Genomic DNA, 56132 nt, shown 5'->3' with positions numbered 1-56132 from the left:
CGTCGCCCCGCTCACCGGCGACTGGACCGGGGTCGGCCCCGCGGTCTACTCCGAGTCGTACGCCCACAAGGAAGCCCCGGCCATCGTGAAGGACAACGGGACCTACTACCTGTTCGCCTCCGGCATGGACTACTGGGACGCCACCGCCACGTCGTACCGCGCGAGCAGCACCCTCGGCGGCTGGGACAAGGCCGCGCCGTGGAGCACCGTCGCGACGCGGCCCTCCTCGGACAACTCCTTCGGCACGCAGTTCGAGCAGATCATCCCGGTGGTCGGCTCGAAGGGCACGTCCTACCTCTACAACGGCGACCGGTACTCGCAGTTCTACAAGCCGGGCGGCTCGCCCGCGCCCGGGGGCATAGGACGCAACGCCTGGTATCCGCTCACCTTCGAGGGCTCCGGCCCCGTCCTGCACGGCTACACCGACGTCGACGTCGACGCGGCGGCGGGCACGATCACGGGCAACCGGGTCGCCAACGGCCGGTTCGACCAGGACATCGCCGGCACCCGGGTCCCGCAGTGGAAGGTGACGGGCCCCGGGAAGGTGGAGGAGTCCACGCTCGGCGACGGCCGCCGGCAGCTCGCGGTGTGGGACGACGCGGCGTACACCTCCTGGATCAGCCAGGAGGTCGCCCTGCCCAACGGCTCCTACGAGCTGTCCTTCGACTACCGGTCCAGCGGCGGCCAGAAGAGCGCCTACGTCGAGGTGAAGGGACACGGCGGGTCGGCGGTGCCCGTGCACCTCACCGCCAAGCAGGACACCTGGGCGACGAAGAAGCTGACCTTCACCGTGTCGTCGGGCAAGGTGAACCTCGGCATCTGGTCGGACAGCCCGGCGGGCAAGTGGCTCAACATCGACAACGTGTCGATCTGGTCCGCCGGCTGATCACGTCCCTGACGTCGGCGACGTCCGGACCTCGGCCGCTGGCCACGACGGTGGCCGGCGGCCGAGGTCCGGCGGGGCTGAGGGCCGGGGGTCGAGGGCCGGGGATCAAGGGCCGGGCCCGCCCATTGCTCATGAGGTATGAGCGATGAGGCCGGCAGGAGGCCCGCGGCACTCGGCCGGTTCGGTGCAACCGTTCAGCGGCCATGAGTATTGCCCTCCGACGGCCTGCCGCTTTCACGCCCTCGGCAAGGCGTCCTTCCGCGCCCCCGGCTCTCGGCCGTACGCGTCCGGTCGGGCGACGGCCGGGCTCGGGCGAGGTACGGGACGGGCCGATCGCCGTCGGCCGTCGGACGTGCGGCGAGGTCGCCAGGACCCGTTCGGGCCGCACCGCGTCGCGGGGCTCGAAGACCGGGAGCGGCGCTCACCAGTGCGGACGCGGGTGGCTCGCAGGGTGCGGCGATCCGTGCGCCCGACCGGCGCGGACGGGTGCGCCGGTCGGGCGCGATGGCGGTCGGGCCCCGACGAGGGCCGGTCGGAGATGACCGGCGCGCGGTGTTCCGGCCACCGCGCCCCCGCCGGGTCACCGTCGTACGAGCCGCGGCCGTGCCCCGTACCCGGCTTCGGATGGATCTTGTCTCGGCAGTGCGGCCATGACAGCCTCGGCATCGCATGACCGCGCCCAGTGTCTCGGCGGACGTGGCCCGCAGTGACTTCCTCGGCCACCGCGCAGGCGGCTGTCGCGCTCCCCCACTTCCATGGAAGAGGACTCGTGTCAAAGTCGCTCGTCCCCCCTCCGGCAACCAGCCGCTCCCTCGACGCCTCCGCGCCCGCGACGCCGTTCATCGGCCGCCGCCTGTGGGACGACGAGTCCGACCCCGTCGACACGTACGCCCGGCTGTGCACGCGTACGTCCACCGCCGCCGAGGCGCTCGCCGCACGGGCAGGCGAACGGACGCGCGCCTCACGCCAGTTGGAGCCTTCCTGGGCGGAGGAACTGCCCACCGTCCCCGCCGCACTCAACACCGTGCTCATCGTGGCCATGGAGATGTCGTCCTCGCCCGAAGAGGCCCGGGTCCTCGCACCGGACCTGCTGAACCGGCTCACGGAACACGCGGCGGATCCCGGTGCCGAGCCATGGGATCCCTGGGCGTCGGCCGAGACGTCACTGGCACTGCGCGCCCTGTGCGCCATGGATCCGGACGACAGCGAACTGCTGTGGTGGAGCTGCGTCGAAGGGTTGCCGGACACGGTCGTCGCCGAGCGGCTGGACCGGCCGCGAGCCGAGACGGCGGCGGACCTGGTCCGTGTGACGGAGTCCTTCCGGGAACGGAGCTCGCTGATACACCGTGCGCAGGTGCAGGATCCCGTCTGCCGGTCGTATGCGAGCCTGTTGGACGCCGCCGCGCGCGGGAGCGCTCCCACGACACCGCCCGATCTTCTGGAGCACTTGAACGGATGCCTCGTCTGCGGCACGGCTTTCGAGTGCCTGAGCAGGGCGGACGACGTACTGCCCGGACTCGTCGCCGAGGCGACGCTCAAGTGGAGCGGCCCCGCCTACGTGGCCCGGCGCCGCCGGCAGTTGTCGCAACAGCCGAACGGCGCGGAGGTTCGCCCGTCGCGTTCGGTCCGGCCTGCGGGGCGGCGGGTGCTCCCCGGCGGGACCGAAGGCCGTACCACCGGCAGCAGCGCCGGCAGGAGCCGGCTGATGAAGGCGGCCGGGATCGGAACCGGGCTGGTGCTCCTGGGAGGCGGGATGCTCGTTCTGCACGATGCCTCCCAGCAGGACGCGCGACCTGCGTCGTCACTCCTTCGACCGGGCGTGCAACGCGAACTTCCCGGGAGCGGTGCGCCCGACGATGCCCCGGAGGTGTCCCGAAAGCCCGGCGGCCCCGACCGGTCGGCGACGGCCGACCCTTCGGCCTCCGCACCCGCCGAGGACCGCGAGACGGTCAGCCCCTCGCCCTCCGACCGGACTCCGGAAGAGGACGAGGACAAGCCGAGCCGGCCGCCGTCGCAGGCGTGTTCAGCGGACGTCCGGATCCGCAACCAGTGGAACGAGGGCATCGAGGCCGACCTGAACATCACGTCGGACACGGCCCTGGAGGCGGGCTGGAAACTGACGTTCCGCGTGCCGGACAAAGCGCGGGTCCAGGTCTGGAACGGCACGGCCACGACCACGGGCGACCTGGTCACCGTGACCGCGGCCGACTACAACCGAACGGTCCCTTCCCGGGGGACGCTCAGCGTCGGCGTGGTGGTGGACTTCGCGTACGACGACGCGTACGCGCCGGCCGCCTGGGTGTCGGACGCCCGCGTCGACGGCCGCACCTGCCCGCTGTGACACGGGGGCGTGGAGGTGTCTCCTCGCTCAGGACTCGGAGAAGCCCGGAACCGAGTCTCCGTTGAGAACCCACAGAGCCGCGGTGTACCAGAGAAGGGCCACTCCGAGCACGAGGAGCGAGCCCATCACCGGAAGCATCCAGCCGGGCAGGCGCCGGCTGCGCACGACGATCACCTTCGCCACGAACGCGCCGTAGAGGGCGCATCCGGCGAAGGAGTGGATCGCCGTTCGGGGGGACGTCGTCTCGATCCCGTAGGTCTCCAGGCAGTGGTACGCGATCGGCAGCGAGAAGAGGAAGGTGAGGAACCCCAGCACCCGGTGCCCCAACCGGACGGACCGGGGCGCGGAGCGGGCTCCGGGCACGCGTCCGTACATCCACAGTGCGAGAACCAGTTGGATGAGGGCCAGGCACAGGAGGGCGCTGCCCAGGCGCGCCTTGAGGTCGACCGCGGCGGCCCCGTGCTCCCCGTAGAGCCCGCTGTCGTAGTCCGGGGTGTGGTGGGTGCCGAAGAAGTAGATCCCCACGCCGACCGCGACGGGGAGCAGGACGCCGAGAAGGGCGAGCACGGCGCCCGTGGCACGGCCGCCGCCTCGGCGGTGCCGGCCGCGCCCCGTGACCGCGCCGCTCTCCCTGCTCAGCTTCCGACCTGCTTGCCCTTGGCGTTCAGGACGTACCACTCCGCGCCGAACTGGTCGAGGTCCTGGCCGTTGGTCTGGCCCGGCTTGGAGTCACCGACGTAGTAGTAGAGGGGATGGCCGTTGTAGGTGACCTGTGTGCCGCCGCCGGAGCGCTTGGTGGTGTCGAGGAGCTTCTTCTCGACGCCCTTTCCGGGCTTCGCGTCGCCCTTCGTGAGCAGCGGCGGCCAGGCTTTGGCACACGCGCCGGAACAGTTCGACTTGTTCTTCTTGTCGGCCAGGAAGAGGTAGAGGGTGCGGCCCTTGTCGTCGACGAGGATGGTGCCGAGTTTGCCGGCGGACTTCGTGTCGACGGTGGCCGGCTTCGAGGGCGAGGCACTGGAGGAGACGGGGCCGTGCCCCTCCCCCTCCCCGGAAGCGTCGCCGGAGCCGCTGGAGCACCCGGTCAGGGCGGTGGTGAACAGGAACGCGGCGACACAGGTGACGACCGTGGCAGTGCGCTTCATCGAGAACTCCGTGGGTGAGGACATGTGGTCCCCTACCTCTCCCCGCCCTCGCCCGTCCTCCCACGGCACTGCCGCCAAGACCACTCACCCGGCTCACGCGCAGAGACCTGGGCCGGAGGGCGGCGCGACCGCCGGCGGGTTCAATCCTCCTCGGTGAGCAGTGCCAGGCCGGCCGCCAGACTCACCGACCGAAGGTGCTTCGCCGTGGAGAGAAGGTTCATGCTCTGGGCCCAGCCGGACACCGACAGCGCCATGACGGGATTGCGGGCCTCGTCCAGTATGGGCAGCGCCAGACAAGCGACGCCGGGGATCAGTTCACCGAGGCTCGTCGACATGCCTTGCCGGCGAATCTCGGACAGCAGGACGCCGGTGCGATCGCCGGGAACGCCGGCGTGGGGCGGGGCGGTGGCGGACGTACCGGCGGCGTCGAGCAGCGCGCGGCCCAGTGCGGTGCTGTGCGCCGGCACCCGCTCGGGCAGCCGGACGGAGGATCGCTGCGTGCGGCTGCCGTGTACGCGCTCGATCAGGACGATGTCCGGCCCCTGGAGCACCGCCAGGTTGACGGTCTCGTGGGTGAGTTCGTACAGGTCCACCATGTGCGGCAGGAGTGTCGAGCGTAATCGGTCCACGGGCAGCCCGAGAGCCGCCGCGGCCAGGCCGGCCAGCGCCGGGCCCGGCCGGTAGGCGCCGTCCGTGCAGGTGACCATCCCGCGCCTGACGAGCAGTGACAGCAGCCTGTGCGTGGTGGACTTCGCCAGACCGCTGGCGGTGGCGAGGCCGGTGAGGGTGGGCGGTACTCCTGCGGCCGACAACGCGGTGAGGCTCTCCAGCAGCAGGAGGGCCTTCTCCGCGGCGCCGGGCGCCTGTTCCGCCGCTTGCCTCGGCCTCGCGTCGAGGGCATACGTCACGATGGTGCTCCTGTCGGACCGTGGGGGCTGGCAAGTGATTCTAAGGACGTGCGGCCGAGCGGCAGCCTGCCCGCTACGCCCATCGCACCTGCTCGCGGTGGCTGTCGTAGCGGTTGGTGACCCCGTACCAGTCGAAGTGCGCCACCATCCAGGTCTCCAGGCCCGCTATGTACCGGGCGAGCAGCGGATCCGCCGCGAGCCGCACCTCGGAGGCGAGCGCCATGAAGGCGCGGACCGCCTCGTCGTGTATCGCGGCGGCCCTCCGCAGCGCCTCCGCGTGGTCGCATCCGTACTGCTGGGCCAGCACCTGTGGCAGGCTGCGCGCCAGATCGTCCTCGTGCGTGAACTCCTTGCGGGAACCGAGTACGTCGTTGGCGTAGTCGATGACGTCCGCCGCGGCGGTGTTGAGGGCGCGGACCTCCGGGCCCGCCCACACCGCTCCGGGCAGTTCGAACCCACGAGCCACGTCCACGAGGGTGAACACGATGTGGCATATCCCCGTGTAGCGCCGCAGCTCCACGTACTCGTCGAACGTCGGCGTGTAAGCGCCGAGGCCGTATGTCACCTGGCACAGCGCCGACATGAAGTACTCCGTCATACTGCTGCGCACCCGCATCAACTGCTCGGGGCCGGCCCACGCGGCGAGCCGTAGGAAGAGGTCGCGCAAGCCGGCGCAGTACGGCTCGTCGGGCGCGGGAGCGGCGGCGGGGTCCTCCATCACGGCTCGCAGCCGCAGTACGAGACGGGCGGTGGGCACCCCCTGTTCGTCGGGGCGGGGGCAGTCGGCGTACCGGTCGTCGAAGGCCGTCAGCCAGGCGGTCAACTGCGCAGCGATGATGCTCGGTTCGAGCAGGCCGTCGGCGTGTGCGGCACCTGTCAGCCAGCCGATCCTGATACCGGAGAGCCGCTCCCGCTCCGCCGGTGTCCGAATGAGTTCGAAGCGCTCCATCCACGCCACGACCTCCCGCTCGACCGTGTCCGCATGGGGACGGGCGGCACGGGGGAACGGGCAGTACAGGTCGGGTACGAGCAGAGGTTCAGACATGGTGTGCGCTCCGGGAGGTGACGGTGCTGGGCGGGCAGAGTCTGCGGACCGAACCTGTGAGCGAAAAGCCGCTGTTCCACTGGGTGGAACGCCCTCTTGCCCCGCCCGTCGCCCGTATTCACACTGCGTGTTCCGCAGGAGCAACAGGCCCCCTGCGATGTGCCCCCTGGAGAGTCCCGCGCCATGCCCACCAGCGACGGATGCCCTGTCTTCCCGTCCCCTCAGGACCCCTCCGCCGACCACGACATCAGCGGAGCGGCGCTGTTGGGCGAGGGGCCTGTGGCCGCGGCGGTCATGGCCGACGGCGCCCCGATCCACCTCGCGCTCAGCCATGAGGCCGTCCGCCAGGTGCTGATCGACCCGCGCTTCAGCCGCGCCGAGGCATCCCGCCCGGGGGTGCCGTCCGTCGTCCCCTTCCACGCGCAGAACGGGCTGCTGCACGCCATGGACCCGCCGGAGCACACCGCCCTGCGGGCGCACATCGGCCGGGCCTTCACCGCGCGCACGGTCGAGCGTCTACGCCCCGAGATCGAGGCGCTCGTGGCGGAGATGCTCGACGCGATGGAGGCCGCCGGACCGCCCGCCGACGTGGTCGCCCATCTGACCGCGCCACTGCCCGTCAAGGTGCTCTGCCGGCTGCTCGGCGTCCCCTACGAGGACCACGACGCCTTTCGGGAGTGGATCGAAGCGATCCTGCCCGCCTCCGCGGGCTCCGCCGGAGAGGCGGCCACGGCGGCGGAGCAGCTCACCACGTACCTCCAAGAGCTGATCGGCGCGAAGCGGCGCGCCCCCGGCGACGACCTGATCAGCACGCTGCTGGCCCCTGGGCCGGACGGCCTCCCGCTGGACGACGCCACGGTGCTGGCGAACCTGATACCTGTGCTGGTGGCCGGACACGACACCACGCACAACCAGCTCTCCAATTCCCTGGTAGCGCTGTTCGCCCACCGCGAGCAGTGGGACCTCCTGGTGCGGAGCCCGGAACTGGTGCCGCGCGCCGTCGACGAACTCCTGCGCCACCAGCTCCTCAGCCGCGTCGGCATGTTGATGCGCGTCACCACGGCGGAGGTGGACCTGCTCGGGGTCACCCTGCCCCCGGGGACGGCGGTGAACGCCCTCAACTGCGTCGCCAACCGCGACCCGGCGGTCTTCTCCGAACCCGATCGCCTCGACATACGGCGTCCGGACGCCGGAAAGCACCTGGCGTTCGGCGCCGGGCCGCACTACTGCCCCGGCGGGCAGCTCGCCCGTCTGGAACTCTCCATCGCCCTGCTGGCACTGGTCCGGCGCTTCCCCGCGCTGCGGCCCGCCGTACCGGTGGAGGAGCTGGACTGGAAGGACGGCATCATGCGGGGCCCCTGGCAGCTGCCGGTCGCCTGGTGAGGGACGCCGGCGGAGAGCCCGTGAAGGAGCGAGCCGGTCACGGGCGTGCGGAGCACGCGGCGGACAGGCAGCGCCCGCCGGAGGTCTCGCACGGGTCCTGGGGCCATGCCGTGGTGATCGGCGCGGGCTTCACCGGGCTGCTCACCGCCCGGGTGCTCGCTGGACGTTTCGACCGCGTCACGGTGCTGGAGCGGGACGAACTCCCTTCCGGCCCCGCACATCGCAGCGGACTGCCCCAGGCGCGGCACCCGCACGGGCTGCTGGCACGCGGCGCCCTGATCGTGGAGGACCTCTTTCCCGGAGTCCGCGCGGAGCTGGCCGCTCAGGGGGCCCCGGTCTTCGACTTCGGGGCGGGCTTCGCCACCCGCCTGCCGTACGGCTGGGCTCCCCGGCGCTCGGTCGGCATCGAGGTGCAGTCCTTCGACCTGACCGACCTGGAGGCGGTGTTGCGGGCCAGGGTCCGTGCGCTGCCGGGCGTTCGGGTACGGGACGGATTCGTCGTGGAGGGGCTGCACCTCAGCGCGGACCGCCGCCGGACGGTCGGCGTCACGGGCCACCACCGGGCCGACCCCGGCCACAAGCCGGTACGGATCGAAGCGGACCTGGTCGTGGACGCGGCCGGCCGCAGGTCGCGGCTGCCCGGCTGGCTCGCCGCAGCCGGGCTGCCCGCCCCCCGGCGGTTGGAGGTGCCCTCCCCACTCGTCTACAGCTCGCGCATGTACGAGCTGACCGACGGCCAGGCCCCCGACTGGCTGGTGGCCTTCGAGATGACCCTGCCGCCCTCGGTGGACCGCGGCGGCGCGGCGATCACGGTGGACGGCACGCGGCGGCTGATCAGCCTCGTCGCCCCGGCGGAGGAGCTCCCGCCGCCGCGTGACGACGAGGCACTGCAACGGTTCGCCGCGACGCTGCGCAGCCCGCACTTCGCCGAGGTGATGGCACGGGGCCGCCCGGTCTCCCCGGTGTACCGCTGCGTGGTGGGCGGTAACCACTGGCTCCGTTACGACCGCCTCCGAGGGTGTCCGGACCGGCTGCTCGTGGTGGGCGACGCGTTCTGCGCCTTCAACCCCGTGTACGGGCAGGGGCTCACGGTGGCGGCGCTCCAGGCTCGGCTGCTGGCCCGCCTGCTGGCGACCGCGGACGGCCCGAGCGGGCTCGCACACCGCTTCCAGCGCCGTGCCGCCCGGATCGCGCTGGTGCCCTGGCTGACGGCCACGGCCGCCGACGGCGGCTGGTCCAGCGAGCCCACGGGCCGCCCGGCCCGGATGATACGGGGCTTCCTCGACGTGGTACTCAGGCGCCTGCCGGACGAGCCCGAGTTGTACGCGCGCTTCGCGCGGGTGCAGAACATGGTCGCCTCCCCCGCCGTCCTGCTGCGTCCGCTCCTGGCGCGTCCGGGCCGCCGTGGACGACGTGCGGCCCGCACGAGGCTGAGCGGCCCTTCTCGGGACAGGTGATCCCGGAACCGGACCCGCACCGCGGGGCGGGCCCGCCACGGCTGGACGTTCGTCGTGGACCAGCCGTGTTCTCACGTGCGCAGTTGTTGCCACCACCAGGCGATCGAGGGGCAGGGCAGGGGTTCCGTGCTGGGGTCGCCGGGATGGTCGGTGAGGGTCAGCGGGATGGGGGCGGGGTTCTCCGGTGGGAGCTGGGTGCGAGGGGCCACAACGGTGTAGCGGGCGGAGTGCGAGCCCCAGTCGAGGTTGGAGCGGATGGCGTACCCGAGGTCCGCGACGTAGGCCCTTCCCGGGGCGCTGAGCTTGGGGTGTTCCTGCTCGCGCAGGCGCAGGAACAGTGTCGTCAGGCGGTCCCGCAGGGCGACGGCCTGGTGGATGGCCTGCTCGGGCGGGCAGTCGTTCAGCCGGGCGAGCAGCATCACGATGTTGAGTTTCGTACCGTCGATGAGGCGTTCGCGGTTGTAGGAGAGCAGGTCGTTGTCGAGGGCCATCATCAGGAAGGACGACTCCTGAAGGGCGCGCATGGCGGGAGAGTGGAATTCGTCGCCGGGGATCTCCTCCCCGGTGGTGATCTCCGACCAGCACAGGCTGGCGGCGCCGCCCGCGTTCAGCATCCGCTGGTGCACGAACTCGTCCAGGCTGGAGAGGGCGGGGGCGGCCATCCCCCACAGGATGGCGTGGAACCACTTGCGGTGGGCGTCGACGAACCGGTGGAGCTGGGTCGGGGTGGCGACGGCCTGCACCGAGGTCATGAGTGACTGGAGCGCGGCGACCGGGCCGGTCTGATCCGCCGTCGGCTCGGTGGCCGGGGACTCCATGACGCGGAGCAGGTGGCTGGTGAGGCCGATCGCCGAGGCGAGCTTGTCGGGGGTGGTGGCGGTTTCCATGCGGACGTCGTCGACGTAGAAGATCCAGTGCAGCCATCGGGCGGTGAGCGCGACGCGGTCGGTGATGCCTTCGGGATAGATGCGGGCCATCGCCTCCGCGTAGTTCCGCGCGATGACCCAGGCCCGGTCGATATCGCTGGTGTGGAGGTGGTAGCGGTCGAGATAGATCCGGGAATCGCGGTTGATGCTGTCGAGCTCCGGGTGAACGGCCGCGCCGATGGGGCAGTACAGCGGCGGCACGTGGAGCAGTTGCGAGGTGGTCGTGTCCGGGATCTCGGGCATGGCGGGCTCCCTCGTGGTGTGGTGTTACTCGGGGTCGGGCCCCAGCAGTCCGTATGACTCCCCCGGTAGGGGGCGGCGGCGGTGTTACTCGGGACTGGCCGTCGGCCCGGCGCGGCGCGGTCGGCAGTTGCTCGGCCCGGTGCGACGGTCAGGTGGTACGGGGGTCCGCGAGGCAGGTCGGGGGCGAGGTCGCCGAGTGGGCTCGCGGGTTCACCCGAGCGGCTGGGCGGGGGGCTGAGCTGTCTCGTCCGGATGGCCCCTCCGTCAGGATGCGCGGGTGGCCGTGGAGGCGGCGAGGCGGCGCAGTGCTGTGGTGGCGTGGGTCCGCAGGGCGCTCCCGTCCAGGGCTCGTTCGGCTGCGTGGAACCGGTCGGTGATCATCTGTTCCACGGCGGCTGCCGCCCCCGTGGCGGTCAGTACCGCTCGCAGCACGTCCGCCGTCTCCTGGTCGAGGGAAGGGTCGCCCAGGAGACTGGTGAGGGTGCGGCGCTGCGCAGGGGTCGCCCGGTCGAGAGCGGTGGCGACCAGCACGGTGTGCTTGCCCTCGCGCAGGTCGTCCAGGGTCGACTTGCCGGTCCGGGCGGGGTCCCCGTAGACGCCGAGGAGATCGTCGCGCAGCTGGAACGCCTCACCGAGCGGGATCGCGTAGGCGGACAGGGACCGTAGTCGGGCGGGGTCCGCGCCGGCCGTGACCGCGCCCAGGCACAGAGGACGCTCGATGGTGTACTTGGCCGTCTTGTAGCGGATGATGCGCCACGCCGTGTCCGCTTCGGCCGTCGGATCTCCCGTCGCGGTCAGGTCCAGGTACTGGCCGATCAGGGTTTCGGTGCGCAGCGCGTTCAGCGGTCCCCATGTCCGTCGGAGCCGGGCGTCCTTGACGTGCAGGAGTTCGTAGGACCAGCCCAGGGCGAGGTCGCCCAGCAGGATCGCGGTGTTCACCCCCAGGGCGTCGGCGTCCGCGCGGTGGGCGTGGTGTGAGGCCAGGGCGCGGTGGGCGGTGGGGCGACCGCGACGGGTGTCGGACCTGTCCATGATGTCGTCGTGGATGAGGGCGAAGGCGTGGAACAGCTCCAGGGACGCGGCCATCCGCCATACCGCGGGCGGCGGTGGCTGGTCGGTGATCGCCGCCCAGCCGGTGAGGCACAGGAAGGGGCGGACGCGTTTGCCGCCGGCGGCGAGCATGGTGCGGAGCATTCCGGTGAACAGGGCGATCTCGGGGAGATCGGGGGCCGCTTGTTCCTGTTCGTCGAGGAAGGCGTACAGCACGGCGTCGACGGTCCTACGCATGTCGTCCGGGTCCAGCGGGGCGGCGGGGGACGCGGCGAGGGCGGTCACTGGGCGCCGCCCGGGGCGGAGGCCGTTTCGGTGACGTTGAGGGCTTCTTCGAGGAGTGCCTCGACGATCTGTGATTCCGGTACGGTTCTGACGACTCGGCCGCGGATGAAGATCTGGCCCTTGCCGTTGCCGCAGGAGACGCCGAGGTCGGCTTCGCGGGCCTCGCCGGGACCGTTGACGACGCAGCCCATGACGGCGACGCGCAGGGGGTGGGGGAAGCCTTCGAAGGCGGCCTGGACCTTGGCGGTGAGCCGGTAGACGTCGACCTGGGCCCGGCCGCAGGAGGGACAGGAGACGATTTCCAGCTGGCGGGGGCGCAGGCCGAGGGCCTGCAGGATCTGGATGCCGGCCTTGACCTCCTCGACGGGCGGCGCGGTCAGGGAGACGCGGATGGTGTCGCCGACTCCCTCGTTCAGGAGGATCGCGAAGGCGGTGGCGGACTTGATGGTGCCCTGCGGCGGCGGCCCGGCCTCCGTCACTCCCAGGTGGAGGGGGTAGTCGCACCGGGCCGCGAGGTGCCGGTAGGCGGCGATCGTCGTCAGGGGGTCGTGGTGTTTCACGCTGATCTTGAGGTCGGTGAAGCCGTGCTCCTCGAACAGCGCGCACTCCCACAGCGCCGACTCGGCAAGGGCCTGCGGGGTGGCCGCACCGTGCCTGTTCAGCACCCGTTCGTCGAGAGAGCCGGCATTGACGCCGATGCGGATCGGGATCCCCGCCGCCGTGGCCGCCTCGGCGATCTCGCGGACCTTGTCGTCGAACTTCCGGATGTTGCCGGGGTTCACGCGGACCGCCGCGCAGCCGGCGTCGATCGCCTGGAAGACGTACTTGGGCTGGAAGTGGATGTCGGCGATCACCGGGAGCTTCGACTTCGCGGCGATCCGGTGGAGGGCGTCGGCGTCGTCCTGGGAGGGCACGGCGACCCGGACGATGTCGCAGCCTGCGGCGGTGAGTCGGGCGATCTGCTGCAAGGTGGCGTCGACGTCGGCGGTGGGGGTGGTGGTCATGGACTGGACGGTGACCGGTGCGTCACCGCCGACGAGGACGTCGCCGACCCGCACCTGGCGGGTTCGGCGGCGGCGGGCCGGGGTGTGGGCGGGCGAGGGGACGGTGGGCTGGGGCAGGTCGACCGCGGTCATACCGCGCTCCCGTCGAAGAGGCAGTCGGGCAGGCTGGGTTTGCCGGCACGGGCGCGCAGGACCGTGGAGGCGATCTGCGAGGCGGACAGTCCGGCCCGGGCCAGGAGGGGCCGCGTTCGCCGTGCGGGACGAACGCCCTGGGCGGCGTGCGAATTCTCGATCCAGTCGTGCGCCGACTCCCCGCGACCGGGATAGCCGGACAGCCCGCCCTCCTGGCGCAGCCCGTCGGATCCGGCCCGGCGCCCGGTCAGCAGCTTGTGCACATACGTCTGGTGCCCGGTGTCGAAGAGCAGGACGTCGCCCTCCTCGACGTCGAAGACCCGGTGCAGAGCCATCGTGAGCTCCACCACGCCCAGATTCGGCCCCAGATGTCCCCCGGTCGCCGACACCTTTTCCACGAGGAAGGACCGGATCTCAGCCGCCGGCGCGGGCAGCAGGGCCGGCGGGAGAGAGCGAAGCGCGGCCGGACCGTCGATCGATTCCGGCATCGGCATGGCAGTGGAGGGAGGAGGGACGACAGCGGCCATACGGCACCAGCCTCACTTGCGGCACCGACCCCGCGACCAGCCGGACCAGCACCGGAGCATGCGTTGCATCCCTCCGCAGGATCGGGCAGCCCCACCCGCCGCGGGAAGAGAGCGCGAGACCGCACTTGACGCGAGCATGTGCCCGATGCCTACGCCCCGGGCGTGGGGACCCCGCCTCGCACGCCCGCCGCACAACGTCCGCCCGCGTACGAAGCTGGAGACGGGAGCGCGAGCGGCACCGCACAGAACCGGCCGCCGAAACGCGCTCCTCGTACACGCCCGGATCAGATCGCCGGCGGGCCCGGACCGGCCGGGGAAGGCGGCCGTCGCGAAGTTCGCGTGACGCGGGCCGCGAACACCCGGCCCCGCTGTCGCGGAGCCGCTGCTCACGTGACGCGGTTCATCGGTCGGGGCGCGGCTGGGCCTGAGGTCAGTCCGGGCGACAATCCCGGCTCAGCGCACCCTCCCCCGCGCCTTCAGCGGTACCGCAGGCAGCTCGGGGGCCGGGATCGAGGGGCCGTCGTAGCCCTTCACCTCACCGAAACGGGTGCCGTTCATCCAGTCGTGGCGGGCCTGCGCGACCTCCTCCTGGGACCGTCCGATCCAGTTCCAGAACATGACGATCTCCTCGGCGAACGGCTCGCCGCCCAGGAGCATCAGGCCCGCGTCGGAGGCGGCGCGCAGCGGCAGTTCGGTCCGGCCGCAGCCGAGGTAGAGCATCGAGCCGGGCAGCACCCGGACGCCGTCGACCTCCGCCTCTCCGGACATCGACAGCACCGCGTACTCGAAGTCCGGCTCCAGCGGCAGGCGGGCCTCCGCGCCCCGGGCGAGCGCCAGGTCGGCGCCGACGATCGGCGTGTAGGCGGTGCCGGGCGAGACAGCGCCGTCCAGCTCGCCGAGGATGACCGTGGCGCCGACTCCCGGCGCGGTCACCGTCGGAAGGTCCGCGTGGTGCTGGAAGTGCGGCTCGACGTTGCGGTGCTCGTCCGGGAGCGCCACCCAGAGCTGCGCGCCGTGCAGCAGGCGGGCATGGGGCTTCGGGCTCTCCTCCGAGTGGCTGATGGCGCGGCCCGAGGTCATGAGGCCCAGTTCACGGGGGCGTACCGTCTGCAAGCTGCCCAGGCTGTCGCGGTGCAGCACTTCCCCGTCATGGAGCCAGCTGACGGTCTGGAGGCCCATGTGCGGGTGCGGCGGAACCTGCATGCCGGGCTCGTCGGCGATGTCGTCCGGGCCGTAGTGGTCGACGAAGGCCCAGGCCCCGACCATGCGGCGGCCGAGGTTGGGCAGCAGCCGGCGCACCTCGGTGCCTTCGCCGAGCGGGACGTGGCGGGGGCTGAGAAGTTCACGGACGGGTTCGGCGACGACGAAGCCGCGCCCGCCGCAGACCGAGGGAGTGGCCTGGCGATCGAGATTGCTCATGGCGCTCAACCTATTCGGGTGCGGGCGTGGAACACCCCTGCGCCCACGCGAAAATTTTAGTGGAATGTTCAACGAGTATGCGGTGTTGTCAGGGCTGAACGTACGGCGGGGCGGGCCGGCAGCGGTCGGCACCACACGAAGGAGGACACGTGAACGACACCTACTACGAGTTCGGCACGGCGGCCGACCGGTGGGACCGGGCGCAGATGTTCTTCGAGGCCAAGGAGTACCTGACCGCCGCCCGCATCCTGGGCGGCCTGGTCGAGGAGGCTCCGGAGCAGGTCGCTCCGCGGCTGCTGCTGGCCCGCTCTTACTACCACTCGGCGCGGCTGGGCAGGGCCGAGGAGGAACTGCGGGCCGTCCTGGACATCGACCCGGTGGAGAGTTACGCCCGGCTCATGCTGGGCCGGACGCTGGAGCGCCAGGGACGCGGCGCGGAGGCGGCGTCCCACCTTCGGATCGCCGCCGCGCTCACGGGCGACTTCGGTTCCGGGGCGGACCGGCAGTGAGCGGAGTCGACGAGGCCGGCCGGGGCTGACACAGCCCCGGCGGCCGGATCTCCCGGTGCCGGGGCCGGGCTCGCGCCGTACGGGTGCCGGGCGGCCCGCCCGGCGTCAGGACCCGAGGCGCGCACCCCCGGGCACGCCGGAACCCGCCGGAGTCCCGGCGGGTTCCGCGTCGTGGACCGTGCTCCGTCAGCCCACCGTGCTCGCCGCGCGGGGCACGGCGGGGCCGTTCCCCGGAACCAGCAGCCGTTCGGTGAGGTAGCCGAAGACGAGGCCGAAGACGCTCCAGAGCGTCGTCTGCACCGCCAGGGTCGAGAGCCTGAACTCCCACAGCAGCGAGGCCGGGAAGTCCTTGCCGACCTCGTCGAACGAAGGCAGGAAGGCGTAGGCGAGGCCGACCGCCAGGACGAATCCGGCGGACGCGGCGATGGTGGCGTCCCAGTTGCCCAGCCGGGGCGCGAGCCGTTTGCCGATGATGACGGCCGCGACGCCCAGCAGCACGCTGAGAGCGACCATCAGGAAGAACAGGGCGGTGCGCTGCCCGATCGTGTCGGGGTTGCCGACGGCCGGAGGGTTCGCCGGGTACTTCAGGAACGGTACGACGTAGACCGTGAGCAGGGCCGCACCGGCGACCAGTGCGGCGGTGGCGCGCGGCCCGAAGGTCCCGAGGCGGCCGAGGGCGTAGCAGAAGACGAGAGCGGCGATGCCGCCCGCCGCGACGCCGAAGACCAGGACGCCGGTGGCCAGTCCGCCGGTCGCCTGCATGGTCCGGCTGACCAGTTCCTCACCGCCGCCGTGGTCGTGGCTGTTGGCCTCTTCGAGCGCGATGGCCGCGTCCACCTGGGCCTCGCCGAGGAAGTAGGCGACGACGAGCGCGAGGGCGCCCGCGATCAGGCCCGCCAGCATGCCGCGCACGAGCAGAGCTCTGACAGATATGGAGTTCACGAGACTTTCCCTTGTTTCCCTTGTGTGCCGGTGATTCCGGGGGCGGCTCAGTGGCAGGGGAAACCGAGCAGGTGTCGGCCGTCGTGGACCCATTCGTGCACGCCTTCGCCCGAGATGAGCGCGGTGGCGCCCTGCTCCGCGCCGACGAAGTACAGCAGGACCAGCATGAGGATGCCGAAGAAGACCGCCCAGGGGGCGATGGCCTTCGCCGAGATGGGAGTGAACGCGGGTGCTCCGGTTGTGGGAGCGGCAGACTGTGCCATGGCAGAACCTCCTGTGGGAACACGCGTCCCTGTCGTGGTGCCTCGGACGAAGGTGCCGGGTCTGACTTCCCGCACCGGGGGCGCGGGTACACAGTGGCGCGACCGTGCCGGATTCCCACCGGCTTCCGTCCCACCCTCGTCATGGTCGACGCGACCCTACCGCCTGGGCGAAGGTGCCGCCATGGTGCAATCTGCGGAGCCCCGGAGCTCGGATCGCCCTGGATACGGGGGCGTTGGGCCACGATCGGCGGCTTGAGGGCAGGAACATGACAGTACGGGTGATGTTGATCTCACCGGCCATGAACGCGGCGCTGCGCGAGGCCCGGTTCGACGGTGACGCGCCGCTGGACCGGTCCGGTGAGCGGCAGGCGCGGGCTGCGGCCGACGCCGTGCCGGTAGCCTCGCGCGCGCTGTGCGGCCCCTCCGAGCGGTGCCTCGGGACCGCGACCGCGCTCGGTCTTGCCGCCCGCCCCGAGCAGGCGCTCGCCGGCTGGAACCTGGGGCGCTGGAGCGGGCTGCGCCTGGACGCGGTGGGCGCGGCCGAGCCGGCGGGGGTGGCGGCCTGGCTCGGCGATCCCTCGGCCGCTCCGCACGGGGGCGAGACGCTGCGCGCTCTGGTGGAGCGGGTGGGCGGCTGGCTGGAGGCGTTGGACGGCGACCGGCCGGGCGGCGACGGCCGCCACCGGCCGAGCGGGGACGACGGGCCGGGCGCGGACGGCCCGTCGGGCGCGGCGAACGGGCCGCCGACGGCACGGGACAGGAGCGTGGTGGCCGTGGTGGAGCCCGCGATCGTGCGGTCCGCGGTCGTCCACGCTCTCCGGCTGCCGGTGGAGGTCTTCTGGCGGCTGGACGTCGGCCCGCTGGTGCTGACGGAACTGAGCGGACGGCGGGAGCGCTGGAACGTCCGGCTCGGCCGGCCCCTGACGGTCCCGCAGGACACCTGAGGCCGCCCGGCGACCGGGCCCGCGGCCACCTCAGACGCACTCCGTGTGCTCCGTGCGCTCCGTGCGCTCCGTGCTCCATGTGCTCCGGACGGACGGCGGTGTCCCCGCCGCCCGGTCACGGGAGCGCGGGACCGCCCGATCCGCGCCAGGAAGGCGTGACCAGTACGGCCGTGGCGACGATGCCCTCCTCGACCAGCCAGCGGCCCTCCAGGGTCGACGGCAGGGCCGGGTCGGTACGCAGGAGGCGGGCGGTGAAGGTGCCCTCGGAAGCGCCGGGTTCGGGCCGGTGGAAGGTGAGATCGGCCTCGTGGAAGTCGAGTTCGATCCGGGTCACCGGATACCAGGTCTTGAAGACGCTCTCCTTGGCGCTGAACAGCAACCGGTCCCCGTGGATGCCGTGCACCCCGTCCGGCTCCCACCCGGCGAGCCGTTCGCGTTCCGAGGGCAGCGTCACCAACTCGTGCACGCCGGAGGGCAGCGGAGCGTGCGGCTCCGCGTCGATGCCGAGCGAGAGCACGTCCGTTCCGTGTGCCAGCGCCGCCGCCCGGTATCCCTCGCAGTGCGTGAGGCTGCCGACGAACCCCTCGGGCCACAGCGGCATGCCGCGCGTCCCGTGGAGCACCGCGACCGGCTCCAGGCCGAGTCCGGCCATGGCGCGGCGGGCGCAGGCGCGTACGGTCGCGAAATCGTTGCGCCGCTTGGCCACGCTCCTGGCGATCAGTGCCTCCTCCTCCGGGAAGAGGGTGTGGTCCGGCACGCTCACGGCGCGGGTGGACGCGCAGGAGACGTACCCGGGCAGCAGCCGCTCGATCACGACGGACCTCCCTCGGCAAAGCGCTCGGCGGACGGTCCGCCGGCGGTGCGGCCCGGATCCTCGTCGTACGGGAGGATCTGGCGCAGCAGACCGCGCGGATGCCCGCGTTCGCGCCACTCCCTCGGGTAGCCGATGGAGACCTCCTCGAAGCGCACGCCGTCGTACCAGGTCGTACGGGGGATGTGCAGGTGCCCGTAGACGACCGCCGCGACGTTGAACCGGCGGTGCCAGTCGGCGGTCAGTTCGGTGCCGCACCACTGGGCGAACTCCGGGTACCACAGCACCGACGTGGGTTCGCGCACGAGCGGCCAGTGGCCGACGAGGACGAGCGGCAGGCCGGGGTCGTGCCCCGCGAGCCGGCGTTCGGTCTCCGCGACCCGGGCCCGGCACCAGTCGTCGCGTCCCGGGTAGGGGTCGGGGTGGAGGAGGTATTCGTCGTTGCAGACGATGCCCGTCCCGTGCGCGGCGGCGAGCGACTCCTCCTTCGTGTGCGTGCCGGGGGCGCGGAAGGTGTAGTCGTACAGGAGGAAGAGCGGCGCCACGGCCACCGGTCCGCCGGGCCCGGTCCACACCGGGAAGGGATCCTCGGGCGTCGTCACGCCGAGGTCCCGGCACAACTCGACGAGGTGGGCGTACCGTGCCTGGCCGCGCAGCCGGACCGGGTCCTTGTCCAGGGTCCACAGCTCGTGGTTGCCGGGCGTCCAGATGACGCGGGCGAAGCGTTCGGCGAGGAGGCCGAGCGCCCAGCGGATGTCGTCGGGGCGCTCCGCGACGTCGCCCGCGACGATGAGCCAGTCCTCGGCGGAGGTGGGCCGCAGCGACTCCACGAGGGGCCGGTTGTCGGTGACCGCGGCGTGCAGGTCGCTCACCGCCAGCAGACGGCCCCCGGCGCTCGGGGCGGAGCCGCCCGGTGGCGGAACGGCGGCGGAGGGGACGCCCGAGGGGGCGGGGTCGCTGGGAGCGGTCATGGGGGCGGATCCCGATCTGTCGGCGGCCGGAGGGCTCCGTCCGCCGCACGGTGCGGAGCCGTTGGAGGTAGCCTCTCACGCCGCTCCCGCGCTTCTCCCGGACTTCCCGAGGCTTCCTCCGGTCACCGCCCGGCGTCCGCCCGTTGTCAGCCCGCCGTCCGCCCGGCGTCAGTCGGTCGTCAGTCGGTCAGCGCGGGTCAGCGCCGGTCAGCGGTGATTCCGGCCGAGGGCCGGCCGGTGGGCGGCGGGACGGTCGGGTTCGCCGTCGCCGTGCCGAGGGGCACCGCGCTGCCCGGCGCGGTCCGCGCCGCGGGCGGAAACGCCGTCGGCCGGGAGGCCGTCCCCCGGGCCGCCGCGCCGCGCGGCGCGGCGGCGTACACCGGAACGCGCAGCAGGGCGGCGACGGCCGCGCCGCTGGCGAGCGGGACGGCGAGGAGGAAGGCCGGGTGCAGCGTCCCCGCGTACACCAGGGTCGCGGCCAGCACCGGCACGAGGGCCCACAGGACCATGACCACGGCCGCTCCGGGAACGGTGACGCGGAGCCGGCGCAGGCGGTGGGCGATGTGGTCGCCTCCGCCGCGCACCAGGGGGCGTCCGGCACGGCGGCGCGAGATCAGCACCAGGGCGCTGTCGGCGAGGGCCACCGTCGCCAGGAGGGGCAGCGCCGCCCACGCGGTGCGCCCCTGCGGAGCGTGGAACTGGATCAGCGCGCCGCAGGAGGCGAGCGCGAATCCGGTGAACAGCGCGCCCGTGGAGCCGAGATGGACGCGTGCGGGGTGCCAGGAGTGGAGCAGGAGGCCGACCGACCCGGCGGCCAGAGCCGCCGGGAACAGGCCGAGCACGAGCCGGCCGTCGACGGCGGCGCAGGTGAACAGCCCGCCGGCCGTGACGACGGCGACGGCGGGCAGAAGGCCGTCGGAGTTGTCCAGGAGGGCGAAGGCGTTGGTGACGAGGACGATCCAGAGAACGGCGGGCAGCGCCGCCGCCGGGGACAGTCCCGCGAGGTGGGCGACCAGGGTCGCGGCGGCTGCCTGGACGGTCAGGCGCAGGGCGAACGGGAGGGGTCGCAGATCGTGGACGAGTCCGAGAGCGGCGACGGTTCCGGCTCCGGCGAGCAGCGCGCCGACCGTGCCGGCGGAGCCGTCCGGGCCGAGTGCCCAGGCGGCGGCCACGACCGCGCCGGTGCCGAGGGCGAGGGCCGCGCCGCCCAGCTTTCTGAGCTTGCGGGCGCGCGGTCCGCGACCGGGCCCCTCGGGCGCCGGGCGGGAGCGGAGCACCGTTCGGTGGACGCCCTTGGCGAGTACGGCCGTGATGAACAGCGCGGCCACAGCGGAGGCGATGATCCCCAAAACGTTCACCTGCCCTGCCTTTCCTCAGTCGTGATCTGCGGCGCGGGACGCCGGGTGGCCGGTGGATACGGGGCCGTGCGGTGTCCCGGCGGGTGCGGTGTCCCGGTGACACGTGATGCCGCTCGGGTGGCGTTTCTCCCCAACCTACGGGTCAAATGCCTCATTCACCCCAAATAACACGAAAAGGGAAGCGTATTGTTTGGGCTTTCCTCCGCGAGCGGCCGGAAGAGGCCCGCGAACGACACGCGGGCGCCGCCCGTCTGCGGGCGCACGCCGGGCCGTTCACCGAGACGCCGACACGCGCGAGTGCGGCACCGGGTCGCCCGGTGCCGCACTCGATCCCCCACCGGCACTGCCGGTTGTCGCCGGGCCCGTTCAACGGGCCTGTGGTCGAGGGTGGTTGGTCGCGAAAGCGTGAGCGATCGCGTCAGGGAGGTTGATCGCGGAGGCTCCGCTCAGCCGATGTCCCTGCCGCGCAGGTCCTCCAGCGTCTCGCGCCGGACGAGCAGCCGTGCCGTGCCGTCGCGCACCGCGACAACGGGCGGCCGGCCCACCAGGTTGTATCCGGAAGCCATGGAGAGCTGGTACGCGCCCGCGACCGGTACGGCGAGGAGGTCGCCGGGGTGGATGTCGCCCGGCAGTTGCACATCGGCCGCCAGGATGTCGCCCGCCTCGCAGTGCCGGCCGACGACGGTGGCGGCGGCCGTGCCGGCCGACGAACGGCGCCCGACGAGGCGGGGCGCGTAGCGCACGCCGTACAGCGCGGGCCGGGGGTTGTCGCTCATCCCGCCGTCGACGGCGACGAACACCTTCTCGCCGGTGCGCTTCACCGCGAGCACGCGGTAGAGCGCCACGGCGGCCGGGCCGGCCACGGCCCGCCCGGGTTCGATGAGCAGACGCGGCACCGTCAGGTCCGCGGCGGCGCAGCTCTCGACGAGTTCGAGCCGCAGCCGGCGGGCCAGGGCGGTCGGGTCGAGGGCGCGTTCGCCGGGGCGGTAGGCGATGCCGTGCCCGCCTCCCATGTCCAGCTCCCGCAGGACGACTCCGTGCGTGTCGCGGATGCGGGCCATCAGCCCGACCATGCGGCGCAGCGCCGCCAGGTAGGGCTTGACCGTGGTGATCTGGGAGCCGATGTGGCAGTGCAGGCCGGTCAGTTCGAGCTGTGACTGCTCAAGGACGCGCGAGACGGCGTGCTGCGCGCTCCCGTCGGCGAGGGAGAGGCCGAACTTCTGGTCGTCCGTTCCGGTGCGGATCTTGTCGTGGCCGCCCGCGGAGACGCCGGGGACCACCCGCACCATGACTCTCTGCCGGCCTTCCGGCCCGACGGCCGCCGCGATCCGGGCGATCTCGGACGGACTGTCGATGACGATCCGCCCGACGCCGAGCCGCAGCGCCGACGCCATGTCACGGGGCGACTTGGCGTTCCCGTGCAGCACGATCCGGTCGGGCGGGAATCCCTCGGTCACGGCGAGTTCCAGCTCTCCGGCGGAGCAGACGTCCAGGCCCAGCCCCTCCTCGCGCAGCCAGCGCACCATCGCCCGGCAGAGGAACGCCTTCGCGGCGTACAGCACCTCGGCCTCCGGGAAGGCGTCCCGGTACGTACGGCAGCGACCCCGCACCTCCTGCTCGTCCAGGACGTAGACCGGCGTGTCGAACCGCTCGGCCACCTCCGCCAGCGACACCCCGCCGACCGCGAGGCCGCCGTGCGGGAGGCGGCCGGTCGACGCGGGCCACACGGAGAGGTCGTCCTCGGCCGACGGCACCCGGGGAGCCGTGGTGAGCGCGGTCATGACGCGATCTCCCGCCGGACGCCGCCGACCGGGGCGCCGGAGACCGGGGGCCTCGCGACCGGGGCTCCCGCGACCGGACGGCGCTCGGGGCGCGGGCGCGCCGACGGGGCGGCGGCGACGGCGGGAGCGCTGAGGGCCGGGTCGACGGTCAGGGCGTGCACGCCGAGCGGGCCGGTCATCGCGCGCAGGGCCGGCGCGGACAGCCGTACCCAGGGCTGTGCCTCGCCCAGCGTCGCGGCGAGTCGCCGCCTGGTCGTGAACCCGACCGCGGTGCGCAGGCCGAGAGGGCCGCGGAAGAGCCGCACGACGGTCTGGGGTCCGCCCGGCCGGGCCGGTACGAAGAGGGCTCCGGCCGGCACCCGTTCTTCGGGTTCGGGGTCGTCGTCGTAGGAGAACAGGCACATGGGAACCTCCCGGAGGAACCACGAGTGACGAGAGCGCCGGCCGCGGGGCGCGGTCGGCGTACGCCAACGACGCTAGAGGGCGCGCCGGCGCGCGGGACCGGGCCGTAACGGGTCCCTGACGGCCGCCGGGCGGGTCCTGACAGTTCGCTGACGCCGCGAGCGACGGTCCGTCAGGGAAACGTCAGGTTTCCGCCGCCGAATGCCAGGAATGCGTCAGTGAGCGCCGCGTCGGGCTCTCGTCGCCTCTTTCATGGGGCGGTGGGTCTTGCGGGCGAGGGCGGAACAGGAGAGGGGACGGCGTTGAGACGAGTAGTGGTCGGGGTCAGTGGGGACGCGGGGAACCCCGGCGTGCTGCACCGGGCTGCCGCGGAGGCCCGGGTGCGCGGTGCGGAACTGCGCGCGGTACTGGCCTGGCAGCCGCCGGACGTCTTCTGCTCGCGCGGCGGCCCGGGGTTTCCCGGCGGCCTGGCCGAGTACCGCGAGGACGCGGTGGCGCGGCTGCGCGACGCGCTCGCGACGGCTTTCGGAGAGCTCGGCCCCGGGGTCACCGTAGCCGGTGTCGCCGTGCGCGGGACTCCGGGACCGGCGCTGGTCAGCGCGGCGAGCGAGCCCGACGACCTGCTCGTCGTGGGTACGGGATCGCGCACCGTACTGCACCGCTTCACCCGTCCGTCCGTGGCCCGTTACTGCCTGGCGCACGCGGCCTGCCCGGTCCTGACGCTGCCGCCGTCGCCGCTGGAGGACGAACTGCGCGCGGTGCATCTGCGCAACCTGTGGCGGATGCCGCTGAGCACCCGGGAACTGGCCTCCGCCGCACCGCCGTCCTCATCGGCGGCGCGCTGAGGCCGATGAGGACGGGGTCGGACGGGCCGCCTGGGCCGGTCGGAAGGTCGCGGCGCGCCGGGATCAGCGCCGGGCCGGGGCCGTCGCGTCGGAGCCGTCCACGTAGGTCGACACGACCTCGATGTCGCCGATGCGTGCGGGATCCACCCGCAGGGGGTTGTCACCGAGCACCACCAGGTCGGCGCGTTTGCCCGGGGTGAGGCTGCCCGCGCTGTCCTCCCATCGGCAGGCGTGGGCTCCGGCGACCGTATAGGCGCGCAGGGCCTCGCCGACGTCGACGGCTTCGTCCGCTCCTATCAGGCGGCCCGAGGCGGAGGCCCGTTCGACCATGAACTGGATCGCGCGCAGCGGCGAACCGTCGGTGACAGGGCGGTCGGAGCTGCCGACGAGCGGAACGCCGTGGTCGAGGAATCCCCGGCCCCGGTACATCCATCCCGCCCGCCGCTCCCCCATGATCGTCGCGTAGTCGTCGCCGAAGGAGCGCAGGAAGTTGGGCTGGACGACCGCGCTCAGGCCCAGTTCCGCGAAGCGGGGCAGCTGGTCGGGGCGGACGAGCCCGGCGTGTTCGATGCGGTGGCGCGCGTCCGGCCGGGGCCGCAGGCCCTGGGCCCGCTCCAGGGCGTCCAGCGCCAGGTCGGCGGCCCGGTCCCCGATCGCGTGGACGGCGAGCTGCCAGCCGGCGAGGTGTCCGGCGACGATGAGGTCGGCGATCCGCTCGGGGTCGTCCTGGAACTGACCGGAGTGGGACGTGCCCTCGTACGGGGAGGTGAGCGCGGCCGTGCGGGCCATCATGCCGCCGTCGGTGTATATCTTGAGCGCGCCGAGGGAGAGCCAGTCGTCGCCGAAGCCGGTGCGCAGCCCGAGGTCCAGGGCGCTGGTGAAGCCGTCGTCGGGGTGGGCGCCGCGCGGGCGCAGGGTGTCGCCGGCCGCCATGAGCTGCACGCGCAGCGGCAGCCGGCCCCGGTCGCGCAGGAGTTGGTAGGCGCCGAGCTCGACGGGGCTGTGCCCGAGGAGGCCGCCGCCGATGCCCGCCTCGGCGCACGCGGTGATCCCTTCGTCGAGGCATGCGCGGGCCGCGTGCTCGATCGCGTCGGCCAGTTCCTCCTGCGAGTAGGGCAGGCGCAGCCGGCGGGCCGCGGTCATCGCGCTCTCGGCCAGGAAGCCCTCCTGGTGCGGTACGTCGGCCGGAAGCAGGTCCAGGACGGCGGTGTTGACCACGCAGGCGTGTCCGGAGTCGTGCATCAGGAGAATCTTGCGGCCGTGGCTGACCCGGTCCAGTTCGGCGGCGGTGAGGTGGCGGCCCAGCGCCCGCTGGTCGTACCCGGCGAGATCCAGCCAGGCGCCCGGCGGGGCTTCCCGGCGGGCGGCGGCGTCCACGACGGCGAGGATGTCCTCGATCCGCTCGCAGGGCGCGATGCTCGGCGTGCTCGCCCGCAGGCCGGCCCATGCCAGGTGGACATGGCTGTCGATGAATCCGGGCAGCACCGCGGCGCCCTGGAGGTCGACGACCTCGCGGGCCGGCAGGGAGGTCACGGCCTCGTCCAGGCCGACGATCCGGCCCCGCCAGATGCCCAGGTCGCGGGCGACCGGGCGGGCCGGGTCCATCGTCAGAATGCGGGCGTTCGTCAACCTCGTGCAGAGCATGGACCATCCGTCCTGTGGTGGTCGGGCGCGCGCGCCGGGTCGGTTCGCCCGGGCCGAGCCCCGGACGAGCCGACCGGCGCCCGCTCCCCTGTCGATGTCATGTGCCACACCGGGCCGGGTCCCGGGTCGCCGGGCCCCCGCCCTCGGACCCGGGCGGCGGCCGTCAACCGGGAGGCCGATCTTGGGCCGTTGTGATCTTAGGTAAGGCTTGCTTTACTGAGTCGCCAGTTCATCGTACTTCGAGGAGGCATCTTCATGCGGGTCGTCATGTTCGGTTACCAGACCTGGGGTCATCGCACCCTGCAAGCGCTCCTGGACTCCGAGCACGATGTGGTGACGGTCGTGACGCACCCGAAGAGCGAGCACGCCTACGAGAAGATCTGGAGCGACTCGGTCGCGGACCTCGCCGAGAAGCACGGCGTCCCGGTGATCATCCGCAACCGTCCGGACGACGGACTCCTCGCCCTCCTGGAAGAGGCCGCCCCCGACATCATCGTGGCCAACAACTGGCGGACCTGGATGCCGCCGGAGATCTTCAACCTGCCGCGCCACGGCACGTTGAACATCCACGACTCCCTGCTGCCGGCCTACGCGGGCTTCTCCCCGCTGATCTGGGCGCTCATCAACGGCGAGCCGGAAGTCGGCGTCACGGCCCACATGATGGACGACGAGCTGGACGCCGGTGACATCGTCGTCCAGCGGTCGATCCCGGTCGGACCGACGGACACGGCCACCGACCTCTTCCACCGGACGGTCGACCTCATCGCGCCGGTCACGGTCGACGCCCTGAACCTGATCGCCTCCGGGCAGACCGCGTTCACCCCGCAGGACCGCTCCAGGGCGAGCTTCTTCCACAAGCGGGCCGAGGAGGACATCCGCATCGACTGGAACTGGCCGGCCCAGGACCTGGAGCGCCTGATCCGCGCCCAGTCCGCTCCTTACCCCAGCGCCTTCACCTTCCACCGGGGACAGCGCCTGGAGGTCGTTTCGGCCGTCGTGTCCGAGGGCCGCTACGGCGGCACCCCGGGCCGCGTCTTCTACCGCGAGGGTGACGGCGTCGTGATCGTCGCCGGGGCCGACGCCCGTACGGGCCGCAACCACGGCCTGGCGATCACCCGCGTACGGACGGAGGACGGCCGCGAGCTGCCCGCGGCCGAGTACTTCACCTCGATGGGCGGCTATCTCACCGGCCGCCCCTGACGATCGGGACCCTACCCATGCGTACCGCACGTGCCCGGCACTACCTCATGTGCCGGCCCACCTACTTCGACGTGGTCTACTCCATCAACCCGTGGATGGATCCGTCGAAGCCCGTCGACACCCCGCTGGCCATCGCCCAGTGGGAGCGACTGCGCGAGGTCTACCTGAACCTCGGGCACACCGTCGACACGATCGATCCCGTACCCGGTCTCCCCGACATGGTCTTCGCCGCCAACGGCGCGACGGTCGTCGACGGACGGGCGCTCGCCGCCCGCTTCCGCGACGCCGAGCGCATCGCCGAAGGGCCCGCCTACCACGCCTGGTTGCGCGACAACGGGTTCCCCGACGTCCGCACCGCGGACCTCGTCAACGAAGGAGAGGGCGACTACCTCACGGTCGGCGACCGGCTGCTCGCGGGCACCGGATTCCGCAGCGATCCCCGGTCCCACGACGAGGCGCAGGAGTTCTTCGGGCGGCCCGTGATCGGGCTGACGCTGGTCGATCCGGACTACTACCACCTGGACACGGCGCTCACCGTGCTCGACGACTCGACCGTCGCGTACTACCCGCGGGCCTTCTCGCCCGGCAGCCTCGCCGTGCTGCGGAGGCTCTTCCCGGACGCTGTGATCGCCTCGGCGGACGACGCCGCGGCCTTCGGGCTCAACGCCACGTCCGACGGGTACAACGTGGTCCTGCCGCAGAACGCCACCGGGCTCGCGGAGCAGTTGCGCGAGCGCGGATTCCATCCGATCGGCGTCGACCTGTCGGAACTCCTCAAGGCGGGCGGCAGCGTCAAGTGCTGCACGCTGGAGCTGCGCCGGCCGAGCTGACCCCGTGTCCGTACGCCACCGGGTGCCGAACACACCCGGTGGCGTACGGATGGAGTCCGGCGCATCCCGGCCTCCCGGTCGGGCCGGGGGCTGCCCGTCCGGGAGGCCGGGATGCGCCCTCGCGTCGTCAGATGGGCAGGGTCAGCCCTCGCGTCACCTGCTCCGCCGAGGTCAGCAGTTGCTCGCGCACCTGGCTGCCGCGGTACATCCGGTCCGCGCGGAAGGAGATGCCGAGGGATCCGACCGTCTGCGCGCCGGCAACCGGCACGGCGATGCAGACGGTTCCGAGGACGTACTCCTCGCGGTCCATGGCGACGGGCGCGGGGACGGCGAGGTCGATGTTCCGCATCAGCTCGTCGTGGCGGGTGATGGTGCGCGGGGTGAGCCCGTCGAGAGGGTGCCGCGAGAGGTATTCGTCGCGTTCCCCGCCGTCCAGCTGCCGCAGGACGCACTTTCCGAGGGCCGTGGCGTGCCCGGCGTCCGCGAACCCCACCCACAGGTCGACGCGCGGCGCTCGCGGTCCGTCCACGATCTCGGCCACCCTGATCTCGCCGTCCTCGTAGAAGGTCAGATAGGCGGCGGCCGACGTCTCGTCCCGCAGTCCGGCGAGGGCCGGGCGGACACGGTCGAGCAGGTCCTGTCCCGCAGGCCCGGTCCCCGGCTCCACCGCGGGCCGGTGTCCCAGGTTGCCGCCCGTGACGTACGCGCCGTCGTCCAGCCGCCTCAGGTATCCCTCGTCGGTGAGCGTACGCAGCAGGGGCTCGGCCTCGGCCTGCGGCAGCCCGGCCAGGCGGGCCAGCTGCGAGGCGGGTGTCCCGCCCGCACGGGTCCCCGCTGCCTCCACCAGATGGATCGCGTCCTGGACAGCGGCGACGGGCGTGGGTCCCGGCTGATCACCCATACCTCCAGCTTGGGCCCGGCACGCTGAGGCGGCAAGGCAGGGAGCCCTCGGTGCGCGGGCACGTGCGGCGCGTCGACTGCGGCTCGGGTGCCCGCTCCCCTTCACGTGATCGGCTGACCGGCCTCATGCATTCACGCCTCCCTAAAAGGGAACCCAGTTCTCAGGAAAGTCAGGAACCACCCACTCGGTAAGAGGAGGAGGAGTGTCGCCTATGTTCGCGACCGTGGGACTCCATCCGCGATTGGCCGTCACCCCGCCCGCGACCTCTCCCATGTCCATGTAATAGAATCTGTTGGCATAGTTGCTCGATTCGACCTTCACAGAAAGGTCCAGGACCTTTCCCGTGAATCCGTCGACAGCTGCGGAACCGTCCGCCAATCTGACGACATTGAAGTAATGACCCACTTCACCGTTCGTATCGAAGAAATTCGCGATCCTAGTGAGCCCCTTCGTGAGAAAATTCCTCCGACTGCTGAATGCCCCGAGGACGACTCCATGGGTTCCCGGCTGCTGTCCGGCTAGATGCGTCGTGAGCTGTGAGCGCGTGTAGGGACCGCTGAACTTGCGCCCCATCCCCTTCTCGAAGGAACTCCTCACCACCAGCCTCCCTTCCGCTTGGGACCAGTCGAGTCCGGGGCTTTTTCCGTTCAACACGTCGGCGATGAATCCGGCAGGGGCAGCGCACCCATAACCATCCTTCTTGCACTTCTTGGAAATCCCTTTCGCGAGCCCTTCGAGGTTTCCGCCGAAGGCGGAACCCTGCCCCTCCGCCATGGGCGGCATGGTGAACTTCGACGCCGCTTTTCCGGCGAGCAGAGCGCCGCCGTATATTCCGCCTATGACGTCCACTGCCGTCAGAGCATAACCGGCATATTCAAACGGCTTCCTGGCTTCCTCCGGAAGGAATCCAAAGTACTTGTTCAGGATGGTGAGGGTGTCGAGACCGAGGGCGAGACCGCCCGCTACCGCTCCTGCTTTGAGGACAAGCCCGTAAGGAGTGGGCCCGAGCGCCAACGCGGCGACGTTCAGTCCCAGGAACAGGAAGTCGATGCCGACTTGGCTCCAGTCCCAGGCGTCCTTGGGGCTCCGTCCGGTGGGGTCGGTGAAGTTGACGGGGTCGCCGGTGGCGTAGGCATACGCGTTGAGCATGCCGGCGGCCGGGGTGTCGGGGCCGGTGAAGGCTGCTGCCTTCGGGTCGTACCAGCGGGTGCCGAGGGGCTGGTGGCCGGTGGGGGTGGTGTACTCGCCGGCGTAGCCGTAGGGGTTCTCCGTGATGGCCCCGGTGCGGGCGGCGGGCGTGAGTGGGCGGCCGTGGTCGGTGTAGGCACTCCGGCTCGTTTCTGTGCCGTTCGCACCGAGGGTGTGGGTCTTGTCGCCGTGGCGGTTGGTCAGGTAGTAGCCCGTCTGCGGATTCTGGCCGTCGGCCGGCGTGACGGTGCGTGATTCGCGGGTGGCGCCGGTCAGGTAGGTGGCGGTGGCGCCGTTCTGATCGGTCTCGGTGCCCGGGTGGAAGGTGAGCGTGTTCGCCCGGCCGTCGGGGGTGCGGGTGGTCTGGGTGGCACGCTCCCCCGCGGCGTTGTAGGCGTTCGTCACCGTGGTGCCGTCGGGGGCCCGGGTCTCGACCAGTTGCCCGGTGGTGTTGTAGGTGTGGCGGGTGCCGTCGGCGGCCTCGGTGAGACGACCTGCGGTGTCGTAGGTCTGCCGCTTCTCCTGGCCGTCGACCGTGACGGCGGTGGTGCGGGACGTCTTCGGGTCGTGCGTGTAGCGGGTCGTGGTGGTCTTCTCGGTGCCGTCGGGGGCCCGGGTGGTGGTCTGCTGTTCCGTCACGTTCGAGGCCAGGTCGTGGGCGTAGGCGGTCCGGCCGACGAGGGTCCCCTGGCCTGGCCGGTCTCCCTCGGTGACGTGGGTCAGGGACAGCCGGCCCTCGGCGTCGTAGGTGTGGGCGGTCGCGGTCCTCTTCCCGCCGACGGTGGCGATGCCGGTGAGCAGCTTGCGGTCCGAGGTGTAGGTGTAGGCGTGCTCGGCGATGACCTCACCGCCGGGCCCGGTGTGCTTCTCACCGGTCGGCAGACCGACGTCGTTGTACGTGTAGGTGCTCGTCGCGCCGTTGCCGCGATCGGCTCTCACGAGGCGACCGGAGGTGTCGTGGGTGTAGGAGACCCGGGCGAGCTCCTTGCCGTCGCGCGTCTGGACCGCCCCGCTGATCAGGCCGGTCGTCGCGTCGTAGGTATAGGCGGCCACCGCACCGCTCTGGTCGGTGGCCGTGGCGATTTCGCCGTCGTCGGTATAGGTGAAGGCGGTCTTCTTCCCGCCCGGATCGGTACGTTCCCTCAGTTTGCCGTCGGGGTAGTAGGCGTAAGCGATCCTCGAACCTGCCTCGTCTCCCACGACCCACTGCTCGGCGGGCTTCCCGGTCACCGGGTCGTACGCGGTGCGCACGTGCCCGTCCTTCGCGCCCGGGTCGCCCTTCGGCGATGTCCACGCCTCGACCGCGCGGCCGGCCCCGTCCGAACGGCGGTGGGCGACCGATCCGTCAGACCGCGTCATCGACTCCGCCAACCCGTTCACCGGGTTGTGGGCCATCGAGAACGTCGCGTCCTCGCCGGGCAGGGAGACCTGCGCCGGCCGGCCCGCCGCGTCGAACTTCGTCGTGAACCCCGAGGTGGAGCCGCCCTGGGAGGTGAGGGTCTTCCTGGTCTTGTTGCCGAAGGCGTCACGCAGATACTCGGCCTTGGCGCTCTGCCCGACGCCGGCCCGGCGGGGCGAGAGACTGTCGGACTCGGACGGGCCGGCCGGTGTATAGGCGTGGTCGGCGGTGAAGGCACTGGTGCTGTGGTCCGAACTCACCGGTCTGCCGAAGGCGTCGAAGCTGCTTTCGGAGACCACGCCGGCGCTACCGTCGCCGAACCGTGTCTCGGACCTGACCGGATTTCCCCGGTCGTCGACGGTCTCCGTGCTGGTGACCGATGCCCCGGCCCTTCCTGCCGGCACCAACTGCCTGGTCGTGGTGCCCGCGACGCCGTCGTGGGATGACACCGTTCGGGAACCGTTGGGCCCGGTGACCTGCGAGGGCAGGCCCCATGCGTCGTACTCGGTCCTCGTCACCCGCCCGGCGCCGTCGATGCTCCTCACCTGCCGGCCGGAGGTGTCGAACTCGGCGGCCACGACCCGCAGCCATTGCCCTTCGGACAGGATCGCTCCCTTTCCTCCGTTGCCGGACGGCTTGTAGTTCGACTCCGCGAGGACATTCCGCCCCAACTCGTCCGTCGTCGTCCGCGACGCGAGGCCGTCGGACGCTCGGCGGCTCGTCGTGGAGCCGCCCCCCGATCCCATCGCGTAGGTCACGGTCGTGACCGCGCCGTCCAGGCCGGTCGACTTCGTCGGACGGTCCGCTACGTCGTACTCCGCACTGGCCTCGCCCAGATCGCCGACCTTCTCCGAGAGCGTGGCCCCGTTGGCCAGATCCGACACCGTGACGGTCGTGACGCCGTCCGTCCCCGTGACGGTGTCCGTCCGCCGGCCGACGCCGTCGGCGTCCTTGTCGAGAGTGCTCCGGGTCGATGTGACGGCCGCACCCGGGTCGCCGCCCCTGGCCGTCGAATCGCCGGTGGCCGTGACCTTCGAGACCTCACCGGCCAGCTCACCGGTGTGGTATTCGAATTGCTGCGCGGAGACCGTCCTGAGTTCGTCCGTCCCCTTCGCGGCGGCCCTCGTGACCGACTTCGCGATGGCCTTCCCGTCCCCGGTCAGCGAGTTCTCCACCACCTGGCGGGCTCCGGTCGCGGTGTCCCTCGTCTCGGTCCGTACCGGGATCGAATGCTGTCCGAACTCGGTCGTCGTCTCCAGCCCTCCCTGAACCGAGCCCACGAGCCGACCCAGCGCGTCGAACCGCGAGGAAGCCTCCGTCACCCGTGTCCGGGAAGGGTCGTTCGGATCGATCGTGGTCGCTCTCACCTCGGTCGGCAACTGATAGTTGACCGGCGCCTTCATCGCCGTCGGCGGAGCCCCGTCCGGCGTCTCCCCCGGATACGAGAACTCCGTCCGCGACACCTCTTTCGTCTGCGACCCCACTCGGACCCTCGCGACTTCGCTCTTCAGCAGGTGCAGGGCGTTGTAGGCCCGCTCCACCTCCTGGCCGTTCGTCTGCGAGAAGCGCACCCGGTACGTGAACGAGCCGTCGCCCGAGTTCTCCAGCCGGTCCGTGCCGTCGGCGCAGTACTGCGGGCATCCCGTGTAGTTCCGGCCACCGTTCGCCCCGTCCGGATTCAGGCTGACCGTCACCGGATCGAGGAGGACCCGGTTGGCGGAGTTCCTCACCTCCACCTTCGACACCGCCACCACCCCGCCCGAGCGCGCCTCCGACTCGCCGTAGGTGAACTCCGTCCGCGCACCCGTCGGCGCCACCACCGCCGCAGGCACCACCACGGCGTTCGTCCCCTTGACCGTCCACTCCACTCCGGTCCTCTGACCCGCCGCGTCCGTGACGGACTTGATCCGGCCCTGCGAACGCTCCACCACCGTCTGCGGGGCCTTCGCCTGACCCCAGCGCCTCGGCGAAGTGAACGTCACCTTCGAGCCCTCGTACGTCACCGACAGCCTGGAGCCCCACCCGCCGGTCACGGATTCCAGCCGGTGCTTGTTGTTGATCAGCTTCCAGGTCAGCTTCGTGACATGCCCGAACCGGTCCCGCACTCCCACCAGATCGCCCACACCGTCGAAGTACTGCTTCGACCCGTCCTTCAGCGACTCCAGGGTGTACGCGTGCGGCACGGGGGCCGTGGCGGAGACGGCCTTCAGGGAAACGTCCTTGAGCTTGTAGTCCTTCAATCCCGTCTCCGCCGAGGCATCCATGCGGTGCTCACCCGACGCAAGCACCAGCACCCCCCGTTCCACGTCCACGAACGGCAACCCCAGCGACATCCCCGCGCCCAGCCCGTACCGGTCCACCCCAGCGGCGGACAGAAGCTGGGAGAACTGCGCGTTCACCGCCAGTCCGGAGTCGGCCGGTCCCGAGACGCTCCCCAACGAGGGCGCGAACCGCGCCTCGCCCGTCCGCTCGTCCACCGCACCGCCCAGCGCCCCCATGGCGGCCGACAGCGACCCGCCGCCACTCGCCCCGGAGGCCGGAGCCGCAGACGCCGTCGTTACGCCTCCGACGCCCGACACGCCCGCCACCCAGGGCAGGGACACTCCCAGCGACACGGCCAGGGACGACGACACCGCCCGGCGGGCGAAAAATCGGAGAGGCGAGAGACGCATTCGTATCCTCCAGAATGACCAAAAAACATTTAAAATCCATGCAAAGCCTTCCATCGGGCAGGACGTACCGGGGAAAGGTCCTAGGAGATTCCGACGGTCCGGACCTCAGGACGGGGCATCAGCTCGGAGGCCGTGACATCCGTCATGGGAAGCGGTGACAGACCGCACTGCCGTGTGCCTGAGAGTGGCGGGAGTGTGGGGTGCATGGACACCGTCATCGAAACCGTCGGTCTGCGACGGAGCTATCAGGGGTTCGACGCCGTGCGCGGCGTCGACTTCACCGTGGCGCGCGGGGAACTGTTCGCGTTGCTGGGTACGAACGGAGCGGGCAAGACCTCGACGCTGGAACTGCTGGAGGGCCAGGCGCTGCCCACCGGCGGGAGCGTACGGGTGCTGGGCCACGACCCCTTCCGCCAGCGGTCAAAGGTCCGGCCTCGGATCGGGGTGATGCTCCAGGAGGGCGGCTTCCCGACCGAGTTGACCGTGCTGGAGACCATGCGGATGTGGGCGGGCTGCACCAGCGGCGCCCGCCCCGCCGGTGAGGCCCTGGAACTGACCCGGCTGACCGGCCGGAGCGCCGTGCGCGTGAAGCAGCTCTCCGGCGGGGAACGCCGTCGTCTGGACCTGGCCCTCGCCCTGCTCGGGCGTCCGGAGGTGCTGTTCCTGGACGAACCGACCACGGGCCTGGACGCGCAGTCCCGCCGCGACACCTGGGATCTGATCCGCGACCTCAAGGCCAACGGCACCACCGTTCTGCTCACCACCCACTACCTGGAGGAGGCGGAACACCTGGCCGACCGGCTGGCGATCATGCACCGGGGGCTCATCGCCACGACCGGCCGCGTCGCCGACGTCGTCGCCGAACGGCCCTCCCGCATCAGCTTCCACCTCCCCGACGACCGCTTCCTCGGCGACCTGCCGCCGCTCCAGCAGATGGGCGTCACCCGCCACGAGACCACCGGCCGGACCGTCCACCTGGAGACCCGCGACCTCCAGCACACGGCGACCTGGCTCCTCACCTGGGCCCACGAGGCCAACGTCGCCCTGCTCGCCCTGGACGCCCGCTCGGCCTCCCTGGAGGAGGCGTTCATGGACATCGCCAAGAACCTGGACACCGAGGAAACCTCATGACCTCCACCCTGACCACCGCCGCCCACGCCACCCCCGCACCCGCCACCACCACCACGGCCTCCCGCCTCCTCGCCCTCGGGCGCGCCGAACTCACCCTCCTCCTCCGCAGCAGGGCCGCACTGATCACCGCGCTCCTGGTGCCCGCCGTGACGGCCTTCTCGATGCGCGGCATGGTCAAGAGCCTGGATCTCGGCGGCACCGGTCTGTCGATCGCCACCATCCTGCTGCCGGGCTCACTGGGCCTGGCGCTGATCTTCTCGATCTACTCGAACCTGGTAGGCGTCTACGTGACGCGGCGCGAAAGCCTGGTGCTCAAGCGGTTGCGCACGGGCGAGGTCCGCGACTGGGAGATCTTCGTCGGCGGGGCGCTCCCCGCTCTGCTCCTCGCCCTGGTGCAGTCCGTGCTCCTCGTCATCGGCCTGACGGTGGTCCTGGACCCGCCCGCGCCGGCCGCGCCGCACCTGGCGGTGCTCGGGCTCGTGATCGGAGCGGCGCTGCTCGTCGCGGCCGGCGCTCTCACGGCCGCGGTCACCCGTACGGCGGAGAGCGCGCAACTGACGTTCCTGCCGTTCTGGCTGGTGAGCATGGTCGGCTCGGGAATGTTCGTGCCGCGTGAGGTGCTGCCGGGCATCGCGGGCGACATCAGCGCCTGGCTGCCCTTCTCACCCGTGATGGACCTGCTGCGCGGCGGCTGGACGGGCAGCCTCGACGTCGGGGACCAGGTCCGCCTCGTGCTCGCCGCTCTCGCCTGGACGGCCGTCGCCGTGGTCGGAGTGCGGCGCTGGTTCCGCTGGAGCCCGCGCCACTGACCGACACCCCCGACGCCCCCGACGCCCCCTGATGAGGAACGGAACGGTCACGGCCGTCACCGTTCCTCCTCTTCGTCGTCGTCCTCTTCGTCGTCGTCCTCTACGTCGTCGTCCTCTCCGTCGTCCTCCTCTTCGTCGGCTTCTTCGTCCTCATCCCCGTCCTCGTCTTCCGCTTCTTCGCCCTCGTCCTCTTCGGCCTCGTCGTCGTACTCCTCGTCGTCCGCGTCCTCCTCGGCCTCCTCTTCTTCCATGGCCTCCTCATGCGTGCGGACGACTTCGCCGTCGCGTATCTCGCCCCGCCAGCCTTCCGGTTCCTCCTCCGTGAGCGTCACGTAACGCTGGAAGTTCTTGAAGTCGAGCCGCAGGCGTCGTCCCTGCGCGCGCCACAGGTTGCCGGTCTTCTCGAAGAAGCCGGAGGGGTAGTACTCGACGACGAGGACGATGCGCGTCAGGTTCGGAGCCAGTTCGTGGAAGCTCACGGCCCCGTGTGTGGTGCCCTTGTCGCCCTCAGACGTCCATACGATGCGGTCGTCCGGCACCTGTTCCTGGATGGTTGCTTCGAAACTGCGGGTCGAGGGGCCGACCTTCGCCTTCCACTTGCTCGTCGTCTCGTCGTCCCTCGATACGCTGCTCACACCCTTGGTGAAGCTGCTGAAGTCCTCGTACTGGGTCCACTGGTCGTAGGCGACCCGCAGGGGAACGCCTACGTCGAGCACCTCGACGATGTTCGTCACCTTCGTGTCACCCGCCTTGCCCTCACTACGGCCTCCGCCGAGGGTTTCCTTCACCTTGTCGGCCACACCACTCGTCGCCGCCTTGGTCTTCTCCGCCAGAAAGGCCCGTACCGGCGATTCGCCCTGGAGTATGCGCGATCCGATCGCGGGCAGTTGGCCACCGTTCTCAGCGACGTCGTTGAGCTGTCCGGTCACGTCGGTGAGCTTCTGGCCGACCATTCCGGCCGCCCGGTCGAGTTGGGCCCCCACGTAGTGGACCACCTCGTCCCGGAGCCTGCTGACGGCGGTCTCCTCGTCCTGCTGCGGGGCGTCTTCGGTCTCGGTCTTCGTCATGGCGGGCTACCTCCGGCGCTGTGAACGGCTGGCCGTGCTCTTCGCGGTCTTGCCGGCCGACGACCTCGACCGGCTGCTCGCCTTCTTGGCGGGTGCGGTCTTCTTCGCTGCGGCCTTCTTGGCGGGCGCGGCCTTCTTCGCGGCTGTCTTCTTGGCCGGTGGCTTCTTCGCGGCGGCCTTCTTCGCGGCAGCCTTCTTCGCCGGAGTACGAGCGGTCTTCTTCGCCGGGGCCGCCTTCTTGGCTGCCGCCTTCTTGGCGGGCGCGGCCTTCTTGGCGGGGGCTGCCCTCTTGGCGGGAGCTGCCCTCTTCGCCGAAGCCGCCTTCTTCGCAGGTGCGCTCTTTCGAGCCCTGCTCGTCGCCCTTCTGTCTCTGGCGGGTTGCGCGGCTTCCTTGCGGGGCGTTCGACGATGACGCCGAGCGGGCGCGGGCTCCGGCTCCTCTTCTTCCTCTTCGCCCTCGTCTTCCTCCTCGCCCTCGTCTTCCTCTGCCTCTTCCGGTTCCTCTTCGTCCTCGGGCTCTTCTTCCTCTTCGTCCTCTTCCTCTTCGTCCTCTTCCTCTTCGTCCTCGGGCTCCTCGTCCTCGGGCTCCTCGTCCTCAGCTGCCGAGTCCTCGGCTTCGCCCTCCTCTTCCTCCTCTTCCTCCTCCTGGTCGCGGCTCTCCTCGTCCTCCTCCTCTTCCTCCTCGTCTTCCTCCTCGTCGTCATCTCCCTTGCCGCTGAGCCCCAGCGCACGTTCACCGATCACGTCGGCGAGCGAGCCGACACCGCGGTTGGCCACGGCGGTCACCGCACCGCGCGCCGCGTCGAGTCCTTCGGCGCGGATCTGCTCCTGCAACTGCGCCACCTGCGGGACTTCACCCAGTCGCTTGGCCGCCTCGATGGCGAGTTGTCGCGGTTCCAGGCCGAAGCTCTTCCCTGCCAGGAACATCGCGACGCTCAGCGCGAGACGGCCCTTCTTCGTCCGGCCCAACAGGTAGCCACCGGCGACCGCCGAGGCCAATGCGACTTTCGTCTTGTCATCCATAAGAACGCCACCTTGAAGGCTCGTCGATGGATCCGGCACGGCACCAACGACCGTCGTCCGGTCCGGTGTTCGGGGAAACTCTCCTCACGAGCACGCCATGACGCGGCGACCACCCGAGGTGAAAGCCTTTATGCGGATGCCTTCCGGCTGCCTTTCCGTCCGAGGCACCCGGCGGTACGGGACAGAGGCGTCCCGTACCCGCCCGGCCGGACAGGACTACTGGACCCGGGAGGGACTCTGCTTCTCGTCCTCGTCCTCGTCGTCGCTGTCGTCGCCCGGCACATGCACGTCCACGACAGCGATGTTGACCTCGACGACTTCGAGACCGGCCATGGACTCCACGGCCCCGCTCACATCGGACCGGATCTCACGGGCCACGTCCCTGATGGACGACCCGTACTCGACGACGATGGAGAGGTCGATGGCCGCCTGCTTCTCGCCGACCTCCACCCTTACTCCTCGTCGGGTGTCGCTCGAACCGGGAACCCGGTCCTTCACGGCTCCGAACGTACGGGACACGCCCCCGCCCATCCGGTACACGCCGGACACCTCACGCGCGGCTATGCCCGCGATCGCGGCGACGACGGAGTCGGCTATGGTCGTCTTGCCCTTCACCGAACCGCTGCCGGTCCCTGACGTGCCAGTCCTGTCGGATTCGTTGACTGTCATGAGGAATTCCTCTTCCGGGGAGATTTCCGCCCGCTCACTGTGTGGCGGAAGCGGAAGCGAATCGAGGTGTCGGCGCCCCAGGCGGAGCACTCTCTGCAACGCCTCACTTCCCACTGTCCGCGCCTTGTCCCGGTGACGCCATTCGAGTGGCGTCACGGCCTCTCAGCGCTCTCGTCGGTGCGTCGGGCGACGCCGTGGTTTGATCGGGGCCCGACCCTTGCGTGCGTGGTCGCCGCCAGTCCCCACCTCGGCCGCACGGACCTGTTTCCTGCCGCTCCTGCGGTTGTCGGCGGCTTCTCCATGCGCGGACTTGTCTCCGCGCACGGACTTGTCCCCATGCGCGGCGGACTTGCCTCTGCCATGTGCGTCACGGGGCCGTGCAGCCCGCTCAACGCTGTCGCCGGTCCCCGCGGCACCGGCGTCCTCGCCCGCGTCGGCCACCGCCTTCCCCGCGCCCTCACCCACGTCGTCGACCGTCTTCCGTGCCCCGTCGACCACGTCGTCAGCGCCCCCGGCGACATCTGCGACACCGCCGCCGGCCTTGTCAGCAGCCGAGCCCGCGCCGCGTCCCACGTCCTCGACAGCCGCACCGGCCCCCTCCGCGACGTTCTCCGCCGCCGCCCCGGCGCCCTGCCCCACGTCGTCCACCGCGGAACCGGCTCCCTCGCCGACGTCCTCCACCGCGCTCCCCGCACCTTCGCCGACGTCCTGGACCGCCGATCCGGCCCCACGCCCCACTTCTTCGACGGCGCCGCCGGCCCCTTCGCCGACCTCCTCCACCGCGGCTCCGGCACCCTCGCCCAACTCGCCGACCGCTCGGCCGGTACCGCTTCCGACCTCCTCGACGGCAGCGCCCACACCGCGGGTCAGCTGTTCCAGAATCTGTGGGTTGCGGTCGACGGTCTCCAGGACGCGGGCGAGGATGTTAGCCACGTTGTGCAGACGCACCTTGAGCTGCGCCTGGACGTCGACGCCCTTGATATCCAACTGGACACGGCCGAGTTGGACGTCGGCGCCGACGTTCAGCTTCAGCAGATCCAGCACTTCGGCCTGTAGCGAGACACGAGCGCGGAGATCTTCGACCTCCAGGCCGAGTTCGTCGAGATGGAGAGTGGGGACGTCGAGAAAGACATCTGACGGACCCTCATTGACGTCGTCGTCCTCCGGGACGACGAGTTCGTACGTGTCCGGATCCACGTACGTGTCCGCGTCCTCGTAGACGTCCGGGCCCTCGTCCTCGTTGTCTGCACTGTCGGCTACAGCCATACTTCGCGCACATCCTCCGTAGGCTCCCCGTGCCCCCACCTCAAGTGTCGACCGCACAGTCCGGGCCCGCAATCGCCCGTGGATCCGACCCATGGCCGGAGACCTCCCCGGCCATAAGTCGCCGGATCCACGCCGTACAACGCTTGGATCGTCCCACTCGGCGTTCGGTGCGGCGCAAAACGTCCGTCCCGTGAGAACCCGGGAAGTCCGCGATTGCTTTCGGAACCGAAGAGGGGACGGAAGGCCCTGGCGCATTGTCTCGCCCCGCGCCTTCACCTGCACGTCGGGCCAAGAGGAACGGCCACTCCGGGGCCGCCCAGAAGCTTCAACACTCTGTCAACTCCCTCTCAATATAAGGAAGTCGACCAAACCACCTGATCTACGCTGCCGAAGCGGCGCATCGAGCCCGCCCTGTTCCCTCTCACTCGACCGGGAGAACACATGACGTTCCGAGACATCGCCGCGTCCTTCGGCCTCGACGTATTGGACCTCGGCGACATCACCGTGACCGCCGTGCGCGACACGGCGGGAAAGAGCGGATCCACCTATTCGCTGTCCTCGTCCTCCTCGACGTCCTGCCGGGGTTGCAGCGGTTGCGGCGCGTGCAGCGTGCAGCCGCCCATCGAAACGGCCTGAGCCTCGGCATGAGGGCTTCCCCGGCGCGACGGCAGGGTCCAGCCCCGCCCCGGACCACGCCCGCACCCGCCCCTCGCCCTGGACGTCGAGGGGCCGGGGCCGGCGGCGGAGCGAGCAGGCCGCCCGGGCGGTTACGCCGGCGCCGGCCCGTCCCGGTACGCCTCCAGCAGCCGCAGCCACACCTCGCTGATGGTCGGGTACGCCGGGACCGCGTGCCACAGGCGGGCGATCGGGACCTCTCCGGCGACCGCGACCGTCGCCGAGTGCAGCAGTTCCCCGATCCCGGGTCCGACGAACGTGACGCCGAGCAGGACCTCGCGGTCCAGGTCCACCACCATGCGGGCCCGGCCCCGGTAGCCGTCGGCGTACAGGACGGAACCCGCGACGGAGCCGAGGTCGTAGTCCACGGCCCGGACGCGGTGTCCGGCCGCCTCCGCCTCGGCCAGCGTGAGGCCGACGGAGGCGGCTTCCGGGTCGGTGAAGACGACCTGCGGGACGGCCGCGCGGTCGGCGGTGGCGGCGTGCGCGCCCCAGCGGTCCGTCTCCAGCGGCGTCGTCCGCACGGCGCGGGCGGCGATGGCGGCGCCCGCGATACGGGCCTGGTACTTGCCCTGATGGGTCAGCAGGGCACGGTGGTTGACGTCGCCGACGGCGTAGAGCCAGGTCGAGCCCTCCACCCGGCAGCTGTCGTCGACGGTGAGCCAGGAGCCGGGCTTGAGGTCGACCGTCTCCAGGCCCAGGTCGTCGGTGCGCGGTGCGCGGCCGGTGGCGAACAGGATCTCGTCGACCTCGATCCGGTCGCCGTCGTCCAGCTCGACGGTCACCGGGCCGTCCGGTGCGGCGCGGTGCACGGCGGTGGCGGAGACGCCGGTACGGATCCGGGCTCCGGCCTCCGTCAGCGCCTCGGCCACCAGCTCGCCCGCGAAGGGCTCCATCTTCGGCAGCAGCCCGTCGCCGCGTACCAGCAGCGTCACCTCGGCGCCGAGGGCCTGCCAGACGGTCGCCATCTCGACGCCGACGACTCCGCCGCCGACGACCGCGAGCCGGCCGGGCACCTCCTTGGCGCTGGTGGCCTCGCGGCTGGTCCAGGGGCGGGCCTCGGCGACGCCGGGGAGGTCGGGGACGACCGCTCGGGTGCCGGTGCAGACGGCGACGGCGTGGCGGGCGGTGAGGCGGCGCACGGAGCCGTCCGCGGCGGTGACGGTCACGGTGCGGGGACCGGCGAGGCGGCCGGTGCCCCGGTGGATGTCGGCGCCGATGCCCTCCAGCCAGGCGACCTGGCCGTCATCCTTCCAGTGCGACGTCTCGTCGTTCCGGTGGGCGAGCACGGCGTCCACGTCCAGCGGTCCCTGGACGGCGGCGCTGAGCCCCGGGACGCGGCGGGCGTCGGCGCGGGCGACGACGGGGCGCAGCAGGGCCTTGCTCGGCATGCAGGCCCAGTACGAGCACTCGCCGCCGATCAGCTCGCTCTCGACCACCGCCGTGCTCAGCCCGGCGGCACGGGCCCGGTCGGCCACGTTCTCCCCCACCGGACCCGCGCCGACGACGACCACGTCGTACTCGGAAACCTCTGCTGCATCAGTCATGGAAACAGTGTCGTCGCGGGTGTGCCCTCCGGCCACATGGGCAGGCGGAATAGCGCCAGCGCAGTCACCGTTGTGCCGGACACGCCCGAACGGCACAAGGAAGAGGTAGCAGAGCATGAGCACCGTAGAGCTCACCAAGGAAAACTTCGACCAGGTCGTGACCGACAACGACTTTCTCCTGATCGACTTCTGGGCTTCCTGGTGCGGCCCGTGCCGTCAGTTCGCACCCGTGTACGACTCGGCCTCGGAGCGCCACCCGGACCTGGTCTTCGCCAAGGTCGACACCGAGGCGCAGCAGGAGCTCGCGGCGGCGTTCGACATCCAGTCGATCCCCACGCTGATGATCGTCCGGGACAACGTCGCGGTCTTCGCACAGCCAGGCGCGCTGCCCGAGGCGGCTCTGGAGGACGTCATCGGCCAGGCGCGCGAGCTGGACATGGACGAGGTCCGCAAGTCCGTCGAGGAGCAGAAGCAGGCGGCGGCCGGTCAGGGCGGAGCGGAGCAGGCGTAGCCGCCGCACCTGCGGCGCACGGTGGGCGAGGGGTCCTGCCGGTCGGGAAGGACACGGTTCCGGTCGGCAGGGCCCCTCCGCCGTGCCGGCCGCCGCGGCAAAGGAGCGCTGCCGGCCTGACGTGCGGGGGCCCGGACGCGCGGGTGTCAGGGGGCCGCGGGTGTCAGGGGGCCGCGGGTGTCAGGGGGCCGCGGGTCCAGCGCCGCCCGGGAGGCCGGGCTCGCGGAGGGTCGAGCCGTGGTCCGGGGGCTCCTCGGCGTCGGTCCCCGGCACCGGTTCCGCCGGTTCCGCCAGGTCCTCGGCCCCGTGTGCCGCGATGCGCACCGACATCCCGTAGTCCAGCTCTTCGCCGTCGATCAGCACGGCCTCGACGGTGTGGGTCGCCGGATCGATGTCCGCCGCAATGCCTCCGCCCTCGTACCGCGGATAGCCGGACTCGCCGGTGTCGCCGGTGGCGGCCACGACCGCGGACCGGACCGCACGCCCGGGGCCGCCGCCCGTCCTGCTGTGCTCGGGGACCAGAAGGAGCTCGTAGCTCTGCGGATGGCTCATGCCCCCGACGCTAGACATCCGCCGTGCGCCGCGCATGTCGTCGCGCCGGGGGCGGCGGGGGCGTGCGGTCAGCTGGATTCGCGGTGGACGGCGCTGGTACGCAGCAGATCGTGGTGCTCGGGTGCGCTGCCCGGGTGGTGGACGAGGCGGTCGATCGTCTCGGCGAGCGGCTGCGGAATGGCCAGTTCCATCCGTACGGTGCTCAGCCGGGGCCGCAGCAGCCGCCCGAGCAGCAGGTCGTCGGCGCCGACGAGCGCCGTGTCCCCGGGTATGTCGATTCCGGCGTCCTGGAGGGCCCGCATCAGCAGCATGGCGTAGGCGTCGTTGTACGCGAACACGGCGTCCAGCCGCAGGTCCCGCCAGCGCTCCGCCAGGCGGGTCGCGGACTGCTCCTCGTAGTGCAGCGGGAGCGGCCGGACGTGCGCGCCCGTGCGTTCCGCCGCCCGCCGGGCCCCCGCGAGGCGGGGCTCGCTGAAGGAGGCGAGGCCCGGTTCCTGCGGCATGACCACGCCGATGCGGCGCCGGCCGCGTGCCAGCAGGTGTTCCACGGCGCTGCCGCCGACCAGCCGCTGGTCCATGACCAGGCCGTGGGCCCCGGGGACCGGCTCGGGCCCCAGGGTGATCACCGCTCTGGCCCCCGAGCGGATGAGCACCTCCGTACCGTGCGGGCTGAGGGTGATACCGGGCGGGACGACGACGGCGACGGGCCGCAGTTCCGCCCAGGCCCTGGCCGACTCGTCGGCGGCGAGGCCGGCGTTGCCGTACTGGACGACGGTGTAGTCGAGGCCGCGGAGTCCGGCCTGCAGCTCCTGGAAGAAGTGGTGCAGCGGCTCTTCCGGCAGGCGGCCCGTGGGCAGTAGCACCACCCGGCTGTGCCCGGCGCGCAGGCTGCGTGCGGCGGCGTGCGGGACGTAGCCGAGTTGGAGGGCGGCCTCCCTGACCCGGCGCCGGGTGGGTTCGCTGATCCGGACGGTCGAGTTGTTGTTCAGTACGTACGACACGGTGGCCCGGGACACTCCGGCGAGGCGCGCGACATCGGCGCTGGTCGGAACGGAGACTTCGGCGGGCTGCTTGGGTAACTGGCTCATGGCGTGCGGCAGTCTTCCAGACCGGCCCGCCCGGCTACGGCCCGGTCCGCCGGTGCGCGGCCGGATCCGGCCGCGCCGCGCCCGGTCCGCCCTCCGCCGGGTCCGAGGCGGCGTACGCGTCCGTGGCACAGCCGAGCGGCGCGGGAGGGCGGGGCCGGGGGCGGACCGGTGCTCCCCCCGTGTGGTGCATTTGGCGCATGCTGGTCATGGGACGTGTGTGGCTGCTACGGGATTTCCGGTGTCGCGGGGCACTCTTGTGCGATCTCCGGGTACGGGTTTCGCTGGTAGGTACGCAACTGACAAGGAGGCGTCTCATGTCCGTGGAAGTTCCCGGCGGCTCCGGCACGCGCCCGGAATCCGCGCCCCTCGACGTGGGTGCGGCGGAGGATTTACTGCGCGGCATATGTTTCAAGACGGGACCGCCCCGGATCGTCGGGGTGGAACTCGAATGGCTCATCCAGGACCGGGAGCGTCCAGCGCTCCGGGTGGCCCAGGAGCGGCTGGACGGCGCTGTGGAGTCGCTGCGCGCCCTGCCGCTGAGTGCCGCCCTGACGTTCGAGCCGGGCGGGCAGCTGGAGCTCAGCTCGCAGCCGGCCGGTTCGCTCATGGAGTGCGTCGAGACGACGGCGGCGGATCTGGCCGCCGTGCGCTCGACGCTCGCCCGGTCCGGCCTCGCCCTCGTCGGACTCGGCGTCGATCCGTGGCAGGAGCCGCTGCGCAGGCTGCGCGAACCGCGGTACGAGGCGATGGAGGCGGCGCTCGACCGCTTCGGCCCGTCCGGCCGGGCCATGATGTGCACCTCCGCGTCGGTCCAGGTCTGCCTGGACGCGGGCGAGGAGGAGCCGGGGCCGCTCGGTTTCGCACGGCGCTGGCAACTGGCGCATCTGCTGGGCGCGGTGCTGGTCGCTTCGTTCGCCAACTCGCCGTTCCGGCAGGGCCGGCGGACCGGCTGGCGGTCCACGCGGCAGGCGCTGTGGGCCGATCTCGACCCGGGGCGGACGCTCGCGCCGGGCGGCGGGCGCGCCCCGCGCGACGCCTGGGCCGCCCATGTGCTGGACACGACCGTGATGTGCGTCCGGCGTGACGAGGGGCCGTGGGAGGTGCCGGAGGGGCTCACCTTCCGGGAGTGGATCCGTGGCGGTGCGCCCAGGCCGCCGGTCCGGGCCGATCTCGATTACCACATCACCACGCTGTTCCCGCCGGTCAGGCCGCGCGGGCATCTCGAACTGCGCATGATCGACGCACAGAGCGGCGCGGACGGTTGGCTGGTGCCGCTCGCCGTGGCCACGGCCCTGTTCGACGACCCGGAGGCCGCCGAGACCGTGTACCGCACCGTGAAACCGCTGGCCGAGTCGGCGGGCTCCGCACCGCCGCCGCGCAACGCCCTCTGGACGACGGCGGCCCGCGACGGGCTGTCCGACCCGGAGCTGCGGGCCGCCGCCACCGTCTGCTTCGACACCGCCTCGGCGGCGCTGGAGCGGATGGGCGCGAGCGAGGCCGTACGGTCCGCCGTGGCGGACTTCGCCGACCGGTACGTGGCACGGGGCCGATGTCCGGCGGACGACCTGCCCGAACCGGGCGATCTCACCGATCCGAGCCTGCTGACCGGCCCGGTGGCCGGGGCGGCGCCGGACGGCTCCGCGGACGGCCCGGGGACGGGGCCGACGACTCCGCCGCATTCCGGAAGGGTGACCTCAGCATGACCGACCACCGTGCTCCCTCCGACTCCGCCGCCGTGCCGACGGCCTTCGCCGCCGACGGCTTCCCGGCCGCGCCGGGCGTCGAGGACCACGAGGCGCTGCGCAGCCGGGCGCTCGACGCGCTCCAGGCGGCCCGCGCCCGCACCGCACTGCTCACCGACAGCGTCGACGACGGTGAACTGACAGCCCAGCACTCCCCGTTGATGTCTCCGCTCGTCTGGGACCTGGCCCACATCGGCAACCAGGAGGAGCAGTGGCTGCTGCGCGCCGTCGGCGGCCGGGACGCGATGCGGCCGGAGATCGACGGCCTGTACGACGCGTTCGAGCACCCGCGCGCCGCCCGTCCCTCGCTTCCGCTGCTCGCGCCCGCCGAGGCGCGGGCCTACGCCTCGGAGGTACGGGGCAGGGCGCTCGACCTGCTGGAGGGCGCTCCGCTGCACGGCGGTGGACGTCCGCTGGAGCGGGCCGGGTTCGCCTTCGGGATGATCGCGCAGCACGAACAGCAGCACGACGAGACCATGTTGATCACGCATCAGCTGCGGTCGGGGCCGGCGGTGCTCACCGCGCCCGCCCCGCCGGCGCCCGCGGACGCCGGTGCGCTGCCCGCCGACGTCCTCGTCCCCGGCGGCCCCTTCATGATGGGGACGTCCGCCGAACCCTGGGCCCTGGACAACGAACGGCCCGCGCACCGGCGTGAGGTGGCGGCGTTCCGGCTGGACACCGCGCCCGTCACCTGCGGCGCGTACCAGCGGTTCATCGAGGACGGCGGGTACGCGGACGAGCGCTGGTGGGCGCCCGAGGGCTGGGCCATGGTCCGCGAACACGATCTGTCCGCACCGCTGTTCTGGCGCCGCGACGCCGGGCAGTGGCTGCGCCGCCGTTTCGGCGTCACGGAGCCCGTGCCCGTGGACGAGCCGGTGCTGCACGTCTCCTGGTACGAGGCGGACGCGTACGCGCGCTGGGCGGGTCGGCGGCTGCCCACCGAGAGCGAGTGGGAGAAGGCCGCGCGGCACGATCCCGTCTCCGGGCGGTCGCTGCGCTATCCGTGGGGCGACGAGGATCCGACGCCGGAGCGGGCCAATCTCGGGCAGCGGCACCTGCGCCCGGCGCGGGCCGGAGCGTATGAGGCGGGCCGCGCGCCGTGCGGGGCCGGGCAGTTGATCGGCGACGTGTGGGAGTGGACGTCGAGCGACTTCCTGCCCTACCCCGGCTTCGTGGCGTTCCCGTACCGGGAGTACTCGGAGGTGTTCTTCGGTCCGGGGCACAAGGTGCTGCGCGGCGGCTCGTTCGCGGTGGACCAGGTCGCCTGCCGGGGCACGTTCCGCAACTGGGACCTCCCGGTGCGGCGGCAGATCTTCTCCGGCTTCCGGACCGCGAGGGACGCCTGATGTGCCGTCATATTGCCTACGTGGGCGAACAGGTGGCGATCGGGGAGATAGTGAGCGCGCCGCCGCACGGGCTGGTGCGCCAGTCCTGGGAGCCTCGGCGGCAACGCCACGGCACGGTCAACGCCGACGGCTTCGGCGTCGGCTGGTACGCGGACGGCGACCCGGTTCCGGGACGGTACCGGCGACGGGGTCCCGTCTGGGGCGACGAGACGTTCGCCGATCTCGCCCGTGTGGTGCGCAGCTCCGCGCTGCTGGCCGCCGTGCGGGACGCCACCGAGGCGGGCGCGGACGGGGAGGCCGCGGCAGCCCCGTTCGCCGCCGGACGGCTGCTGTTCAGCCACAACGGGGCCGTGGCGGGCTGGCCCGCGTCGCTCGCGCCACTGGCCGCCGCCCTGCCCGCCGAGGAGTTGCTGTCCCTCGCCGCCCGCAGCGACTCCGCGCTGATCTGGGCGCTGGTACGCCGCCGTATCGCCGAGGGGGACGACGTGCCGACGGCCGTCGCCTCGACGGTGCGGGACGTCGCCGCGGCGGCGCCGGGCTCCCGGCTGAACCTGCTGCTCACCGACGGGGCCGCTATTGTGGCCACCGCCTGGGGCGACTCCCTCTGGTACCTCACGACTCCGGGCCGCTGCACCACCGTGGCCTCGGAGCCGTACGACGACGATCCGCGCTGGCGCGAGGTCCCCGACCGCACCCTGCTGGTCGCGACCTCCGCAGATGTCTTCCCTACCCCGCTCAAGGAGCCCGCCGCGTGAGCCCATTCCTGCTGACCCGCACCCTGCCGCTGGACGCGACGGACGCGGCGCTGCGCACCGACGTCCTCAGCGGTCTGACCCGCAGCCCCAAGACGCTTCCGCCGAAGTGGTTCTACGACGCGCGCGGGAGCGAGCTGTTCGAGGAGATCACCCGGGTCCCCGAGTACTACCCGACCCGGGCCGAGCGGGAGATCCTGGAGGCGCGCGCCGAGGAGATCGCCGCCGCGTCGGGCGCCCGGACCGTCATCGAGCTGGGCTCCGGTTCGTCGGAGAAGACCCGTCATCTGCTGGACGCCCTGCCCGGGTTGCACAGTTACGTGCCGGTGGACGTGAGCGAGAGCGCGCTGACCGGGGCGGCCGAGGCGCTGCTGGCCGAGCGCCCCGAGCTCTCCGTGCACGCCCTGATCGCCGACTTCACCGGCGGGCTGGCACTGCCCGGCACTCCGGGGCCGCGCCTGGTGGCCTTCCTCGGCGGAACGATCGGCAACCTGCTGCCCGAGGAGCGGGCCGCCTTCCTCCAGTCGGTGCGCTCCCTGCTCACGCCTGGCGACACGCTGCTGCTCGGCACCGATCTGGTGAAGGACGAGGAGACGCTGGTCGCGGCGTACGACGACGCGACCGGGGTGACCGCGGAGTTCAACAAGAACGTGCTGAACGTCGTCAACCGCGAGCTGGCGGCCGACTTCCCCCTCGACGCCTTCGACCACGTCGCCGTGTGGGACCCGGAGAACCGGTGGATCGAGATGCGGCTTCGTGCCCGGCGGGCGCTCAGCGTGAAGATCCGGGAGCTGGATCTGGCGGTGCTGTTCGAGGCCGGTGAGGAACTGCGTACGGAGGTCTCGGCGAAGTTCCGCAAGGAGGACGTGCGCGACGAACTGGCCGCCGCCGGGCTGCGGCTGGCTCAGTGGTGGACGGACTCGGCGGGGCGGTTCGCCCTGTCGCTGGCCACGGCGGTCTGACCCCGGCCGCCCGCGCCGCACCGCCCGGCCGCTCCGGTGGCTCCCGGGTGGTGCGGCGGTTCCGGGGCGGTGCGGCGGTTCCGGGGCGGTGCGGCGGCCTCAGCCGCCGGTGAGCAGCACCGTGATCCGCTCCGAGGCCGCCCTCGCCTCCCGGGCCGGGTCGCCGCCCTGGAGGACCGCCGTCATGTACGGCTTGATCGGGTTCTCCGCCTCGACCCGGGCCCACTGCGGCGAGTTGGGGGTGGCACGGCCGCGGGTGGCGCCCGCCGCCTGCGCGGCGGCGCCCTCCTCGCCCCCGATGACGCGGGCGAGGGCGGGCTTGTTGGGGACGTAGCTCATCGTGGTGGCGAGCTCCTTCTGCCACGTCTCGCCGGCCAGTGCCTTGACGACGTCGATGCCGGCGCTGCGCTGGTCGGCGTTCTTCGGCACGATGAGGTCGGAGCCGCCGGTGAAGACCGAGCCCGGCTCCTTGGAGGTTTTCCCGGGAATGGGGAAGTAGCCCAGCTTGCCCTTGAGTTCGGGGTTCTTCTGCTCGATGAGGGCGGCGGCTCCGGGTACGGAGATGATCTGGGCGACGTCTCCGCGGGCGAACACGTCGGTCTGCGGAGGCTGCTCCTCGTCCGCGTCCTGGGGGCCGTCGCCGAGCGCCTGGAGTTCCTTGTAGAAGTCCATGCCCGCGAGCGCCTGGGGGCTGTCCAGCGCTCCCCGCCACTCGCCGCCGCTTCCCTCGGCGAGCTCCCCGCCTTCGTCCCAGATGAATCCGGCGAGTACGTACCAGTTCTGACCGGCGAGGTAAATGCCTTGGTTGCCCTGCGTGTTGAGCTTCTCGCCGGCGGCTGTCCACTCGGCTCGCGTCTTCGGCACGGAGTCGATGCCGGCCTGCTCGAAGAGGTCCTTGTTGTAGATCACCACACGGTTGGCCGCGTACCACGGGATGCCGAACTGGACTCCGTTGATGCTGCCGGGCTGCGCCAGGCCGGGCAGCCAGTCCTCGCTGCCGAGGTCCCGCATCGATTCGAGCGTGAGGTCGCGCAGACCTCCGCTCTCCGCGTACTGCGCGACCTGCGTGTTGCCGACCTCGATGACGTCCGGTGCGTCGTCGCCCTCCAGCGCCGCGATCACCTTGGGTCCGATGCCGCTCCACTCCTGGATCTCGAAGTCCAGCTCGATCGAGGGGTTGTCCTTCTCGTACGAGGCGGTGAACCTCTCCAGGAAGCCGGGCGAGACGCTGTCCTTCATCAGCCAGACGGTGACCGTGCGGTCGCCGCCGCCCGAGTCCGAGAAGTAGCCGCATCCGCCGAGCGCGACGGACGAGACGAGCGCGACGGCTCCGGCGAGTACGCGGTTCTTCACTTGGTCACCTTCTGCGGAACAGCACGACGAGATCAAAACCCGGTGTGGGGGATTGCGGGCGGTGCTCGCACGGGCGTTTGGCCGAATTTTGGTATGGACCATTGCGTAGGTCAAGGCGCGGGCTCCTCCTCATTCGCCCGACTCGCCCCCTCGCGCCGCACTGCGGATTGAGGCAACCTGACCACAGGAGAGGAGACATAAGATGTCCAATCACACCTATCGGGTCACCGAGATCGTAGGAACCTCCGAAGAAGGAGTGGACGCCGCGATCCGCAACGGCGTGGCAAGAGCGGCGGAAACGTTGCACAATCTCGACTGGTTCGAGATCGTGCAGGTGCGCGGCCACATCGAAGACGGCCGAATCGCGCACTTCCAGGTCGGGATGAAAGTGGGCTTCCGGCTCGACGGGAACGACTGACGCGCCGCGCGTCGGACATCACCGGAGGATCGGGGCTTCCGCCGGGGCCTCCTCGCTCAGAGGCGGGCCTCCTCGCCCGGCGGCGGCCGGATGCGCTCCCGCCGTCAGGTGCGCCCTTCGCGCTCCTGCGCGTCCTTGAGCGCCGCCGACGTGTCGGCCCAGCGGGCCCGTACCACCGCGAACCCCGCCGCTTCCGCGTCGTCGCAGACCAGCTCGTCGTCGTCGACGAGCATCCGCACCTCCTGCGACCGCCCCATCCGGCGCAACACGTCCAGCTTCATCCGCCGCGCCGGCCTGCGGTCGTCGTCGCGGCGCATCAACAGCTCGCCCGCGGGAAGCCCCTGCCGGCTCAGCCAGTCGACGGTGTCCCGACGGCAGCGCTCGGGCCGCCCGGTCAGGTACACGATCCGGCACGCCTCGGCGCTGTCGAGCACCATGCGCACACCCTCCGCCAGCGGCGGATCGTCCACGGCGGCGGCGAAGAAACCCCGCCAGTCGCGCTTCGCGCCCTCCAGGAAGTGCTGACGGTGGGCGGTGTCGGCGAGCGTGCCGTCCAGGTCGAATACGGCCGACGGCCGTGCGTCCTTGTCCACTCCCCCAGCTTAGGGCTGTCCCGCGATCCGGAAGCCCGGCCGCCGTCCGCGCGGACCGGGATCCCCGCATACCCGCCCGCGGGAATTGCGCCGGGCCGCGGGCGTTGAAGGGGAGGTGAGCTCTGTGATCGCCGCGACCCGGTTCTCGTTCCTCGACCGTTCCCGTACCCGCGAGGGACAGGACGGTCCCCAGGCGCTGCGCGACACCGTGCGGCTGGCCCAGGAGGTCGAAGCCCTCGGATACCACCGCTTCTGGGTCTCCGAGCACCACAGCGTGCCGGGGGTCGCCGGATCGGCGCCGACCGTCCTGGCCGCCGCCGTGGCGGGCGCGACCTCCACCATCCGGGTGGGCACCGGCGGGGTGATGCTGCCCAATCACCAGCCGCTCGTCGTCGCCGAGCAGTTCGGGGTGCTCGCCTCCCTCTTCCCCGGCCGGGTCGACATGGGCCTCGGCCGCTCGGTGGGATTCACCGACGGCATCCGCAGGGCCCTGGGCCACGACAAGCGGGACGCCGAGGACTTCCCCGGACGGCTCGCCGAGCTGCTGGGCTGGATCGACGGCACACAGCAGACGTATCCGCAGGTGCACGCCCGCCCGGCGGAGGGCCTGCGCATACCCGCCTACGTCCTCGCGATCGGCGACGGCGCGGCGGTCGCGGCGGCGGCCGGGCTCCCGCTCGTCATCGGCGACCTGCGCGGCCGGGACAAGGTGCTGCGCGCCATCGAGGTCTACCGCAGGGACTTCCGCCCCTCGGCACGCGCCGAGCGGCCCGAGGTGATCGTCTCGGGCACCGTCGCCGTCGCCGGGACGCGGCAGGAGGCGCGCCGGCTGCTGGTTCCCGAGGCGTGGGCCATGGCGTACTCGCGTACACACGGCGTCTTCCCTCCGCTGGCCCCGGCCGAGCGCGTCGAGTCGCTCACGATGACGGCCCGGGAGCGGGAGTTGTACGAGCAGGGGCTGACCGGGCACATCCGGGGCACGGAGGAGCAGGTGGCCGGGCAACTGGAGACGGCGCTGAAGGAGACCGGGGCGGACGAGGTGCTGGTCACGACCAGCACGTACGACCGCGCGGGCCTGCTGGACTCGCTGCGGCGGCTCGCCCGCCTCGCACACCTCCCGCCGGCGCGGTAGAAGCCCGCCCACCGGTGCGGTGGAAGCCCGCCGACTCCGCGCCCGCCTGCGCAGACGCCTAGAATCGGACTGTTCGTCCCTTCCGACCCCCGCCCGTACGGAGCCGAGCACCATGCACTCCCCCCACGATCCGTACGTCCGGGTGCGCGGCGCGCGTGAGCACAACCTCCGGGACGTGCACGTCGACATTCCGCGCGACACCCTCACCGTCTTCACCGGCGTCTCCGGCTCGGGGAAGTCCTCGCTGGCGTTCGGCACGATCTACGCCGAGGCGCAGCGGCGCTACTTCGAGTCGGTCGCCCCGTACGCGCGCCGGCTCATCCACCAGGTCGGGGCGCCGGCCGTCGGGGAGATCACCGGGCTGCCGCCCGCGGTGTCGCTGGAGCAGCGGCGGTCGGCGCCGGGCGAGCGGTCGTCGGTGGGCACGGTGACCACCCTCTCCAACTCGCTGCGGATGCTGTTCTCCCGGGCGGGCCGGTATCCGGCGGGCGCGGAGCGGCTGGACTCCGACGCGTTCTCGCCGAACACGGCGGCCGGAGCCTGCCCCGAGTGCCACGGCCTGGGGCGGATCCACCGGACGGACGAGGCACTGCTCGTCCCGGACCCGTCACTGTCGATCCGCGAGGGGGCGATCGCGGCGTGGCCCGGCGCGTGGCAGGGCAAGAACCTGCGCGACGTGCTGGACGCGCTGGGCCACGACGTCGACCGGCCATGGCGCGAGCTGGACCCGAAGGACCGGGAGTGGATCCTGTTCACCGACGAGCAGCCGGTGGTGACGGTGCATCCGGTGCGGGACGCGGGCCGGATCCAACGCCCGTACCAAGGTACGTACATGAGTGCGCGGCGCTACGTGATGCACACCTTCGCCGACAGCAGGAGCCGCACCCTGCGGGCCAAGGCCGAGCGCTTCCTCCGCGGCGAGCCGTGCCCGGTCTGCGGCGGCAGCCGGTTGCGGCCGGAGGCGATGGCCGTCACCTTCGCCGGGCGGAGCATCGCGGAGCTGGCCGGGTTGCCGCTGTCCGCGCTGGCCGAGGTGCTGGCCGGGGCGGTGAGCGGCGGGAGCCCGGACGATCGGGGTGCGTCCGACGATCAGGGTGCGGCCGACGATCCGGGTGCGGCCGGTGGGAGCGCGGCCGGCGGTGCGCGGACGGCCCAGGTGCTGACGGGCGATCTGCTGGCCCGCATCGCCACGGTGACGGAACTGGGGCTCGGCTATCTGAGCCTGGACCGGACGGCTCCGACGCTCTCCGCCGGGGAGTTGCAGCGGCTGCGGCTCGCCACCCAGCTGCGGTCGGGGCTCTTCGGCGTCGTCTACGTGCTGGACGAGCCGTCCGCCGGGCTGCATCCGGCGGACACCGAGTCCCTGCTCTCCGTGCTCGGGAGGCTGAAGGAGGCCGGGAACTCGGTCTTCGTGGTGGAGCACGAGATGGACGTGGTGCGGCGGGCGGACTGGCTGGTGGACGTGGGCCCGCTGGCCGGCGAGCACGGCGGGCGGGTGCTGCACAGCGGGCCGCCCGCGGGACTGGCGAAGGTGACGGAGTCCGCGACGCGCCGGTTCCTGTTCGCCGAGGATCCGCAGCCCCCGCGCGAGCCGCGCACGCCGACGGGGTGGCTGCGGCTGGCCGGTGTGGAGCGGCACAACGTGCGCGGCGTCGACGCGGCCTTCCCGCTCGGCGTGTTCACGGCGGTGACCGGGGTCTCGGGGTCGGGGAAGTCGACCCTGGTCGGACAGGTGCTCGCGGGCGTCCTGGCGGACCGGCGAACCGACGGGGACGGCGCGGCGGGCGACCGGTTCTGCGCCTCGGCCACCGGGCTCGACGCGGTGGACCGGCTCGTGCAGGTCGACCAGAAGCCGATCGGCCGGACGCCCCGCTCCAACCTGGCCACGTACACCGGGCTGTTCGACGTCGTACGGAAGCTGTTCGCGCAGACGGACACCGCGCGCGAGCGGGGCTACACCGCCGGGCGGTTCTCGTTCAACGTGGCGGGCGGCCGGTGCGAGACGTGCCAGGGCGAGGGGTTCGTCTCGGTGGAGCTGCTGTTCCTGCCCAGCACGTACGCGCCCTGTCCCGACTGCCGCGGCGCGCGCTACAACCCGCCGACGCTGGAGGTCGCGCTGCGCGGGCTCACCGTCGCCCAGGTGCTGGACCTGACGGTGGAGTCGGCGGCGGACTTCTTCGCCGGCACGCCCGCCGCCGCCCGCGCCCTGCGCACCCTGCTGGAGGTGGGCCTCGGCTACCTGCGGCTGGGTCAGCCCGCCACGGAGCTGTCCGGCGGCGAGGCGCAGCGCATCAAGCTGGCGGCCGAGCTCCAGCGCACCCGCCGCGGGCACACCGTCTACCTGCTGGACGAGCCGACGACGGGGCTGCATCCGGCCGATGTGGAGGTGCTGATGCGGCAGTTGCACGGGCTGGTCGACGCGGGGAACACCGTGGTGGTCGTGGAGCACGACATGGCCGTCGTGGCGGGCGCGGACCACGTCCTCGACCTGGGTCCGGGCGGAGGTGCGGAGGGCGGCCGGATCGTGGCGGCGGGCTCTGCGGCGGAGGTCGCCGCCGCGGCGGGCAGCCGTACGGCCCCGTATCTGGCGAAGGCGCTGCGGCGGGGCTGAGCGAGGACGGCCGGGCCCCGGGGCGGTCGGCCCCGGGGCCCGGCGCCCGGTCGTGGCCCCGGGCCCGGCGCCCGGTCGTGGCCCCGGATCAGCGGCGGACCTTGCGGACGGCCCGCAGCCACTCCTTGTTCATGGCCGCGATCGAGGGCAGCGGAATGCCCTTGGGGCAGGCGGTGGCGCACTCGCCGGTCAGGGTGCAGCCGCCGAAGCCCTCCTCGTCCATCCGCGCCACCATGTCGAGCACCCGCGTCTCGCGTTCGGGGGCGCCCTGCGGCAGCACGTTGAGGTGGTTGACCTTCGCCGAGGTGAAGAGCATCGCCGAGCCGTTGGGGCAGGCCGCGACGCAGGCTCCGCAGCCGATGCACTCGGCGTGCTCGAAGGCGGAGTCGGCGTCCGGCTTCGGCACCGGGGTGGCGTGGGCGTCGGGGGCGGTGCCGGTGGCCGCGGAGATGTAACCGCCGGACTGGATGATCCGGTCGAAGGAGGACCGGTCCACGACCAGGTCCTTGACGACCGGGAAGGCGGCTGCCCGCCAGGGCTCGATGTCGATCGTGTCGCCGTCGGCGAAGGATCGCATGTGGAGCTGGCAGGTGGTGGTGCGTTCGGGGCCGTGGGCGTCGCCGTTGATGACGAGGCTGCACGCGCCGCAGATGCCCTCGCGGCAGTCGTGGTCGAAGGCGACGGGTTCGTCGCCGGCGAGGATGAGTTCCTCGTTGAGGGTGTCGAGCATTTCCAGGAACGACATGTCGGCGGAGATGCCGTCGACTTCGTAGGTGGCCATCGCGCCGGGCGACTCGGCGTCGCGCTGGCGCCAGACGCGCAGGGTGAGCTTCATGCGTAGCTCCGCTGGGTGGGGTGGACGTACTCGAAGACGAGGTCTTCCTTGTGCAGGACGGGGGCGTCGCCGGTGGCGGTGAACTCCCAGGCGGCGGCGTAGGAGAAGTCGTCGTCGCGCCGCCGGGCCTCGCCGTCGGGGGTCTGGGACTCCTCGCGGAAGTGGCCCCCGCACGATTCGGCGCGGTGCAGGGCGTCCAGGCACATCAGCTCGGCGAGCTCCAGGTAGTCGACGACGCGGTTGGCCTTCTCCAGCGACTGGTTGAACTGCTCTCCGGTGCCCGGCACCTTGACGCGCCGCCAGAACTCCTCGCGGATCTTCGGGATCCGGGCCAGCGCCGTGCGCAGGCCTTCCTCCGTGCGGGCCATCCCGCAGTACTCCCACATGAGTTCACCGATCTCGCGGTGGAAGGAGTCGGGGGTGCGGTCGCCGTCGATGGACAGCAGCAGGTTGAGGCGGTCCTCGGTCTCCGCGACGGCCTCGGCGACGGCGGGGTGTCCGGCGTCGACGTCCTCGGTGCGCGGGGTGCGGGCGAGGTAGTCGTTGACCGTGGCGGGCAGGACGAAGTAGCCGTCGGCGAGGCCCTGCATCAGAGCGGAGGCGCCGAGCCGGTTGGCCCCGTGGTCGGAGAAGTTGGCCTCG

Annotated in this window: 49 protein-coding genes, 1 pseudogene and 1 riboswitch (2 of these 51 running past the window's edge); of the genes and pseudogenes, 20 read left to right on the top strand and 30 right to left on the bottom strand. The window is 71.9% G+C overall.

From position 1 onward, the window contains the following. Both EES43_RS27900 and EES43_RS27895 read left to right on the top strand, forming a co-directional pair. On the top strand, nt 1-886 hold the 3' portion of the coding sequence (locus EES43_RS27900; RefSeq protein WP_164493295.1) for a family 43 glycosylhydrolase. Its footprint begins 605 nt before the window's first position; only the last 886 of its 1491 coding nucleotides appear in the window; its start codon lies off the left edge, out of view; it ends in the stop codon at nt 884-886. A gap of 769 nt (nt 887-1655) precedes the next feature. Continuing rightward, complete coding sequence (locus EES43_RS27895; RefSeq protein ID WP_124271325.1) at nt 1656-3227, top strand: cellulose binding domain-containing protein; 1572 nt, start codon at nt 1656-1658, stop codon at nt 3225-3227. Between the two features lie 27 nt (nt 3228-3254). On the opposite strand, the gene EES43_RS27890 is transcribed toward EES43_RS27895, so the two are convergent. The 4 genes from EES43_RS27890 to EES43_RS27875 all read right to left on the bottom strand — a co-directional run bounded on the left by EES43_RS27890 (nt 3255) and on the right by EES43_RS27875 (nt 6322). After that, nucleotides 3255-3794: a DUF6529 family protein gene (locus EES43_RS27890; protein ID WP_124271324.1), complete on the bottom strand. Its 540-nt coding sequence runs from the start codon at nt 3792-3794 to the stop codon at nt 3255-3257. 68 nt (nt 3795-3862) lie between these two features. Beyond that, the gene (locus EES43_RS27885; protein WP_124271323.1) at nt 3863-4369 is read right to left on the bottom strand and encodes a COG4315 family predicted lipoprotein; all 507 of its coding nucleotides are present in this window, start codon (nt 4367-4369) and stop codon (nt 3863-3865) included. A 140-nt stretch (nt 4370-4509) separates the two neighbouring features. Further along, nucleotides 4510-5277: an IclR family transcriptional regulator gene (locus tag EES43_RS27880; RefSeq protein ID WP_124271322.1), complete on the bottom strand. Its 768-nt coding sequence runs from the start codon at nt 5275-5277 to the stop codon at nt 4510-4512. Between the two features lie 73 nt (nt 5278-5350). Beyond that, nucleotides 5351-6322, bottom strand: a complete 972-nt coding sequence (locus EES43_RS27875; protein ID WP_124271321.1) for a terpene synthase family protein — start codon at nt 6320-6322, stop codon at nt 5351-5353. A 183-nt stretch (nt 6323-6505) separates the two neighbouring features. Here EES43_RS27875 and EES43_RS27870 point away from each other — a divergent pair, with 183 nt between their 5' ends. Further along, complete coding sequence (locus EES43_RS27870; RefSeq protein WP_124271320.1) at nt 6506-7705, top strand: cytochrome P450; 1200 nt, start codon at nt 6506-6508, stop codon at nt 7703-7705. Nucleotides 7706-7725: 20 nt separating this feature from the next. Continuing rightward, nucleotides 7726-9162, top strand: coding sequence for an NAD(P)/FAD-dependent oxidoreductase (locus EES43_RS27865; RefSeq protein ID WP_164493294.1), 1437 nt, complete (start codon nt 7726-7728; stop codon nt 9160-9162). Between the two features lie 71 nt (nt 9163-9233). Here the strand turns inward: EES43_RS27865 and EES43_RS27860 are convergent, their stop codons facing one another. The 5 genes and pseudogenes from EES43_RS27860 to EES43_RS27840 all read right to left on the bottom strand — a co-directional run bounded on the left by EES43_RS27860 (nt 9234) and on the right by EES43_RS27840 (nt 14748). Next, a complete protein-coding gene (locus EES43_RS27860; RefSeq protein WP_124271318.1) occupies nt 9234-10331 on the bottom strand; it encodes a terpene synthase family protein in 1098 nt (365 codons plus the stop codon). Nucleotides 10332-10595: 264 nt separating this feature from the next. Continuing rightward, the gene (locus EES43_RS27855; protein WP_241192550.1) at nt 10596-11666 is read right to left on the bottom strand and encodes a polyprenyl synthetase family protein; all 1071 of its coding nucleotides are present in this window, start codon (nt 11664-11666) and stop codon (nt 10596-10598) included. Further along, nucleotides 11663-12802, bottom strand: a complete 1140-nt coding sequence (ispG, locus tag EES43_RS27850) for a flavodoxin-dependent (E)-4-hydroxy-3-methylbut-2-enyl-diphosphate synthase (RefSeq protein WP_124271317.1) — start codon at nt 12800-12802, stop codon at nt 11663-11665. The genes EES43_RS27855 and ispG overlap by 4 nt, the downstream gene beginning before the upstream one ends. A gap of 143 nt (nt 12803-12945) precedes the next feature. Next, a pseudogene (locus EES43_RS27845) lies at nt 12946-13296 on the bottom strand (1-deoxy-D-xylulose-5-phosphate synthase N-terminal domain-containing protein); the annotation flags it as partial. Nucleotides 13297-13782: 486 nt separating this feature from the next. Then, a complete protein-coding gene (locus EES43_RS27840) occupies nt 13783-14748 on the bottom strand; it encodes a pirin family protein (protein WP_124271315.1) in 966 nt (321 codons plus the stop codon). A gap of 149 nt (nt 14749-14897) precedes the next feature. Here EES43_RS27840 and EES43_RS27835 point away from each other — a divergent pair, with 149 nt between their 5' ends. Continuing rightward, the gene (locus EES43_RS27835; protein ID WP_124271314.1) at nt 14898-15257 is read left to right on the top strand and encodes a tetratricopeptide repeat protein; all 360 of its coding nucleotides are present in this window, start codon (nt 14898-14900) and stop codon (nt 15255-15257) included. Between the two features lie 186 nt (nt 15258-15443). Here EES43_RS27835 and EES43_RS27830 read toward each other — a convergent pair whose 3' ends face one another. Next, nucleotides 15444-16199 (bottom strand): CbtA family protein, encoded by a 756-nt coding sequence (locus EES43_RS27830; protein WP_124271313.1) that lies wholly within the window; start codon nt 16197-16199, stop codon nt 15444-15446. 47 nt (nt 16200-16246) lie between these two features. Then, complete coding sequence (locus EES43_RS27825) at nt 16247-16462, bottom strand: CbtB domain-containing protein (RefSeq protein ID WP_124271312.1); 216 nt, start codon at nt 16460-16462, stop codon at nt 16247-16249. A 59-nt stretch (nt 16463-16521) separates the two neighbouring features. Next, a riboswitch (cobalamin riboswitch) is annotated at nt 16522-16589 on the bottom strand. Between the two features lie 139 nt (nt 16590-16728). Between EES43_RS27825 and EES43_RS27820 the strand changes: the two genes are divergently transcribed. Next, nucleotides 16729-17406: a histidine phosphatase family protein gene (locus EES43_RS27820; RefSeq protein WP_124271311.1), complete on the top strand. Its 678-nt coding sequence runs from the start codon at nt 16729-16731 to the stop codon at nt 17404-17406. Between the two features lie 115 nt (nt 17407-17521). Here the strand turns inward: EES43_RS27820 and EES43_RS27815 are convergent, their stop codons facing one another. The 5 genes from EES43_RS27815 to EES43_RS27795 form a co-directional block, all read right to left on the bottom strand. Next, entirely contained in the window at nt 17522-18220 is a 699-nt protein-coding gene (locus EES43_RS27815) for a 4'-phosphopantetheinyl transferase family protein (RefSeq protein ID WP_124271310.1), read from the bottom strand. Next, nucleotides 18217-19188, bottom strand: a complete 972-nt coding sequence (locus EES43_RS27810; protein WP_124271309.1) for a metallophosphoesterase family protein — start codon at nt 19186-19188, stop codon at nt 18217-18219. The genes EES43_RS27815 and EES43_RS27810 overlap by 4 nt, the downstream gene beginning before the upstream one ends. Nucleotides 19189-19385: 197 nt before the next feature. Beyond that, nucleotides 19386-20546 carry an MraY family glycosyltransferase gene (locus EES43_RS27805; RefSeq protein ID WP_124271308.1) on the bottom strand — a complete coding sequence of 387 codons (1161 nt, stop codon included), beginning with the start codon at nt 20544-20546 and terminating at the stop codon, nt 19386-19388. 446 nt (nt 20547-20992) lie between these two features. After that, nucleotides 20993-22327: a diaminopimelate decarboxylase gene (lysA, locus tag EES43_RS27800; protein ID WP_124271307.1), complete on the bottom strand. Its 1335-nt coding sequence runs from the start codon at nt 22325-22327 to the stop codon at nt 20993-20995. Continuing rightward, nucleotides 22324-22731, bottom strand: a complete 408-nt coding sequence (locus EES43_RS27795; RefSeq protein ID WP_241192549.1) for an SAV_915 family protein — start codon at nt 22729-22731, stop codon at nt 22324-22326. The genes lysA and EES43_RS27795 overlap by 4 nt, the downstream gene beginning before the upstream one ends. A gap of 258 nt (nt 22732-22989) precedes the next feature. Here EES43_RS27795 and EES43_RS27790 point away from each other — a divergent pair, with 258 nt between their 5' ends. Beyond that, nucleotides 22990-23574 (top strand): universal stress protein, encoded by a 585-nt coding sequence (locus tag EES43_RS27790; protein ID WP_346774334.1) that lies wholly within the window; start codon nt 22990-22992, stop codon nt 23572-23574. Between the two features lie 63 nt (nt 23575-23637). Here EES43_RS27790 and EES43_RS27785 read toward each other — a convergent pair whose 3' ends face one another. Beyond that, a complete protein-coding gene (locus EES43_RS27785; protein ID WP_124271305.1) occupies nt 23638-25218 on the bottom strand; it encodes an amidohydrolase in 1581 nt (526 codons plus the stop codon). Between the two features lie 255 nt (nt 25219-25473). Here EES43_RS27785 and EES43_RS27780 point away from each other — a divergent pair, with 255 nt between their 5' ends. Next, a complete protein-coding gene (locus EES43_RS27780; protein WP_124271304.1) occupies nt 25474-26418 on the top strand; it encodes a methionyl-tRNA formyltransferase in 945 nt (314 codons plus the stop codon). Nucleotides 26419-26435: 17 nt separating this feature from the next. Then, nucleotides 26436-27248: a dimethylargininase gene (ddaH, locus tag EES43_RS27775; RefSeq protein WP_124271303.1), complete on the top strand. Its 813-nt coding sequence runs from the start codon at nt 26436-26438 to the stop codon at nt 27246-27248. A gap of 127 nt (nt 27249-27375) precedes the next feature. On the opposite strand, the gene EES43_RS27770 is transcribed toward ddaH, so the two are convergent. Further along, nucleotides 27376-28149: an IclR family transcriptional regulator gene (locus tag EES43_RS27770; protein WP_124271302.1), complete on the bottom strand. Its 774-nt coding sequence runs from the start codon at nt 28147-28149 to the stop codon at nt 27376-27378. Between the two features lie 141 nt (nt 28150-28290). Then, entirely contained in the window at nt 28291-33408 is a 5118-nt protein-coding gene (locus tag EES43_RS27765; protein WP_124271301.1) for an RHS repeat domain-containing protein, read from the bottom strand. Nucleotides 33409-33612: 204 nt separating this feature from the next. Here EES43_RS27765 and EES43_RS27760 point away from each other — a divergent pair, with 204 nt between their 5' ends. Then, the gene (locus EES43_RS27760; RefSeq protein ID WP_124271300.1) at nt 33613-34539 is read left to right on the top strand and encodes an ABC transporter ATP-binding protein; all 927 of its coding nucleotides are present in this window, start codon (nt 33613-33615) and stop codon (nt 34537-34539) included. Then, nucleotides 34536-35348, top strand: coding sequence for an ABC transporter permease (locus EES43_RS27755; protein WP_124271299.1), 813 nt, complete (start codon nt 34536-34538; stop codon nt 35346-35348). Before EES43_RS27760 ends, EES43_RS27755 begins: the two co-directional genes overlap by 4 nt. Before the next feature lie 56 nt (nt 35349-35404). Here EES43_RS27755 and EES43_RS27750 read toward each other — a convergent pair whose 3' ends face one another. From EES43_RS27750 to EES43_RS31605, 4 genes are all read right to left on the bottom strand, one after another. Then, the gene (locus EES43_RS27750; protein WP_124271298.1) at nt 35405-36415 is read right to left on the bottom strand and encodes an SRPBCC family protein; all 1011 of its coding nucleotides are present in this window, start codon (nt 36413-36415) and stop codon (nt 35405-35407) included. Between the two features lie 6 nt (nt 36416-36421). Further along, nucleotides 36422-37438 (bottom strand): histone protein, encoded by a 1017-nt coding sequence (locus EES43_RS27745; protein WP_124271297.1) that lies wholly within the window; start codon nt 37436-37438, stop codon nt 36422-36424. Nucleotides 37439-37654: 216 nt separating this feature from the next. Continuing rightward, nucleotides 37655-38107, bottom strand: a complete 453-nt coding sequence (locus tag EES43_RS27740) for an Asp23/Gls24 family envelope stress response protein (RefSeq protein ID WP_124271296.1) — start codon at nt 38105-38107, stop codon at nt 37655-37657. A 162-nt stretch (nt 38108-38269) separates the two neighbouring features. Further along, nucleotides 38270-39466 carry a hypothetical protein gene (locus EES43_RS31605; RefSeq protein ID WP_346774333.1) on the bottom strand — a complete coding sequence of 399 codons (1197 nt, stop codon included), beginning with the start codon at nt 39464-39466 and terminating at the stop codon, nt 38270-38272. Between the two features lie 348 nt (nt 39467-39814). On the opposite strand from EES43_RS31605, the gene EES43_RS27730 reads away from it, so the two are divergent. Further along, nucleotides 39815-40009: a thiazolylpeptide-type bacteriocin gene (locus EES43_RS27730; RefSeq protein ID WP_124271295.1), complete on the top strand. Its 195-nt coding sequence runs from the start codon at nt 39815-39817 to the stop codon at nt 40007-40009. A 131-nt stretch (nt 40010-40140) separates the two neighbouring features. Here EES43_RS27730 and EES43_RS27725 read toward each other — a convergent pair whose 3' ends face one another. Continuing rightward, nucleotides 40141-41595: a dihydrolipoyl dehydrogenase family protein gene (locus EES43_RS27725; RefSeq protein WP_124271294.1), complete on the bottom strand. Its 1455-nt coding sequence runs from the start codon at nt 41593-41595 to the stop codon at nt 40141-40143. A 115-nt stretch (nt 41596-41710) separates the two neighbouring features. On the opposite strand from EES43_RS27725, the gene trxA reads away from it, so the two are divergent. Beyond that, nucleotides 41711-42106, top strand: a complete 396-nt coding sequence (gene trxA / locus EES43_RS27720; protein WP_124271293.1) for a thioredoxin — start codon at nt 41711-41713, stop codon at nt 42104-42106. Nucleotides 42107-42286: 180 nt separating this feature from the next. Here the strand turns inward: trxA and EES43_RS27715 are convergent, their stop codons facing one another. Both EES43_RS27715 and EES43_RS27710 read right to left on the bottom strand, forming a co-directional pair. Further along, nucleotides 42287-42658: a hypothetical protein gene (locus tag EES43_RS27715; RefSeq protein WP_241192547.1), complete on the bottom strand. Its 372-nt coding sequence runs from the start codon at nt 42656-42658 to the stop codon at nt 42287-42289. A 68-nt stretch (nt 42659-42726) separates the two neighbouring features. Continuing rightward, nucleotides 42727-43746, bottom strand: coding sequence for a LacI family DNA-binding transcriptional regulator (locus EES43_RS27710; protein WP_124271292.1), 1020 nt, complete (start codon nt 43744-43746; stop codon nt 42727-42729). A gap of 314 nt (nt 43747-44060) precedes the next feature. Between EES43_RS27710 and egtA the strand changes: the two genes are divergently transcribed. The 4 genes from egtA to egtD are packed head-to-tail and all read left to right on the top strand — an operon-like array spanning nt 44061 to nt 48548. Then, a complete protein-coding gene (egtA, locus tag EES43_RS27705; RefSeq protein WP_124271291.1) occupies nt 44061-45449 on the top strand; it encodes an ergothioneine biosynthesis glutamate--cysteine ligase EgtA in 1389 nt (462 codons plus the stop codon). Next, nucleotides 45446-46834 (top strand): ergothioneine biosynthesis protein EgtB, encoded by a 1389-nt coding sequence (egtB, locus tag EES43_RS27700; RefSeq protein WP_124271290.1) that lies wholly within the window; start codon nt 45446-45448, stop codon nt 46832-46834. The genes egtA and egtB overlap by 4 nt, the downstream gene beginning before the upstream one ends. Next, the gene (gene egtC, locus EES43_RS27695; protein WP_124271289.1) at nt 46834-47589 is read left to right on the top strand and encodes an ergothioneine biosynthesis protein EgtC; all 756 of its coding nucleotides are present in this window, start codon (nt 46834-46836) and stop codon (nt 47587-47589) included. Before egtB ends, egtC begins: the two co-directional genes overlap by 1 nt. Continuing rightward, entirely contained in the window at nt 47586-48548 is a 963-nt protein-coding gene (gene egtD / locus EES43_RS27690) for an L-histidine N(alpha)-methyltransferase (RefSeq protein ID WP_124271288.1), read from the top strand. The genes egtC and egtD overlap by 4 nt, the downstream gene beginning before the upstream one ends. Before the next feature lie 99 nt (nt 48549-48647). Here egtD and EES43_RS27685 read toward each other — a convergent pair whose 3' ends face one another. Beyond that, on the bottom strand, nt 48648-49901 hold the full coding sequence (locus EES43_RS27685) for an extracellular solute-binding protein (RefSeq protein ID WP_124271287.1): 1254 nt from the start codon (nt 49899-49901) through the stop codon (nt 48648-48650). 202 nt (nt 49902-50103) lie between these two features. Here EES43_RS27685 and EES43_RS27680 point away from each other — a divergent pair, with 202 nt between their 5' ends. Continuing rightward, on the top strand, nt 50104-50319 hold the full coding sequence (locus EES43_RS27680; protein WP_124271286.1) for a dodecin: 216 nt from the start codon (nt 50104-50106) through the stop codon (nt 50317-50319). Nucleotides 50320-50423: 104 nt separating this feature from the next. Here EES43_RS27680 and EES43_RS27675 read toward each other — a convergent pair whose 3' ends face one another. After that, on the bottom strand, nt 50424-50912 hold the full coding sequence (locus tag EES43_RS27675) for a phosphatase domain-containing protein (RefSeq protein WP_124271285.1): 489 nt from the start codon (nt 50910-50912) through the stop codon (nt 50424-50426). A gap of 115 nt (nt 50913-51027) precedes the next feature. On the opposite strand from EES43_RS27675, the gene EES43_RS27670 reads away from it, so the two are divergent. Together EES43_RS27670 and EES43_RS27665 are read left to right on the top strand one after the other, a co-directional pair. After that, nucleotides 51028-52044, top strand: a complete 1017-nt coding sequence (locus EES43_RS27670) for an LLM class flavin-dependent oxidoreductase (RefSeq protein ID WP_124271284.1) — start codon at nt 51028-51030, stop codon at nt 52042-52044. A gap of 112 nt (nt 52045-52156) precedes the next feature. After that, nucleotides 52157-54655 carry an excinuclease ABC subunit UvrA gene (locus tag EES43_RS27665; protein ID WP_124271283.1) on the top strand — a complete coding sequence of 833 codons (2499 nt, stop codon included), beginning with the start codon at nt 52157-52159 and terminating at the stop codon, nt 54653-54655. Between the two features lie 88 nt (nt 54656-54743). On the opposite strand, the gene EES43_RS27660 is transcribed toward EES43_RS27665, so the two are convergent. Then, complete coding sequence (locus tag EES43_RS27660) at nt 54744-55490, bottom strand: succinate dehydrogenase/fumarate reductase iron-sulfur subunit (RefSeq protein ID WP_124271282.1); 747 nt, start codon at nt 55488-55490, stop codon at nt 54744-54746. Next, a protein-coding gene (locus EES43_RS27655) for a fumarate reductase/succinate dehydrogenase flavoprotein subunit (RefSeq protein ID WP_124271281.1) crosses the window boundary here: on the bottom strand, nt 55487-56132 show its 3' portion. The gene runs 1304 nt beyond the window's last position; only the last 646 of its 1950 coding nucleotides appear in the window; the start codon falls outside the window, past its right edge; its stop codon occupies nt 55487-55489. The genes EES43_RS27660 and EES43_RS27655 overlap by 4 nt, the downstream gene beginning before the upstream one ends.

Origin of the sequence: Streptomyces sp. ADI96-02 (assembly GCF_003846185.1) — a bacterium.
Taxonomy (GTDB): domain Bacteria; phylum Actinomycetota; class Actinomycetes; order Streptomycetales; family Streptomycetaceae; genus Streptomyces.
This window is presented reverse-complemented; position numbering and strand designations above follow the sequence as displayed.

What these genes read in the sequence shown, in the direction of transcription:
- ddaH (WP_124271303.1), top strand. Translation starts at nt 26,436, where the DNA reads ATGCGTACCGCACGTGCCCGGCACTACCTCATGTGCCGGCCCACCTAC.
- EES43_RS27665 (WP_124271283.1), top strand. Translation starts at nt 52,157, where the DNA reads ATGCACTCCCCCCACGATCCGTACGTCCGGGTGCGCGGCGCGCGTGAG.
- EES43_RS27810 (WP_124271309.1), bottom strand. Translation starts at nt 19,188, where the DNA reads ATGACCGCTCCCAGCGACCCCGCCCCCTCGGGCGTCCCCTCCGCCGCC.
- lysA (WP_124271307.1), bottom strand. Translation starts at nt 22,327, where the DNA reads ATGACCGCGCTCACCACGGCTCCCCGGGTGCCGTCGGCCGAGGACGAC.
- EES43_RS27760 (WP_124271300.1), top strand. Translation starts at nt 33,613, where the DNA reads ATGGACACCGTCATCGAAACCGTCGGTCTGCGACGGAGCTATCAGGGG.
- EES43_RS27765 (WP_124271301.1), bottom strand. Translation starts at nt 33,408, where the DNA reads ATGCGTCTCTCGCCTCTCCGATTTTTCGCCCGCCGGGCGGTGTCGTCG.
- egtA (WP_124271291.1), top strand. Translation starts at nt 44,061, where the DNA reads ATGTCCGTGGAAGTTCCCGGCGGCTCCGGCACGCGCCCGGAATCCGCG.
- EES43_RS27885 (WP_124271323.1), bottom strand. Translation starts at nt 4,369, where the DNA reads ATGAAGCGCACTGCCACGGTCGTCACCTGTGTCGCCGCGTTCCTGTTC.
- EES43_RS27875 (WP_124271321.1), bottom strand. Translation starts at nt 6,322, where the DNA reads ATGTCTGAACCTCTGCTCGTACCCGACCTGTACTGCCCGTTCCCCCGT.
- EES43_RS27840 (WP_124271315.1), bottom strand. Translation starts at nt 14,748, where the DNA reads ATGAGCAATCTCGATCGCCAGGCCACTCCCTCGGTCTGCGGCGGGCGC.
- EES43_RS27680 (WP_124271286.1), top strand. Translation starts at nt 50,104, where the DNA reads ATGTCCAATCACACCTATCGGGTCACCGAGATCGTAGGAACCTCCGAA.
- egtB (WP_124271290.1), top strand. Translation starts at nt 45,446, where the DNA reads ATGACCGACCACCGTGCTCCCTCCGACTCCGCCGCCGTGCCGACGGCC.
- egtC (WP_124271289.1), top strand. Translation starts at nt 46,834, where the DNA reads ATGTGCCGTCATATTGCCTACGTGGGCGAACAGGTGGCGATCGGGGAG.
- EES43_RS27740 (WP_124271296.1), bottom strand. Translation starts at nt 38,107, where the DNA reads ATGACAGTCAACGAATCCGACAGGACTGGCACGTCAGGGACCGGCAGC.
- EES43_RS27725 (WP_124271294.1), bottom strand. Translation starts at nt 41,595, where the DNA reads ATGACTGATGCAGCAGAGGTTTCCGAGTACGACGTGGTCGTCGTCGGC.
- trxA (WP_124271293.1), top strand. Translation starts at nt 41,711, where the DNA reads ATGAGCACCGTAGAGCTCACCAAGGAAAACTTCGACCAGGTCGTGACC.
- EES43_RS27750 (WP_124271298.1), bottom strand. Translation starts at nt 36,415, where the DNA reads ATGACGAAGACCGAGACCGAAGACGCCCCGCAGCAGGACGAGGAGACC.
- EES43_RS27710 (WP_124271292.1), bottom strand. Translation starts at nt 43,746, where the DNA reads ATGAGCCAGTTACCCAAGCAGCCCGCCGAAGTCTCCGTTCCGACCAGC.
- EES43_RS27715 (WP_241192547.1), bottom strand. Translation starts at nt 42,658, where the DNA reads ATGAGCCATCCGCAGAGCTACGAGCTCCTTCTGGTCCCCGAGCACAGC.
- EES43_RS27660 (WP_124271282.1), bottom strand. Translation starts at nt 55,490, where the DNA reads ATGAAGCTCACCCTGCGCGTCTGGCGCCAGCGCGACGCCGAGTCGCCC.
- EES43_RS27770 (WP_124271302.1), bottom strand. Translation starts at nt 28,149, where the DNA reads ATGGGTGATCAGCCGGGACCCACGCCCGTCGCCGCTGTCCAGGACGCG.
- EES43_RS27795 (WP_241192549.1), bottom strand. Translation starts at nt 22,731, where the DNA reads ATGTGCCTGTTCTCCTACGACGACGACCCCGAACCCGAAGAACGGGTG.
- EES43_RS27785 (WP_124271305.1), bottom strand. Translation starts at nt 25,218, where the DNA reads ATGCTCTGCACGAGGTTGACGAACGCCCGCATTCTGACGATGGACCCG.
- ispG (WP_124271317.1), bottom strand. Translation starts at nt 12,802, where the DNA reads ATGACCGCGGTCGACCTGCCCCAGCCCACCGTCCCCTCGCCCGCCCAC.
- EES43_RS31605 (WP_346774333.1), bottom strand. Translation starts at nt 39,466, where the DNA reads ATGGGTCGGATCCACGGGCGATTGCGGGCCCGGACTGTGCGGTCGACA.
- EES43_RS27745 (WP_124271297.1), bottom strand. Translation starts at nt 37,438, where the DNA reads ATGGATGACAAGACGAAAGTCGCATTGGCCTCGGCGGTCGCCGGTGGC.
- EES43_RS27870 (WP_124271320.1), top strand. Translation starts at nt 6,506, where the DNA reads ATGCCCACCAGCGACGGATGCCCTGTCTTCCCGTCCCCTCAGGACCCC.
- EES43_RS27730 (WP_124271295.1), top strand. Translation starts at nt 39,815, where the DNA reads ATGACGTTCCGAGACATCGCCGCGTCCTTCGGCCTCGACGTATTGGAC.
- EES43_RS27860 (WP_124271318.1), bottom strand. Translation starts at nt 10,331, where the DNA reads ATGCCCGAGATCCCGGACACGACCACCTCGCAACTGCTCCACGTGCCG.
- EES43_RS27755 (WP_124271299.1), top strand. Translation starts at nt 34,536, where the DNA reads ATGACCTCCACCCTGACCACCGCCGCCCACGCCACCCCCGCACCCGCC.
- EES43_RS27820 (WP_124271311.1), top strand. Translation starts at nt 16,729, where the DNA reads ATGACAGTACGGGTGATGTTGATCTCACCGGCCATGAACGCGGCGCTG.
- EES43_RS27780 (WP_124271304.1), top strand. Translation starts at nt 25,474, where the DNA reads ATGCGGGTCGTCATGTTCGGTTACCAGACCTGGGGTCATCGCACCCTG.
- EES43_RS27825 (WP_124271312.1), bottom strand. Translation starts at nt 16,462, where the DNA reads ATGGCACAGTCTGCCGCTCCCACAACCGGAGCACCCGCGTTCACTCCC.